A 57,671-nucleotide genomic window follows, 5' to 3' on the forward strand; every position below is an offset into this window, starting at 1 on the left:
GCGACAAGGGCGACTTCTGAAAACAGCCCCACCACCGCACCACACGCACCACGCCGCAGGACGGAGAACCCCGGCCCGCCGTAATCGGGCCGGGGTTCTCATCTGGGCAACAACCCGGGAGCATCCCACCGGGACACCCGCACCAGACCGTCACCCCGACAGCCCACGCACCTGTCACGCCATACTAAACGCCGCCCACAGGCCCCGCGCCCCGCACCGGCGGCGCTCCCCTGGCCCTACCGGCTCATTCACCACCGACTCCTGCCCCAGCACGCCCCGTTGACGCGCCGGCCCGGGCAGCGGCCACCACGCGCCACCGGCGACCGGGATACACCCGAACAGGTGACCAGAGCGCGAGCCGCACCCCCCGGCCACTCCCCCGCATGCCGCGGCCCGCACCTCCGGGCGCGACGGCGCGCACGACCACACGGCACCTTCTCCACCCGCAAACGCTACGGGACGAGTGACATGAACATCCGCCTCGTGGAGGACGCCAGCGACGACACCTACGTCCTGAAAATCCTCGACATCACCCTGACCCCCTCCTACCCACGTCTTGGCCGCCCGCTTCGCTGGACCATGAGCAGCCTGCTCAAGGAAACCGTCGACCTCACCCAGGTCACCTGCACCGTGATCATGAAGATCGGCCCGGTGAAAATGCTCGACAGGACCTACCCGCTGCCCGACCTGCTCACGCACATGGGTACGAACCTTTCCGGCAACCCCCACCCGCCCGCCGGACCCTGGCAACAGACATGGGACCTGTACATCCCCAGAACAGTCCCGGTCGCCAGACACCGCATCCACCTGCGCGCACGGACGACGGACGGCAAGAACTTCCTCGCACTGGACATCCCCCTCGACTTCAGTCACCGTTACCGCCCCACCCCGAGCCCCATCCCGTACAACAGCACGGAACTCAGCCGGGCCCTGTGACTCCACGACAAGCACAGCCCCCTGGGCCCGGCACCCGTGATCCACGAGGACGTCGTCCAGCGCCGGGCAGCCGGACCCCACCGGGCCGACGGCATCCTTGACCGGCACGCGGTCCGGCCGGACGTCGAACACCGCCACGGCGAGACATCCACCGACAGCGGGCGCCTTCTCCCTCTGCAGCAGCGCCGGGCCCCGCATGGAGCGTCCCTTCCGCTGGGGTGACGGCGGGGCTTTTGAGGCACGCGCGCGAGTGGCGGGTGCGCCCGAGGGTGCGATCGGCCCTCCCCAAGGGTGACAGCCGGCCCCGTGCGTGCCGGCTTCGTCACCTCCCTCGCCGTCCTCGGCTCGGCCGCGCGCGCCTCGGTCTCCCCCGCGACCGGGCCGGTGGCCGGTACGGGCAGGGATCGACTGCCCGGACGGATACGTGTGCGTCCACCCCGAGATCAGCTTCATCGACGCTCACGGTCGGTTCCGAGAGTCGGCGTCATCCATGAAGCTCAGCATCTTGGCGTCGAGCAGGTCCGGGTGGTCGATTGCGGGGCCGTGGCCGGTGCCGGCGACGATCTCGGCGCGGGCCCCGGGGATCAAGCGCGGCACCCGCTCCAGTTGGCGCTCGGGGTGCACAAGCAGGCTGCGCTTGCCGAGGACGAGGTGGAGCGGGGTGCGGATGGTGCGCAGTTCCGCCTCGGTCAGCGGCAGAGGCGCGGGACGACGTATCCGGAAGGCACGGACGCTCGCCCTGACCATCGCGCGCAGTTCTGGAACGACGAGCACCGGCTGTTCCAGCCAGGCGGCGAGGCGTGGGCGCAGCGCCTTGGGGGCGAAGGTCGCGAAGAGGCTGATGAAGATCCAGGCGAAGAAGCGCAGACCCACCTTCTCCAGGCCGCCGGGGTCGAGCAGGGTGACCGAGGCGAGCCTGCTCGGCCTGCGGTGCGCCTGATTGAGTGCCAGCCAGCCGCCGTAGGAGGAACCGACGAGGTGGACGTGGTCGAGGCCGAGTGCGTCGAGTGCCTCGTCGAGCCACTGGGCCGCACGTTCGGGCTGCCACATCGGTTCGCGCTGGACGCTGCGTCCGGGGTCGCCGGGGGTGTCGAGCGCGTAGACGGGGCGTTCGGCACTGAGCCCCCGAGTGTTGGGGTACCACTGAGCGGAGCAGCCTCCGGCACCGTGGATCAGGACGACCGGCGTGCGGGACTCGGCAGCGGGGTCCGCGGGGCCGTACCGGTAGACATGTGTGGTGGCGAAACTCGTCTCCACGTCCGTCTCGAACCGGACGGGTGCGCCCTTGGCGTACAGGGCGTCGCAGGCGGCGAAGCAGCGGTCGCGCAGGGCGTCGTTCACATAGCGGCCGACGTCGCGGCGCGGGCGGTTCCGGGTGGTGGTCTCAGGCACCGACAGCCCCTCTGGGAGATCCATTCTTCGTGATACGACCGTACCACGATATTGATACGGCGGTACCATAAAACTGTCGAGACTCACCACTGACGGGCGGAGACACCACTCATGCCAAAGCGCGTGGACCACGACGAGCGGCGCGCCCAGATCGCCGAAGCGCTCATCCGCGTGGCGGGACGGCGTGGGCTGCACGCGGTCGGCATGCGGGACGTGGCAGCCGAGGCCGGGGTGTCCCTCCGGCTGGTGCAGTACTACTTCCAGACCAAGGAGAAACTGCTCTTCTACGGCCTCCAGCACCTGACCGCCCACTTCACCGCACGCGTTGACGCCCGCCTTCGCGCCACCGGGCGGGTTCCGGGCCCCCGCGCGACCGTCGAGGCGCTGCTCCTGGCCTCGCTCCCGACCGACGAGGAGAGCCGCACCTTCCATCTCCTCTACACCTCGTACGCGATCCTTTCCGTGACCGACAAGGCACTCGCCGCCCAGCCCTTCGTCGACCAGCCCGACGCCGCCGAGAACGCCTTGGCCGGCTTGCTCCGGCAGGCGCGTGAGGCCGGGCTGACGGACCGCGACATCGACCCGCGCACGGAGGCGATCAGCCTTCTCGCCATGACCGCGGCCATGGGGACCAGCATCCTCGTAGGCCAGCGGACACCGGAGTCGGCCATGGGAGTACTGCGCCACCACCTCGACCGGATCTTCACGGCCGAGTAAGACCCCGCGACGCCGGCATGACCTCGGCGCGCCGCGACGGGGCCACGGACACCATCCACCCGAGGGCGCCGGGCAAGCTCCGTAGTGGGCGGCGCCGCATCCCGCCTGCCGTCGTCCTGCGTCAGAAAGCGCTCCGGAGCAGGCCGCCGGACGCAGGGGCAGGTCCTCGGCGAGGCGACGTCGGCGGCTGCTTGCTCGCCCTCCAGGACGAGGGCGCGGCCCACTCGCTGCCGGATCGGAAGGAAGCACCTCCGGCCCAGGTCGCGAGACTTGAGTGAACGCGGCCGGCTCACCGAGCGCCGCTGAGCCCTTGCCACCGCATGAGCGGGATCTCCCCGGCACCTGCCCCAGCAGCGGCGTGGACTGGCCGGTCCTCCGACTTGCTCCGCCGGCTGTGTTCCACACGTGGAAGGATGGGCCCGTGTGGTCACGACTGCCATGGGGGGAGAAGCTCCGGGCTGAGCTGGGTTCGCCCCGACGAGCCCGCAGGTTGGGCAGCAGCCCGCGATCACGAGTATGGCGAGCCGAGCTGTCGGGCGCACCAGTCGTGGTCAAGCAGCTCATCGACGGTCCGCAAGCAGCCGAGAGATACGCCCGCGAGGTGGCCGCCCTGCAGCTCGCGTCCAGGGTCGACCCGCCCGTGGTGCCGATGCTCCTGGGCGCCGACGCAGGCGAACGGGTGCTGGTCCTGGAGTACTTGGCCCATCAGGCGCCGCGCGACGACTGGCTGGTGGACTACGCGGCGGCGTTGGCCCGGCTCCACGCCGCCGCAGGCGCTGACGCCGCGGGCACTCTCCCGACCTGGTCGGGCCCGACCCAGGAGGATGCCGACTCTTTCCTCCGGCTTGCCCGGACGCTCGGCGTGGTGATGCCGGCCGGCGCTCGAACCGACGTGGACGGCCTGGTGAACCGCCTGTCCCGTGCACAGGGCCATGCCCTGCTGCACGGCGACCCCTGTCCCGGCAACGACATCCACACCAGCAACGGTGTACGGTTCGTCGACTTCGAGCAGGCCGCGGCGGGCAACGGGCTCGTGGAACTCGCCTACCTGCGCATCGGCTTCCCGACCTGCTGGTGCGCCACCGCTCCCGCCCCCGACGTGCTGAACGCAGCCGAGACCGCGTACCGCACGGCATGGCGGGACGCGAGTGGCACCGAGGTCCAGGGCGATCTCACGGACGCGTGTGCCGGCTGGCTTCTACGGGGCGACGCCTTGGTGCAGCGAGCCCAGCGCGGGACCGTCGACCACTTGGGCGAGATTCCGGACCGCGACTGGAAATGGGGCACCGCGACTGCTCGTCAGCGGCTGGTGCACCGTCTCCGGGTCGTCAGTCAGATGACCGCCGGGAGCGGTGAGCTGAAGGATCTCGGAAGGCTCGCCGCGGCCATGCGCGAGAGCATGCTCACCCGCTGGCCCGCTCTTCGGCCGCTGCCCTTGCGACGGCCGTAGAGGCCTTCCGCCCGGCAGCCCGGCCGCGCGAGATTCCGAACCGCAGTCGCGGACATGCCCTCACCCGAGAATGAGGCCCGGCCCTTCGCCCTGGTCCGTGGTCAGGACGGCAGAGCGGAGTGATCGCACGGGCTCCGCTCCCATTGACAGCCCAGGAAAGGCTCCCATACTGTCAGGCAGAACTTCGAACAGCATTCGATATCTCGAACAAGCGTGAAGAGCCACTCCTTCCCCAGGCGCCGGGGTGAGTCCAACGGCGCCTCAGTCCGCTCCTTTCCGCCACGCCTCCGCACCACATGCGCGTTTCGCAGGTCACGGTCCACTCCGGCCGCAATTCGGTGACCCTCGCCCGTCCATGACTCCCTGAAGCTTCACACCGGTCATTCGTGGCCCGCAGCGTCACACCGGTCATTCGTGGCTTTTTGGCATCACAGAGGAGACCGCCATGTCCCAACTTCCACGCCGTGACCTTCTGCGGCTCACCGCGCTCGCCACCGCCATACCGGCGTTCCAGACAATGTTCCCGGCGGCGGCCGGAGCAGCGACGGCCGGGACGGCGGGCGCGGACTCGAAGGCCGGCATCCCACGGGCACCCGCCGTTGCAACGCCCTCGTCCTGGGTCGTCAAGCCGTTCGACAACGCCCGAGTGACGCTCGGTCCGAGCCTGTTCACCGACAACCGCGACCGCGTACTGAACTTCCTTCACGCCTACCCAGCCGACCGCATGCTCGCCGTCTTCCGCACCAACGCCGGGCTGGACACCCGCGGGGCCGAGCCGCCCGGCGGCTGGGAGACCGCCGACGGCAACCTCAGGGGCCACTACGCCGGACACTTCCTCAGCGCCCTCAGCCTGGCGTACGCCGGCACCGGCGAGCAGGCCTACAAGGAGAAGGCCGACTACATGGTCACCGCACTCGGCGAGTGCCAGAACGCCCTGGCCACGCTGGTCGGCACGGACGATCCCGGGGCGCCGAGCCGCGCCGGCTACCTGGCCGCGTATCCGGAGACGCAGTACATCCTGCTGGAGCAGTACGCGACCTACCCCAGGATCTGGGCTCCCTGGTACACCTGCCACATGATCATGCGCGGGCTGCTCGACGCCTACCAGCACGCGGGCAACGAGGAGGCACTCGGCATCGTGCTGGGGATGGGCGACTGGGCGTACAGCAGACTCGGTCATCTGCCGAGAACCCAGCTCGACCGGATGTGGAAGATCTACATCGCCGGCGAGTACAACGCGATGCCCGTGGTCATGGCGGATCTGTACGCCCTCACCGGCGAGGAGAAGTACCTGACGACCGCCAAGTGCTTCGACAACACCTACCTGTTCGAGGCCGCGGTGGCGAACCGGGACACCCTCGACGGTGAACACGCCAACCAGCACATCCCCCAGTACCAGGGCTACCTGGAGATCTACGAACAGACCGGGGAGAAGCAGTACTTCACCGCGGCCGAGAACTTCTGGGACATGGTGGTGCCGCACCGCACGTACGTCGACGGCGGTATGGCGGGCTCGGGGGAGATGTTCGGCGCGCGGGACGTCATCGCCGCGACCATCCAGCAGGACAACGCCGAGACCTGCTGCGTCTACAACATGCTCAAGCTGAGCCGCAGCCTGTTCTTCCATACCGCGGACCCGAAGTACATGCAGTACTACGAGCGGGCCCTGTACGGCCAGCTCCTCGCCTCGCGTGAGAACACCTCCAGCGACACCGACCCCCTGCTGACATACTTCGTGCCGGTGAATCCGGGGGCTCAGCGCGAGTACGGCAACCTTGGCACCTGCTGCGGCGGCACCGGCCTGGAGACACACGCGAAGTTCCAGGACTCCGTCTACTTCAGCTCCACCGACGGCTCCACCCTCTACGTGAACCTCTATCTGCCGTCCACGCTGAACTGGCCGGAGCGCGCACTGACCATCACCCAGTCCACCCGCTACCCGACCGACCCGGCCGGCACCAGCACCCTGACCGTGACCGGCGGCGGGCGCCTCGACCTGAGACTGCGGGTGCCCTACTGGGCCGAGCGCGGCTTCACCGTCCGGGTCAACGGAGTACGGCAGCGCGTCGATGCCACGCCGGGCGGCTACGTCTCACTGAAGCGGACATGGCGAACCGGGGACCGCGTGGAGATCGCCGCGCCGTTCACGCTGCGCATCGAACGCGCCCTGGACGACCCCGCCACCCAGACCCTCGCCTACGGCCCGGTGCCCCTGGTGATCCGCAGTTCCGCCACGGAGTACCAGAACCTGACCCTGTACCGGGACTACCCCCTCAGCCGCGACCTGCGCCGGGTCATCCGCCCCACCGCAGAGCCCATGACGTTCACCGTCGACGGCCTGACCCTGGTGCCCTTCTACCTCGACGACACCGACCACTACCACATGTACTTCAGGCGCGCCGAACCCGAGATCGTCTTCGGGGACACCGCCACCGGAGTCGAGAACCGGCCCGGGGCGGGCGGTCTGACGTTCCTCGACGAGGTCTGGGACCGGGGGCCGTTCCAGAACAGAGGCGGTCTGGTGCAGGCGGTCACCCGGGTCGCCGCTGCGAGGAAGGCGAGCGGAGAGTTGACGGGGCGTCAGTGCGGCACCCTGATCGCAGCGGCAGCCCGAGCGCATCTCCCCTCTTGAACAGTCTGACTGCCGGCCCGGTGGAGTCAGAGGGAGGTCCGTTGAACCAGATCGGCGTCGTCTCCGCCGTCAGACGGCGCGGGGCGGCGATCCCGCCGCTTCCCGGACGGCCTCGCCGATCCGCGAGGCGTCGCCGACCGCCACCGTCACCAGCCGGTCGGGCGCGAACGCCTCCCGCAGGGCCGTCGACGCCTCCTCCACGGTGACGGCCGCGGCCCGCCGGAACGCGCCCGGCAGCGTGGCCGGCGCCCGCCCGTCCAGCACCAGCACGGCGATCTCGTCCGCGACGGCGGAGGCCGTCAGATAGCGCAGCGGCGCGGCGTCCACGATCTGCGCGACCGCTGCCGACCGCTCCCGCGCGCTGATCCCGTGCTCGGCCACCTCCCGCAGGATGCGCCGGACGTCACCGAGCGCGTCACCTGTCACCGACGTCTCCACCGCACCGGTCACCACCGCGAGCGAATGCTGCACGACTGCGAGCAGTCGGCTGTGGAAGCCGTACGTGTACCCCTTGGCCTCCCGCAGTTCCCGGTCGAGGCGGGCGTTGACCGAGCCGCCGAGGCTGTGGTTCCCGATGAGCAGCGCGTCCCAGCCCGGCGCCGTGCGGGCGGTCGCGGCCCGGCCGAGGACCAGTCGGGTCTGGACGGCCCCGGGCCGGTCGACGACGATCACCGCCGGCTCGTCCCGTACGGGCGGGGCGGGCGGCGTGGGCGGCGTGCCGGGCTCGCCCTCCCATGCGGACAGGACCCGCCGCAGCGTCGCCTCGGTGCCGTTCCCGGACAGGTCGCCGGCGACGATCACCGTGGTGACGGCGGGGCGCAGGAAGCGGCGGTGGCAGGCGACGACCGCCTCCCGGTCGATCCGGCGGACCGTCTCCTGCGTGCCGCGCGCGGGACGGCTGCGCCGGTCCGAGGGGTCGAAGACTGCGCTGTGCAGTTCCAGGGCGGCCAGGCGCTCCGGGTCCGCCCGGAGACGGTCCAGGCTGTGCACGCGTGAGCGGACCAGCCGGTCCACCGAGGCGGCCGGGAGCAGCGGTTCGCGCAGGGCGCGGACCAGCAGGGACAGCGCGCGGGCCAGGTGGGGCACGGGCACGTCCAGGGTGATCCGCAGGCCCGCGTGCTCGGCGCCGACCCCGAGGGTCGCGCCACAGTTCTCCAGCTCCCGGATGAAGTCGAGCGAGCTGAGGTCCGGTACACCTTCGACGAGGGCGCTGGTGGTGATGCCCAGGACGCCCTCCAGGTCACGGGGTTCGAGGGCGAGCGGTGCCGCCACCACGATCTCGGCGCTCAGCACCTCCTGACCGGGGCGGTCGCACGTCAGCAGGGTCACGCCGTTCGCCAGCATGTCCTCGTGCAGCGCGGGGAAGAGCCACGGCTCGACAGGAACCGGCACCGGCCGCTTCGGCCGCGCTGCGGCGGGACGACGGCCCGTACCGGGCGGGTGGGGCGGGGAGGCTGAGACGGACGCAGTCATGCGGGGACCCTTCGCGAAGGACCGGCGGGCAGGGGATCGGTGATGACACGGTGGGCTGCGGGGCCGGGCGGAACCTTCCGGGGCCGGCCACGTCACCCTGGGGAGCCGTGTCCCGCTGGGGAGCGAGCCGTCTCCCGCGCGGGCTCGTAGGTGAGGACCGCGCGGCGCGCCGGGGCGAGCAGACCGGCGGCCGCCGCGCCGACCTCCTCGGCGCCGACGTCGAGGACGCTCGCCAGATGCCGGTCGCAGCGGGCGGCGTCACCGAAGTACGCCTCCTGGGCGCAGAGTTCGTCGGCCCGGCCGGCCGGGTGGCCGAGCCGGTCGTGCCAGTCCCTCCGGATCTGGGCCCGGGCCCCCTCCAGGGCCTCCTCGGTGACCCCTGCGCCGGCGAGCCGCTCGATCTCCGCGTCCACCGCGCGCTCCACGTCGGCGAGACGGGTCCCGGCCGGAGCCCGCACGTTGAGCCGGCCGAGGGACGGGGCCTGCCGCAGCGGCATCAGTGACGCGCGCGCCGTGTGGGCGAGCTGGTCGCGCCGCACCAGCCGGTCGTGCAGGCCCCGGCTGCTCATGCCGCCGAGGAGAGTCAGGGCCAGGTCGGCGGCCGCGTGCCCCGGTTCGCCGTACGCGGGGAGCTGGTACGCCGCCATGAAGGCCGGCCCGGGCACCGACTCCACCACGTGCCGCCGCGCCTCGGCCGGTTCGGTGGGGGCGTCCGGCGCGACGGTTCGCGTCAGGGGGGCGACGAGGGCGGTCCGGGCTCCGGAGGGCGGGATGTGCCCGAAGTGGCGCTCGGCCAGGTCGATGACCGCCTCCGGTGAGACGTCGCCGACCACGGACAGGATCGCCCGGTTGGGGGTGTAGTGGCGGCCGAAGAAGGCGCGGCAGTCGTCGAGGGTGACCGCCCGCAGGTCCTCGGGGCTGCCGGCCGGCAAGGCACGGAAGGGGTGCCCGGCCGGGAAGGACATGGCGACCAACTGCTCCCAGCCGGTCCCGTAGGGGACGTTGTCGTAGCGCTCGCGGCGCTCGTTCAGCACCACGTCCCGCTGGGTGGCCAGGCTCCCGGCGGTCAGCGCGTCGAGCAGGCCCCCCATGCGGTCGGCCTCCAGCCAGAGGATGAGTTCCAGGCGGCCGGCCGGTACGACGCTGTGGAAGGCCGTGCGTTCGAAGCCGGTGGCGGCGTTCGTGTGCCCGCCCGCGTCCTCGACCGCGGCGGTGTGTCCGCCTGCGGGCACATGCGTGGAGCCCTGGAACATCAGGTGCTCGAAGAGGTGCGCGAGACCGGTCCGGCCGCGCGGCTCGTCACAGGAACCCACCCGGTACCAGAGGCAGATCGCGGCCACCGGCACGGTGGGGTCCTGGGAGACGACCACCCGCAGACCGTTGGAGAGGGTGTGGCGGACGGGGTTGAGGACGGGCACGGCGCTCCTACGGCTCGGTGGGCGGCGGGGTCTTCGGACTCGGCTCGTCGCCGACGGGGGCCGCCCCGGCCGGCCGGCCGTCCACCTCTTGCTCCTCGCCGTCCTCGCCGTCCTCGCCCTCGGTGCCCTGTAGCGAACGGACCGGGCTGAGCAGTGGCCACAGCGCCGACGTGAGGAGGCCGGCCGCCGACACGTACATGACCTCGGCCAGCCCGAAGCGTCCGCCGAGCCAGCCGCCGAGCAGCGCGCCCACCGGCTGGCAGCCCCAGCTGACGAAGCGGGTGGTGGCGGTGACGCGGCCGAGCAGGTGGTCGGGGACCAGGCTCTGCTTCACCGTCTCGCTGATGACCAGGTTGACCACGACCGCGAAGGTCCAGGTGAAGGTGGAGGCCGACACCAGGACGACGGCGAGCGGACGGTTGTCCCACTGCTGGGCGAGCGGGACGAGGACCGCCGAGACGCCGGGGGCGGCGTATGCCAGGACGAGGGCCCGGCCCTGGCCGAGCAGCCGGGTGAGGAAGGGGGTGCAGGACGCGCCGAGCAGGCCGGCGACACCGCCCGCCATGCTGGTGGCGCCGAGCAGGCCCGGGCTGAAGCCGAGGACGCGGAGCACGAAGAGGGTGTGCACCGCGAAGAACATCGCGTGGAAGATGTTGAAGTGGGTGGCGGCGAGGATCATCGGGCGCTGGATGCGGTCGTCACGCAGCAGGCGCAGGCCCTTGAGTACGGCCTTGCGGTGCGACTCCCTCTTCTCCCCCGCCCCGGGACCGGCACCTTCGCCCGGGGCGCCCTCGGCTTCGGCCCCGTTCGCGCCGTCCGCCGTGCGCTCGTCGTCGGCCGCCGGGTCCGCGGACGGCGGGGCCTTGGGCAGGCCGGCCAGTGTGAAGCAGCTGATCAGGTAGGAGAAGCAGTCCACGACCAGGGCGACGGGCGCGCTCATGACCTGGATGAGCAGACCGGCCAGACCCGGTCCGGCGACGGTGCCGACGGAGGTGCTGGCCTCCATCCACGAGTTGGCGCGTTCCAGTTGTCCGCGTGGCAGCAGCCGGGGCAGGTAGGCCGACATGGCGCTGTCGAAGAGCAGGGTGAAGGCGCCGACCAGGAAGACGACCCCGTACAGGACCGGGATGGTGAGCGCGTCGAGCCAGAAGAGCAGTGGGATCGCGAAGAGCAGCAGTCCCCGGGCCACGTTGGACACGAGCATGAGGGCGCGCCGCTCGTACCGGTCCGCCCAGACACCCGCCGACAGTCCGAGCAGCAGCACCGCGGCGGATTCGGCGGCCTCCAGGACGCCCATCTGCCACGGAGTGGCCGCGAGGGTGGTCACGGCGGTGATGCCGATCGCCATGAAGGTGATCTCGGTGCCGGCGAGGGACAGGGTCTCGCCGGTCCACAGGCGCAGGAAGCCGGTGCCCCGGAACGGGGCCTTCTTCTGCTTCTCCCGGGGCCGTTTCCCGCCGGCCGGTTTCTCGACGGACGGATTCCCGGCGGACCGATTCTCGCCGGACGGTTTTTGCGGGGCCGGCCTCCCGGCCGCCTGCTGTTCCGGTACCTGCTGCTGATCCGTCATGAGGTCGTCGGACACGTGCACGTGCTCTCTTCGCTGTGGGTGATCTGCTGCCTGGTGAAGTCGAGGGCCGCCCGCCGGCCCACGGTGGGGCACGTTCCGCTGCACAGGAACTCGACGATGTCATGCGCGAGCATGGCGGCGACCACTGTATTGGCAGGGCCGAAGGAAAAGGGGGCGGGTTCGGTGGAGCGGTCCTCGACCTCGCGTTCACGGTCGGTGAGCGTGGCGCGCCTGGCGCGTTCGGAACAGGTCCAGCAGCCGCCCCGGGCCGGATCGACCAACGGGCCCCACAGGCCGACACCGACGCCGACCGCGCCCGTCGCCGTCGGCGTACCCGTGCCGGCGGCCCACTCGGCGACCACGCCGGGCAGCCCGGGCGGGGTGTCGGCGGCCACGACCACCAGGTCGAGGTCCTCGGGGAGCGACGCGGCGAGGTCACCGGTCGTGAGGATCCGCCTTCGCACGCCGACGATCTCGGCCCCGGCCCGGATCGTTCCGAGGTAGCCGGCCAGCGCCTCGGTCTTGGGCCGCCCGAGGTCGGAACGCGTGTACGTGAACTGCCGATTGAGGTTGTGCAGGGCGACACGGTCGTCGTCGACGAGCCAGAACCGTCCCACGCCGGACGCCGCCAGGTGCTGGGCGACGATGCCGCCGATGCCACCCAGGCCGATCACCCCGATCCGGGCGGTGAACAGCCGGTGCTGCGCCGCGCCGGTGTCCGGGGTGAACAGGCCGAGGTAGTCGACCTGCCGTTCGTAGGGCTCGTCGGCGAAGTCCGTTGCTGTCGTGGCCGGTTCGGCCGTGACCCAGCCCAGTGTGCGCAGCTCGGCGAGGAGCGCGGTGGCCGCGCCGGGGCGCCAGGCCGCCCCGAGCGCCTCCCGCGTGGTGCCTTCCCGCAGCCGCCGCAGCGCTTCGCGCAGGCCCGGCCGGGCTCCTTGGATGCGCAGCAGCCGGGGGCCGAGGGTCAGCAGTGTCTCGTCCGGGGTCTCGTGGACGGCGACGGCGGGCAGCAGGCGTACGGTGTTCAGCTCCCCTCCAGGTGCTGCCCCATGGCGATGGTGTAGCGGCCGACGGCGTCCCGGGTGAAGGGCTCGACCCAGTGCCAGCAGTCCTCCCGGATGGGCATCAGGGAGACGCTGTTGAAGAGGGGTTCGACGAAGAACTCCTTGTCCTCGCCGTTGCGGAAGGCGAGCCGTCCGCCGGCCTCGGGGGTGTACTGCTCGTCGAGGTAGAAGTTGACCGCGAGTACCCGGCCGGGAACCAGGTCCTGGTGGGCGCCGAGCGCGTCGGAGCGGCGGTAGGCGGCCAGCTCCATGGTGGTGTGCTTGCGCAGGACGAGGCCGGTGCCGGAGGAGATCCAGTCGCGCAGCGCGTCGGAGAGCACGGAGAAGACGAAGAACTCCTGCAGGGTGCGCTGGTGCGTGGGGTCCATGGCGCCCTCGTCGAGCAGGGCGTGGATGTCCTTGACGACGAACTGGGCGATGGTGACCTCGTCCTGCTCGTCGACGGCTTCGTCCCAGAACTCGGTCTTGCCCAGGCGCCCTTCGTACTTGGCGGCGTGCCGCGACCACGTGGGGATGGCGCGCATCGCGGCGGCGAGGTGTGTGGCGAACTCGGGGCGCAGGAAGTCCCGCAGGTGCAGGGGCCGGGACGGTTTCCCGTGGTGGTACCAGTCGCGCAGCAGCTCGACCGTGGACTCGGTGAGGTACTGCGGCGCGACGTAGGGGGCGGCGCCGCGGAGGGCAGGCGGGACCGGCGGCGTGGGCCGTGTCGTGGTGCTGGACATGGTTCTCCTCACGGGTGGGGTGGGCGGGGCAGGTGGGCGCCCCGGCCGCGGCGGTGCGGGCCGGGCGGGCGGGACGCGGAGTCATGCCAAGGCCGGCTCCGGGCGTCCTGTGGCGGCGACGGCGACCAGCATCCGGGCCTCGACGAGCTGCCGCAGGACCGTGGTGCCGCCGGCGGTGCCGTAGACGTCCGTCAGGTCGCGGCGGGTCAGTGGTGTCCCGTCCAGCCAGGGGGCGAGCCCCTTGGCCACCGCGGCGGGCAGGACGGTGCGCTCGCGGCGCAGGACGTGGGTGACGACCAGCTCGTCACCGCGCGGAAGGACGTCCAGGGACTCGACACCCAGCCGGAACGCCTCCATCTCGCCAGGTGGCCGGTCGAGGAACTCGGCCCCGGTGCGGCGCATGGGGGCGGAGCCGTGGCCGACCGCGAAGTCCTGGTAGGCGCGGTGGACGCCGGCGCGTTGCTCGCGGGTCATGGCCGGGTCGATGTTGCCGAGGTGGTTGAGCGCGTACTGCGCCTGGTTGGCGAGCCCGTTGCGGCTGTCTGCGACGACCAGGCCGAAACGCTCGGGATGACGGCCCACTTCGGAGGAACGGGTCGCCTCGAACGGGAAGACGGTGAAGGACTCGACGCAGTCGGCGAGTTCGGCCACGTCCCGCAGGGACTCCATCGCCTCCTGCAGGGTGGTGGAGGGCAGGTCGGGGATCAGGTTGATCCGCAGCTTCATGCCGGCCTGGTGCGCCTCGCGGACGAAGCGGAGGTTCTCCTCGCGGTCGGCGGACTTGTGGACCAGTTTCAGCACGCGGGTGCTGGTGGTCTCCATGCCGATGACGAGGTACTCGCAGCCGGCCCGGACCATCAGCCGGAGCAGTTCGGCGTCGAAGCGCCGGTCCACCATGGCGAAGGAGTTCCAGGTGATGTCCAGGCCGCGGTCGAGGACCGCCTGGGAGAAGCGGCGGGCGAACGCCGGCGGGATGGACTCGGTGATCAGTTCGAAGCGGCGTACCCCATGAGTGCCGACCTGGTGCTCCAGCTCGGCCATGAAGCTCTGCACGGAGCGCCCCCGGTACGGCGGGGAGCCGTCGTACAGCTCGACGAAGTCGCAGTAGTCGCACTTGCCCCAGTAGCAGCCGCGAGCCTGGACGATGCCTATCTCGGGTCCGACGAGCCGGGCCATCAGCGCGGGGTCGTACGAGGCGGCGGGCAGCGCGTTGGGGTGGAGCCCCGCCGCGGGCGGGGTGTGCACGGCCACTCCGTCGGCGAGGGCGCAGACTCCCGCGACCGCGGTCGGCTGCCAGTCGCCGCTGTCGGCCTGCCGGTACAGGGCGAGCAGCGGTGCCTCGCCGTCGAAGCGGACGACAGCGTCGACCTGACGGTGGACGTCGAGCAGACGGGCGAGGTCGTCCTCGTTCATCAGGGAGAGCGTCGGGCCGCCGAGCACGGTCCGTATCTCGGGCCGGACCCGCTTGACGGCCTCGGCGAGCAGCAGCGCGGGCACCAGCTGGGGGCCCATGGGAACGGAGACGCCCAGGAGCCGGGCGTTCGCGGGCAGCCGGGCGGCCAGCCCCAGCGAGGCGTAGTACGCGCGGTAGACCAGCGTCCGGTCCGAGCGCAGCAGCGCCGGGTCGGTCAGCCACTCGGCCTCCGGGTCGATCAGGTACGGCTGCGCCAGCGCGGACAGCAGGAACGCCGGGCCGGACTCGGCGGCGAAGGTGTGCCGGCCGTGCTCGTCGAAGAGGGCGTCGTGGTGGCGGGCGAGCCAGCGGCCCGCCACGGCGCTCATCTCCTCGGGGTAGCAGCCTTCCAGGCCGACGAGCCGGCCCGCGCCCGCCTCGGTCAGGTGGCCGGGGTCGAGCAGGTGCAGGGCGAACTCCTCGTTGAGGTCCCACTGGTGGGTGCGGACCTTGCGGCTCTGCAGGAAGCCGGCGAGGACGGCGGTCGAGGGGAAGTAGCGGCCGAAGCTGGACTCGACCAGCGGGGGGAAGGCCAGGACGACGGAGCCGCCGCCCGCAGCCGCCGCGCCGGGCCCGGCGGCCCCGGGCAGGGTTTCGGCGGGCGCCGCGGGGCCGGTCTCGATGCCGGGTGCCATGTCACTTCACCTCACCGGGGGTCGCGGGAACGGCGGCGATGCTGACCGTGTGGCGTCCGACGCGGTCGGCCCGCCAGGGGGTGACCCAGTGCACGCAGCCGGGCCGGATCGGCATCACGGACAGGCTGTTGAAGCGGGGCGGCATCAGGTGCTCGCGGCCCTCCTCGTCCCGGAAACCGAGGACGCCGCCGTCTCCCGCCCGGTAGGCGGGATCCAGGTACAGGTTGAGGACGAACAGGGTGTCCGACTCGGCGTCGGAGTGCTCCCCGAGCGTGTCGCCGCACCGGTAGCGCGCGAACTCGACGTTGGTGGTCAGCGGCCGGCCCGGGGCCGTCCACCGGCCCAGCAGGTCGCGCAGGTCCGGGCCCATGCCGGCGAAGACGAAGAAGTCGGAGAGGCGGACGCGGAGCTCGGCCGGGTAGGGCGAGCCGTCGTCGAACAGGGCCGGGATGTCCCGGGCCACTTCGCGCACGGCGGCCCGTTCCTCGGGAGCCGCGGCGCGCCACTCCTCCAGGGTCGCCGGGCGGGTGGCGAGCCGGTCCGCGTCCCACAGCACGGCCGAGGCCTCCCAGGTGGGCATGGCCCGCACCGTCTCGCCGAGGGCCCGCGCCTGCGCGTCCGGCAGGAAGCCGTCGAGGTGGACGGGGCGGGCGGGCGTGGCGCGCAACAGCTCGGCGAGCCCGGCGCGCTCGGCCGGGGAGCGGTCGGCCGGGCGGAAGGGGGACCGCAGGGAGGACGTGGCCGGCGGGTCGGACATCGCCGGGGCGCTGCGGCCGACGGAGGCGTCGGCGCTGGGGGCGGTGGTGGCCGGGGCGGCGAAGGCATCTGCACCAGGGACGCCGGAGGCCGGGGCCGCGGGGGCACCGGCACCAGGGACGGTGGTGACCGAAGCGGCGGAGGCGTCGGTGCCGGGGGCGGTGGTGGCCGGGGCCGCCGCGGAGGCATCGGCACCAGGGGCGCCGAAGGCCGGAGCGGCGGCGGCATCGGCACCATGGACGGCGGAGGCCGGAGCCACGGAGGCGTCGGCACCAGGCGCGATGGTGGCCGGAGCGGCGGAGGCGTCGGTGCCGGGGGCGGTGGTGGCCGGGGCCGCCGCGGAGGCATCGGCACCAGGGGCGCCGAAGGCCGGAGCGGCGGCGGCATCGGCACCATGGACGGCGGAGGCCGGAGCCACGGAGGCGTCGGCACCAGGCGCGATGGTGGCCGGAGCGGCGGAGGCGTCGGTGCCGGGGGCGGTGGTGGCCGGGCTGTGCGTCATACGGTACGGCCCTTCAGTGGTGGCGGACGGGCACGGCGGTACGGGTCAGGTCGTCCAGGTGCGCGGTGCCGGTGGCGGCCACGGCGGGCGCGGGGCAGCGCGGTCCGGTCAGGGTGACGCTGTTGACCTGGAACAGCGGCACCACCGGCGCGTGGTCGAGCACCGTCGCCTCCGCTTCCCGCCAGGCCCGCTCCGCGGCCGGCCCTCCGGCCGCGCGCAGCGCCCGGTCCAGCGCCGCGTCCACGGCCGGCTCGGCGAACCTGAGGGCGCGGGCCTGCCCGGCGGTGCTGTGGAAGCCGGTGAGGAAGCCCGCCACATGGGCCAGCGGGGCCGGATTGATGCCGTACAGCAGCTCGTAGTCGAGCGTGGCGGCGGCCCGCGCGAAGCGTTCGTACGACAGCGGGCGCAGCCGTACGGGGTGGCCGAAGCGCTCGCGGAGGTCCGCCGCGACGAGGGCGGCGGCGTCTGCGTTGGGCGGGAAGTCGGCATGGCTCAGGATGAGTTCGGCGCGCCGGCCCGGTGGCGCGAGGTGACCGCGAGGCGGTGGGCCGGCTGTCGCCGCCCCGGCCGCTCCCTGGCGGCTCCCACAGGTCCGAGTAGCGCCACAGCGGAAGGGCCGCCTGCCTGAGGAGGGCGCTCGCCGCCCGCCGGTCGAAACCGGCGGAGAAGGCGCGGCGCCCGGCCGGGGTGGCGAGGGGGCTGTCGAGGCCGGGGCGCACCCACAGCTGGCAGGCCATGGACAGGCCGCGTACGGTCGCGCCGGGGCGGGCGGCCGCCGCGGTGAACTCGTCCGGAGTGAGGCCGGTGTTGACGGAGAGGTCGAGCCGGCCGTCGGCCAGGGCGGCGAAGGCGTCGGTACGGTCGGCGTGCACCTGGAAGGCGAGCCGTTCGGGGGTGCCGGGCCCGGTGCGGCGCGACGGCTTGCGGCGCAGTTCGATCCGGCCCCGGGCGCGGTCGGCCCGGACCGGCCGGAAGGGGCCGCTCGCCCTCCAGCCGCCGTCGGGCGTCTCCCGGACGGGCGCGGCGCCGGGGAAGGCGAGGAGCTGCGGCAGATAGGGCAGCGGCAGCGCGGAGCGCAGTTCGACGACGGGTGTGCCGTCGGCCGGGTCGGGGACGACCCGGGTGGTGGCCGGGGAGCCGGTGCCCTCGGGGTCGTAGGCGGCGGGCAGGGGCAGGCAGGTGGGGCCCCAGGCGCGGTGGACGCCGGCGGCGATCTCCTGCGGCCGCACCGGGCTGCCGTCGTCCCAGCACTGTCCGGAGGCCGGCCGCAGCAGCCAGACCCGGTCCCCGTCGGCCGGGGTCAGCGCGGCCAGCGCGGACGGAGCCGTACCGGGACCGTCGGCGAGGTCGCGGGTGAGCGGGTCGACCAGGGCGTCCAGCACGAGGGCCTGGTTGAAGTCCACGACGTGGAAGGGGTCCAGGCTGAGCGGCCAGGCGTCGAGGTCCACGACGAGAACGGTGTCGTGCCCGTCGGTGCGAGCGTGCTGGGTGCCCACTTCGGCCACGACTCCCCCCGGTCGGTCGGCTGCCGGCGGTGCGCCGGACGTTTCGGCTGGGCCGCCGGGCCCCGGGGCCGCACCTGGTCCCGGGGCCCGGCGGCCGGTGGTCAGCTGCGGACGCGGTTGCCGAGGAACTCGTTGAGCAGCTCACGCTTGAAGACGAGACCGTCGGTCTCGAGCTCCGGCGTGCCGGCCGTGTCCTGCTGGCGCAGTTCGGCGGTCTCCTCGGTCTCCGGACGCTGAGCGTTGGACTCCATGGTGGTTCCCCTCTCTTGGAGTGGACGGACGGCCGGGACACGGGGGTGGCCCGCGCCCGACCACCCAGTGGTCGCCGTCCCGGCCGGGACGTTCCCCGAACGGACGGTCGGTGGCGACGGTGTCACGGGAATTTCTCTCGCTCAAGGCTGCCGTGAGAGATTGATCGGATTCAGACGTGTCGCACCGGCCGATGAGGGGTGGGAGATCGATGGGATTTCTGGAGGTATCCGGTCTTGAATACTGGTTGGCCGACGGTCGGATGCTTTTTCACGATGCGTCCTTCCGCGTCGGGGACGGTGACAAGGTAGCCCTGATCGGCGCCAACGGAATGGGTAAGACGACGCTGCTGCGCCTGGTGACGGGCGAGTTGAAGCCGGAATCCGGAACAGTCCGGGTGGTCGGCGGGCTGGGAGTGATGCCCCAGTTCATCGGTTCGGTACGGGATTCGACCACGGTGCACGAATTCCTGGTCTCCCTCTCCCGTCCGGAATTGCAACGTGCATTTTCGGACATGGAACGTGCCGAACTCGCCATGATGGAGTCGGACAGCGAGGCCGTCCAGCTCCGTTATGCCGAGGCGCTCTCCGCGTGGGGCGACGCCGGCGGTTACGACGCGGAGGTCGAATGGGATCTGGTCACCCAGGCCGCGCTCCGGCTGCCTTTCGACCGGGCCCGGTTCCGCGAGTTGCACACCCTGTCCGGCGGCGAGCAGAAGCGGCTCGCCCTGGAGGCCCTGTTCCGGGGCAGCGCCGAGGTGCTGCTGCTGGACGAGCCGGACAACTACCTCGACGTACCGGGCAAGCGGCAACTGGAGGAGACCATGGCGGCCTCCCCGAAGACCGTGCTCTACGTCAGCCACGACCGCGAGCTGCTCGCCTCGACCGCGACCCGGGTACTCACCCTGGAGGCCGGGGGCGTATGGGTGCACGGCGGCGGTTTCCGCGATTATCACGAGGCCCGAACGGCGCGCCTGGAACGCCTCGACGAGCTGCACCGCCGCTGGTCCGAGGAGCACCAGCGGCTCAAGGACCTGGTCCGCACCCTCCAGCAGCAGGCGAAGGCCTCCGCGTCGATGGCGGGCAAGTACCGGGCGACCCAGACCCGGTTGGCCCGCTTCGAGGAGGCCGGCCCGCCGCCGGAGCGCCCGGTCGAGCAGAACGTCCGCATGCGGCTGCGCGGCGACCGCACGGCGGTGCGCGCGGTGCGCTGCGAGGCCCTCGAACTGCGGGGCCTGACCCGGCCGTTCGACCTGGAGGTGTTCTTCGGTGAGCGGGTCGCCGTGCTGGGCGCCAACGGCACCGGCAAGTCCCATCTGCTGCGGCTGCTCGCGGCCGGCGGCAGCGACCAGCAGCTCCATGATCCGGACCGGCACGGCGAGCCGGTCGCCCACGCGGGCACCGCCCGCCTCGGGGGGCGGGTCAGGCCCGGCTGGTTCGCACAGACCCAGCAGCGGCCCGACCTCGTGGGGCGCACGCTGGTGGAGATCCTGGGCCGAGGGGACGGGGGCCGGGACGGCCGGGAGCGCGGGGCGGCCGTGTCCGCGCTGCGGCGCTACGAACTCCAGGCCCAGGCCGACCAGACCTTCGAGTCGCTGTCCGGCGGCCAGCAGGCCCGCTTCCAGATCCTGCTGCTCGAACTGCAGGGTTCCACACTGCTGTTGCTGGACGAGCCCACGGACAACCTGGACCTGCACAGCGCCGAGGCCCTGGAGGCCGCTCTCGAACGCTTCGAGGGCACGGTCCTCGCGGTCACCCACGACCGCTGGTTCGCCCGCACCTTCGACCGGTTCGTCGTGCTCGACGACGACGGCGAGGTCCGCGAGCACGACGGCCCGTACTGGGGCCCGGGCATCCCGGTCTGAGCCGGCCCGCCTCGGCCCCCGCGACGGTGCCGTCTTCGGCGTTGTTCGGCAGCCGGTCTCGGCAAGGGGGCCGCGTCGCGGACACGGGCCGCCACACACCGGAGGGGCAAGTTATCGGCGGGATACGGCACTTGGCCACCAGGACCGGCGGCGCACACGGCCCCTACTTGGTCGTGTGCGTGGGGTAGACCTGAACGTCGGTGTAGGCGCCCTTGATGTCCCCCGCGCCCGCGGGCCACTTCAGGGTCACGGTGTGGGTCTCGTTCGGGGGCGTCACCAGGAGGTTGGTCGGGGACGCGAGGCTCTTGCCGGTGTTGTCGATGTCGTAGGCGAGGTCGAAGACGGCGGCGTCGCCGGGCTTGAGGATGGTGACACGCGGCTGGGCATGGCCGCGCTCGATGGGGCTGGAGGTGTGGTCGGCGTCCTTGATGTCGACGCCCGCGAAGCCCGTCGCCGAGCAAGTGGTCGACCCCCGGTTGACCATGGTGATGTCGATCCTGCCGGAGTTCGCGTCGGGCGCGGCGTCCCTGGCGTCGATGGCCAGGTCCTCCGTCTTGCAGAACGTGATCTTGCCGCCGGTCTCCTGCGTGCCGTTCCTGGCGCCTGCGCCGGCCTCGGTGTTCTCACCGGAGCCCGACTGCGCGTTGCCGGAGCCCGACTGCGCGTTGCCGGAGCCCGACTGCGCGTTGCCGGAGCCGGTGTTCGTGTTGCTGGAGGTCGAGTTCGCGTTACCGGCCTCAGAGCCACCAGAGCCCGAGCCGCCGTCCGACTGCGAGCCACCGTCCGAGGACGAAGAAGACGAGGACGAGGAGTTCTGCGAGGACGAGCCCTTCCCGGAGCCGTCGCCGCCGCAAGCAGTGAGCGAGAGGGTGGCGGCGACGCTGATGGCGGCGAGAGCAGTGATGCGGGTGTACTTCACGGTGTTCCCCAGGAGTAGCGCGGTGCGTGCGGTCGGAAGTATTTGTATCTCGCACCGAGTCACAGGCGGTCCTCCGCGACGTCTTCGTTCTGTCACAGGCACATCGACCTGACGGTCCGCCAAGGCGTCGAGCCGGCGGCAAGCGGGTTACGTCTCTTCGGGCTGCCCGCCGAGGATGTCATCGTCGGCCTGGTGGACACGGGTGCGTCAGTCGGGCGGGCAGCCGAACCAGTTGACCGTGCCGGTGTCGGTGTCGGTGTCGGTGGTGTAGCCGAGGCACCTGATGGTCCTGTTGTGCAGGGCCCTTGTCCGGTCGACTCCTCCGGCCGGGGTGTCGCCCCAGTAGTAGGTCCGCGCGAGAGTGCCGACCTCCACGGTGTACCAGCGTTTCTTGTGGGACGGGATGCTGCAACGCCGGGCGGTCACGTTGCGGCTGGGCCCGCTGTACCACACGTCCTGCTCGGCGCGGTCGCAATGTGCGCCCGCGACGGCGGGGGCGGTGGCTGGGGCGGTGGCTGGGGTGGCGGCGGGGCCGAGCGGGGCCGGCGTGCCTATGGCGATCGCCGCGGCGACGCCGAGAAGGGGTTGCACCATCAGTGTCATCTGTAGGTCCTCCTGCCGGGCACGGTGACTGAGCGGAGTCGTCATGTCATCCACTGCGATAGTCACACCTGGTTGGGGTGTCGGGCCCGGCAGCCGGGGGTTCGTTCCCCCGCCCCGGTGACTTGGTGGTGCCAATGCAGCAGACCGCGGCCATGCACCCGGGCGGCCCTGCGCGGCCCCGGTCGGCGCGAGGCGCTCCGCTCGGTACCGCGTTCGGGTGACGTCGTCCCGATGCCGGCGGCGCCGTGCCCGGTGGCACCGGCCACGCCACGATCTCTCCCCGCTGCTGTCCCGCATCTCCCAGGAACCGCGTGACCACTGCCGCGCCCGCCACGGTCTGCGGCCACTGAGCAGGGCGGGCGCTTCGCCGACACCCTTGCGCTGATTGCGGACCGGCATGAGCACCTGCGCCCCGGCGGCGGCCAGGCGGATGGCGATACCCAGGCCCGTCCCGTCGCTCGCCCCGGTGACGACGGCACGCTTGCCGTGCAGGTCGGGGACGGTGAAGTCGATGTGTCGGCGTGGCATGTGAGGTCACTTCCCGGGATGTCGTGCTGACGCGGTGTGGAACGAGGCCGGTTCCGCTGGGTGCGGGCGTCGGCGTTTGCGGCGGCCGACGGGATGAGGCAGTGGACGGCGGTGCGGTCGCCGGTTTCCTGGGTGTCGGCATCGCGGGCGGCCGTCTTGCCCGAGCCGTGCAGGCCGACGTCGAACGGGGGCCGGCCGGTGCGCCGGAGCCGATGCGGTGGGTTCGGTCGTGTGCGGCGATGCGGCGGGCGCTCCGCGTCGCGGGACAAGCGCCCTGCAGAGTGAACCGACGGACCGCGCCCGTCGACACCCTCATGGGGACGCTGTTCGAGGAAATCACCGGCGAAGTGCGTTCGGCGGTGCGCGCCGTACTGGCCGACACCGACCCACGACTCGCGCTCGCCGCCCGCCGGGCGGTCTCCTCCGGGCTCGACGTACTCCTGGCCGTGCCGGTCAAGGGACACTTCGTCGCCGCCGCCCAGAGCGCCGGCGGCCCCGTCGCCACGCAGCGCGCCCGGGCCACGGACGACCTCGCCGCGATAGTCGAGGCGGGGCGGCACGCACAAGGCGTCGAGGCGACGCCCGTCAGCGCCCAGCAGGCCCGGGTCGCCGCGATCGGGGCGGTCGGAGCCGCCCTGCGGATCATCGACAGCCGGCTCGGCGGCGAGATCGACGTGAGGCGTGACGAAGCGGTCACCTGGAGCACCGCCGCGGCCCTCGCCGTCCTCGCGGCCGTCACATCCGAACGGCCGTGACCGGGACCCACCGGCCCTGAGGTGTCTCCGGCGGGCTTGAGTGTCACCGCCTCCGTGGCCGGGCAGTCGGTCGTGGACCGGGTGTCCTGACCAGCGTGGAGCAGCCCACAAGGGCCAGGGACGACCGCGGTCACGTGCGCGAACAGTGCGACGACGTCAGGCGACGAGCGGTGGTGGGAAGAGCCGCCGAGGTGGCACCCGCACCACCCGCGGCCGACCGCTCACCGCGCGCAGGCCCCCAGGACGGGTGGCAAGGCGGGCCCCGCCTGGGAGCCGGCCTCGTCCTGTGCCTGGCGGTCGGGGAGCCTCACCGACCTGGCGTGCCCGGCCTGCGCATGCCGGCCTGCCCGGAGTAGGCAGGGGTCCGGGGCGCCGTGGAAAGGGGCCGGCCGTTCACGGGCCTCGCTGCGCAGCGGGCCCGTGGACGTACGGCGGCGGTGTCACGGCTCACTTCGCTGCCACAGCTCAGCAGGTCGAGGAGGAGGAGATGCGGATACCCGTCAGCGTTCCGGTGAAGGCGCTGCTCTGCAACGGAGGGATGCACGAGGTCGAGCCGGTGGAGTACCGGATGTAGGCGACGTCGTCGTGACGGGTGTTGGTGACGGTGATGGGTGCGCTGTTCGTGCCGGTGGGCCTGGACGGCAGGGACTGGTAGCCCGGGGTGACGTCCTGGAACTGACCGATCCTGACGCCGTTCTTGAACAGGCAGACGTAGGGGTATGCACAGCTCGCCGTGGCCTGGGCGGCCGCAGTCGTGGGGGCGGCGACCGCTGCTCCCACGGAGGTGGCGAGGAGCCCGGTGGCCACTGCCGCGGCCCCCGCAACTCGCTTGACGGCCTGCCGTGATCTCTTCATGTCTCCTCCTTGGCGGGGGGTCCGGTCGGCGATGACGTGGCTCACGCGCAGGTAGCGGACGAAGAGATGCGGATACCTGTCAGGACATAGCCCATGATGCCAAGGGTGCTGTTCGGAGCGACGCAGTCCACCGATCCACCAGCCTCGCGAATGTAGGCGACGTCGTCGTGGCGGGTGTTGATGACCCTGACGTTGCTCGGTTTGGACGGCAGCGATTGCCAGGTTGAGGTGACGTCCTGGAAGCGGCCGATGATGGCCCCGTCAGACACGCGCTGGATACACACGTACGGGTAGGTGCAGCTCGCGGTGGTGGTAGTGGCGGTGGTGGCGGGTGCTGCGGAGGCGAACCCGGTACCCAGCGAAACCGCGGCGCCAAGCGCCATGACAGCGCAGGCGGCGCGCCCCAGCTCTCGAGAAGTTCTCACTTCTTACCCTTTCGACGCGGCTCCAGGGATGACGGCGACGACACTAGGGGCGGAACCTTGACGTCAGAAGCCAGAAACCGGACAGCGCGTGCCCTGTGAAACGGCCGCCGATCCAGCGAACACCGCGGTCGGCCACAGCGCGGCTCAGGAGCTGTGAGATCAATACGGGGAGGATTCGTCTTCCCAGGTGATTGCCAGGTGATTGCCAGGTGATTGCCAGGTGATTGGTCGACAGGTCACCGAGCAGATCGGACGACCCGATACGCGCGCACAGGAATGTGGTCGAAGAAGCGCTCAAGCGCTCCTTGGTCATCGCGGCGGACTTGACGAAGTCGGCGCCCGCAGCGACCCGTTCGCGCACGGTCGCGGCGGCCTGCTCGGGGGTGGCGGTGTTCGGCACCGCTCACGCGGTCACCGTGTGTCCGCGGTGAAGAGGCGGTGCGCGTTGCGGGTGGTGAGGTCGCGCCAGGTGGCGGCGTCGGACGGTCCGGGCGCGGAGTCGACGGTGGCGACCTGCGCGAAGACGGCTTCGACGGGCGTCCAGCAGTAGTCGCTGCCGTAGAGGAGGCGTTCGGTGCCGAAGGCGGCGGCGAAGGCCGGGATCTGGCGGGGGAAGGGCGTACCGGCCATGTCGTACCAGAGCCGGCCGAGCTGTTCGACGGCGCTCGGCGCGTCCGCCGGGCCGCTGCCGAAGTGGGTGCGGAACAGCTCCATCCGATCGGCGAGCAGCGGCAGCGCTCCCCCGCCGTGGGTGAGGATCCAGCGGATGCGCGGCCGGCGGGCGAGGACGCCGCGGAAGAGGAGGTCGCCGGCGGTGCGGGCGGTGTCGAAGAGGAACTCCAGCATCGGCCGGGGACGGCCGAGGCCGAGGTCGTCGGCGTGCGGCGGCGAGGTGGGGTGGACGAAGACGACGGCGGCGCGCCGGTCCAGGTCCTCCCAGAGCGGTTCGAGGCGCGGATCGCCGAGGTAGACGCCGTGATGGTTGCTCTCCACCGTGACGCCGTCCGCGCCCAGGACGTCGAGTGCGTGAGCGGCCTCCGCGAGCGCGCCCTCGACGTCGGGCAGGGGCAGGGAGGCGAAGTGGCCGAAGCGCCGCGGGTGCTCGGCGCGGACTCGGGCGCCGAACTCGTTGACCTCGCGGGCCAGCCCGCGGGCCGCGCCGTCGTCGCCGAAGTGCACCCCGGGGGACGAGATCGACAGGTAGGACTTCTCGATCCCCGAGCGTTCCATCAGGTCAAGGTGGTGTTCGGCGCTCCAGGTGGGCCAGCCGGGCATGCCGTCGGGATGTTCGATGCCGGCGGACCGGGCCGCGGTCACATAGCCGCCGGTGACGAAGTGGGCGTGGACGTCGACGAGTCCGGTCGGGGTCATACGGGTCTCCATTGCTCTGGGGTGCCTGCGAGGTCGTGTGCTCCGGGGTGCCTGCGAGGTCGTGCGCCGGCGTGCTGACGAGGCTGGTCCCGGGTGCCTGTGATCGCCACCGTAGGAAGAGGGCCCGTACATTGGCAGGGGTGATTCCGTTGAATGGAACACCAGGAGGAAACAGCGAGGGGAACGGCGATGTCCGAGGGCGGTCCGCGGCGCAGAGGCGGGGGCAGGCCGCCCGAGGGGCAGCCGGTGATCGACCGGGCGTTCGCCCTGCTCGCCTCCTTCGACGGCGACCACCGCGCGCAGACGCTCGCCGAACTCGCCCGGCGCAGCGGCACCCCCCGCAGCAGTGCGCTGCGGCTCGCCCGGTCGCTGATGGGCGTGGGCGCGCTGGAACGCCTGGCCGACGGCCGCTACGTCGTCGGGCTGCGGCTGCTGGAGACCGCGTCCCTGGCGCCGCGCGGTCATGGGCTGCGGGCGGTGGCGATGCCGTACATGGAGGATCTCTTCCACGTCACCCGCCGGCACGTTCTGCTCGCCGTGCGGGACGAGGGCGAGGCGCTGCTCGTCGAACGGCTGTCGGCGCGTGACGCGACCCCGGTGCGTTACCGCGTGGGCGGCCGCCTTCCACTGGCCTCGACCGGGGTCGGCCTGGTGCTGCTCGCCTTCGCACCGGGGGCCGTCCAGGAGGAGGCCGTCGCCGCGTACGCGCCGGGGCACGGCGACGACGACATCCGTACCCCCGACGACCTGCGCCGTGTGCTCGCGGAGGTACGGCGCGGCGAGCACGCCGTAGGACGCCAGAACCGTCCCTGGCGGGTGACCACGGTGGCCGCGCCGGTACGGGACGGCGCGGAGGTGGTGGCGGCCCTGTCGGTCGTCGCACCGGACACGGGTCCGGGGGCTCCGGGCTACGGCCCGGCCGTACGGGCGACGGCGCGGGCGATCTCCCGCCGACTCGCCGAGGACAGCGGCCGGGCGGTCCCTCAGGGGTGACGGCGCGCTGTGCCGACAGGGCCCGGCTGACCGTGGGCCAGGAGCTTTTCGAGTGGCGACTCCAACCGATCGGCCCGGCACCGCAGTTCTCCCTCGGCGAGTCCTGCCCCCCTCCACCGCGTCCCGCAGTCCGCCGGCAGGACGGACGCCCTCGCCGAGCCCGCGGCGTGCGTGTTCGAGCAACTGCCCTTCGGCGCACCGCTGTGGGTGCTGTTCTCCGCCGGGGCGGACGTCATGCACGAGACGCCGCTCCATTGATCGAATGCCGGTGGCCGAGGTGTCAGGTGCCGGTGGCAGAGGTGATCAGATGCCGGTGGCCGAGGTCGATCGTCGGGCCGCGAGCGCCTGGTAGTGCTTCGTCACGTCGGGTGATCCGGCTCGTGGCGGCCTCTGCCAGGTGTGAGGCCGGGGGGCGAAGCGGGCTCCGGGTGAGTCGTCGGGGTTCGTTGCCGATGTGTCCGGGTCGGGTCGTCGGGGCAGGACTCGCGGCCCGGTTGCGGAGCATCCGGGTCCGGGTAGCCTGGAGTTGACAGATCCTGCCCGATTTCGGAGGTAGGCCATGTTTCTCCGACTGCTGCGGATCCGCAAGCCGCGCCGACTCGTTCTTCTCGGTGACAGCCGCCTGATCCGGGGCTTCAGCGGCGGATTCTACGACGGTCACGGATACCAGTCCTGACACCGTTCCTGACCGGACCCGGGAGGATGCGCGGTGGCAGACGAGGCCGATGCCCTGGCCGCCTTGGCGGAGATCCTGGCACCGCATTGCCGTGTCACCCCGCTCTCCGGCGGAGCACTGATCGCGGACTGGAAGCGGACACGCTTTCTAGGGATGACGTCGACGGACGTCCGCGTGGTGGCTGGGGGGAACTCCGAGGAACGCACCGAGGTCGTCACCGGACTCGTCCGGGCCGGCTGCGCGGCGGACCGCCGGCGGGAGCACACGGAAGCCGGCATCGGACTCTGGCTGCACGGCGCGCACCTGCTGATCCGGACCATGGGATTCGGACGGGTGCTGCGGCTGCTGTCCGTGGCCGCCCCGGATTACGTCCGTGCGGACAGACCCTCGGCGGAGCAGGTGGGGCGGCTGAAACGAGCAGTGCAGTCGCGGAGCCGGAGAAGCTGCTTCGTCAACGGCGACTGCAAGTCCGAGGCCGTGACGGCCTTCGTCCTGCTACGGCGACGCGGCCTGGAGGCCGTTCTCCACGTCGGTGTGCGCGAACACCCCTTCGCCATGCACGCGTGGGCGGCTTCCGGAGGCCTGTGCATCCCCGACGCCGATCCGCGCGGGCACGCGTTCACCCCCGTGCTGTCGATCGGCACCGGAGGACCGTGACGTGGAGGCGCTCCGCCTCGAGTGGGCCGAAGGTGCGCCGAGGCTCTGGACCGCCGGGGCGATGGAACGTCAGGGACTCGTGACGACGGTCTCCTCGCGGGCCGGCACCGCGGCCGTCGTCGGCTCGGTCGGCTCGGCCCGGGACCGGGTGGCCGGTGCCCGCGGTCTCCTGGACGTCCTGGGCCGGCGGGGAGCCGCCGCGCCGCTGCCGGCCGGCGACTACGCGGCCGTCCTGGTGTACCGCGACCGCGTCCTCGTGACACGGGACGAGCAGGCACGTGTTCCGCTGTTCTTCAGAGAGTCCGGTGGCCGCGTGAGCGCCGTGAGCACTTCCGCCCGCTGCCTGGGCAGCGGCACAGCGCTCGAACCTCGCTACTTCTGCCGGTACCTCACCGGAAACATGGCGCAACCGCACTCGGACCTCACACCCTTCGCCGGGGTGCACCGCGTCCTCGGCGGTGAGGTGCTGGAACTTTCGGTCAACGGGCGGGTGCGCAGCCGGGTGCCGCGAGGCGCCCGTCAGGCCCACGACCCGTCCGTGCCGACAGCGGACGGTTCCCGCGGCCGTGGGGCCGCGAAGGATCTGCGCGTGGCACTGGAGGGGGCCGTTGGGCGCCGTATCGGCACCATGACGGCATGCCATGTCTCCGGCGGCCTCGACTCCACCAGCGTCGCGCTGCTCGCGGCTCGTCTGCTGGCCGGGGACCGGGACGGTTCCGGGAACCTCTTCCTGCTCGCCGGTCGTTTCACCGGCGGAGAGCTGGCCGCGGAGCAGCCGTACCTCGACGTGGCGATGGCGGGGGTCCGCCGTCTCGCCCCCGCGGCCCGCCCGGTGATCGTCGACGCGGACGATCTCGCCGACTTCGACGACTTCGAGCAGCACGCGGGAGACGCCGACGAGCCTCATGCGCACGCCTTCCGCGCCCCGTTCTGGACCAGGCTCCACGCCGCTGCCGCGGAACTGGGCTGTGACACCGTCCTGACCGGTTGCGGGGCGGACCCGGTCGTGGACGCCAACCCGTTCCACCTGCACGGTCTCGCCCGCACGGGACGGTTCCGGGAGCTGGCCAAGCAGGCACGCGCCTGGGCCGAGGGCGGCGAGCGGGGGCTGCGGGAGGTCGTCCACGCCTACGTCGTACAGCCGGCTCTCCCACTGGCGGCCGAACGGATGGGGGCGCTCGGCCGCGGCGGAACAGTGCTCGGCGGCCTCGGTACCTTCAACCGTCCCCGATGGCTGCGAGCCGCATTCGCGCGAGCGCACGGCTACCGGGAGGCCAGCATCGCGGAGAGCCGCTTCGTGTACGGGCGCAGGCCGGAGCAGTCGCTGTACGAGGCGGCCAACTACCTCGCCGCTCCGGACCTGCTGTCCTGGCAGCGCGCGCGAGAGGACGGGTTCTTCCTCTCGCACCCCTTCCTCGACCCGGAGGTCATCTCCACGATGCGCCGCCTTCCCGCCGGAGCCCTGTTCGATCCGGGGCGTCCGAAGGCGGTTCTGCGTGAGGCCATGGCAGACCTGCTGCCGGCGCGGATCCGCCGCAGGACGGTCAAGGTTCCCTTCAACGATCTCTATGTCCGCGGTCTGCGGGCCCACGGTGGTGAACTCATCGACCTGTGCCGCTCCGCCCGGCATCCGCTGGTGGCGGAGATGTTCGACGTCCCGTTGCTGTGCCGGGCGGTGCGGGAGGCTCAGTTCGGCCTCGGGGACTCGTACTCCTGGGACCGGGTGAACAGTTCGCTGGCGCTGGTGGCGTGGCTGGAGCGACTGGAGGGGCGCGGCGGCGCGTGCGGCGCGGCCAGGCCGGTCAGCGCCGGCTCTTGATGTCCCACAGCGAGCGTTCCATCGGGCCGGTGAGGACATCGACGAGCCCGTAGCGGCTCACCAGCTCGCGCTCCTCCGCTCCGGTGGGAATATGGTCTTCCTCGCCTCTTCGCGAGACGATCGTCGCCACACTCGCGCCGTGCGTGCCGAACCTCCAGTAGACCGTCACGTACCGGGGGTCTCTCGTGCGCTCGTCGATCGCATTGTTCTCGTGCACCCTGGCGCGGTAGATGATGGAGTCGAGGCCGCTCTTCTGCTGCTCCTTCACCCATGTGGGGACCTCCTTCCCGCTCCAGGAGTACGCCTTGAACTGGAGCGGTGGCTCCAGACCGAGCCGGTCCTTGCGTGCGAGGCTGGCGGTGGCGTAGAACGCCAGCTGGTCGTACGGGGTGTCGAGAGGCAGTTGCACCACCACTCGGGTCGCGAACGTGTCGCTCGACTCGATCCACTGTCCGTAGGGCATCCAGGGTCGCGCCTCCACCATTTCGCCGGGCTGATGGATCTCCCTGCGGGAGAGCGGGTTCACTTCCTGGGATCTGCTCCACTGTTCCGCGTCGGATCGCCATTGCCGGCGGAGCCGGTCCTTCGGGCTCAACGGCACCCGTTCCGCCATGGCGTGGAATTCCGTGCCGAGCACGTAGAAACCGACGTCGCCGCGGTTCTCCAACGTGATGTCGACCGGTACGGCGAATTCTTTCCGGTCCTGGTTCAGCACGGGATCTCCCAGGGCCATTCTGACGAGAGGCCTGGTCTCGCGCTGGTAGGGCTGGTAAAGGTTCTGGTAGCCGAAATTGGCGATCGCGATGGCCGAGGAGACGATGAGCGCCGCGGCCACGCGCTTCGGAGCGGGAATCATGACCGCTGTCCGCCACACCGCGAAGACAGCCCAGGCCGAACCCGCCGTGAGCGCGCCGAACAGCACGAGGTACGCCACGGAGTCGCCGCTCCTCGTCTCCACCACGAGCAAGGCGTTGGTCAGCAGGGCCGCGAACGCGCCGATCAGCGCGACCATGCCGGAGTAGGGGAAGCTGCGCCACAACCAGTGGTCCACGACGGCGGCGGAGCCCAGGAGCGCGGTGAAGGCGACCGCGATGAGGACGGCACCCGTGAGACGCCCGGGGAAGGTCAGGGCATGGACGAAGTCCTCGAGGCCGAACCACCCCATCATCAGTGTCGTCACGAGGAGGACCAGCAGGATCACTGCCATGGCCACGTGGGACCGCGGGGTCCGCGGTGGGGGCCGTCGCACTTTCAGGTGCGAGCGGGACGGAGACCTGGGGGCAGCCCTCACTTGATCACCTCCTGAGGCCACCGGCCGTCCGCGGGGTTCCGACCGTGCCGACGGTGCGGACCGGCTCCGCGCCGTCGGATGCCCGCCGAGCGCGCGCCCGGTCAAACGATCTCGTGCGGTGACCAGCACACCACCTTTCCGCTCCGGCCGTCGACGGCCGCGCCGGTGCGCCGGGAATTCCCACGTCCGGAGGCATGTGGGCGGTGCCTCCGTGCCCCCTGTGCCCCGCCCTCCGACGAGCGGGGTGTCGTGTCGCTGGTGACCGTCGGGTGGGTCGTGCGGCACGCGTCGCCGTCCGCGAGGGTCACCCGGCCTCCGGCAGGTCGTAGGCGCACTCGCGCTGGTCCGGTCAGTCCCAGGGGGTCACGGTGAGCCGGATCCGCGCGTCCTCCCCGAGGATCGGGGCGGCGGTGGCGGGCAGCCGGATGTGGTTCACCCAGACGCCGGGGGCGTGGTCCTCGTCGTCGAGGACGCTGCCTTCGGGCCGGTAGCCGCTGATCGGACCGTTGATGGCCGAGTTCCAGGTGGCCGAGAGCGCGGGCACGCCGTCGGCCGGGCCCGCGCCGACGTCGACGACCAGGGTGTCGTCGAAGTCGGCGGACTGTTCCAGGTGGTCCCGGAAGCTCAGCACCCCGTCGCACCGGTGCAGCGACAGGATCCGCAGGTGCAGTGCGTACCGCATGGCGCCGGAGTCGTCCGCCCTGAGGCCGCTGCACAGGAAGGTGTTCACCAGCGGGACGGTCACCCCGTCCGCCGCGGTGGTGCCCGCCCCGGCGTCCGGGGGCGTGTCGGCGGCGCCCTCCGCGCCGTCACCCAGTTGGACGGGGCACCAGTGGGCGCTCGTGCGTTCGTGCGTGACGATCTGAAGGCCGCGCACCGACAGCCGGACCTCGGCCTGCCAGGTCGTGTCGGCCGGCTGTGCGAGGTGGACCCCGACGAGCGCCGCCTCCACCTCGCGGTCCCCGAACAGGAAGCGGCGCAGGTTCTGGTACCCCTCCTCGGAGTTGACGAGGCCGTAGCTCCCGCTGTGGCTACGGTGCACGTAGGCTTGGTGGGCGCCGGGAACGTACGCGTTGTCGATCTGCACCAGACCGTCGCTGCGCGGCCCGACCGTGGCGGCCGAGAGGCCGTGCGCCACGTCGTAGTCGGTCGGGTCGGTGCCGACCAGGCAGAAGACGCGGGCGTGGGGAAAGGCGGACGGCCCGTCGTCGGGAATCCCGCGGCTGTCCCACTTCGCCGGAGGACCATCCGGGTCGGTCAGCGTCTTCGGGGTCAGGTACGCGTACATCCGCTCCGGGCCGAAGATCTCCGCGCCGTCGATGCCGGTGACGTCGCGCAGCTTCTCCAGCACGCCAAGGCCGACGTCGAAGGCGATGCCGCCGTGCGGCGTACCGTAGGTGAAGAGCTTGTCGACGTAGTCGGCCGGATCGAGGCCGAGGTCCGGAAGTACCTTCTGGATGAGGCAACGGCACACCAGGCCCCCCATGGAGTGGGCCACCAGGTGGACGCGGGGTGCCTTGGACTTGTCCCTGATCGTCTCGATCAGCTTCCGCAGGTCCTGCGCGGCCGTCTCCATCCGGAACTCGTGCGCAGGGCCGCCCCAGCTGGTCGCGGAGGTGTCGTAGAACCGGTGGATCCAGATGCTGTCCGGCGGGATGGTGTCGTGGGTGGCGAGGTAGAGCTCCTGTCCGCCGTCGACGAGGATCTGGTAGCCCTCGTCCAGGTGCAGGCGCAGCAGGGGGCTCTCGAACTGGTAGAAGCACGGCTCGTCGTCCGGGCCGATGCGGATGTGCGTGGAGCCCAGGTTGAAGCCGTAGAAGGGGTCCGTCACCGCCTTGTCGATGCCGGCGGTGCCGCCGGCGTATCCCCGCACGTAGACGATCGGAAGTTTCTGGGTCGGTGTCATGCGGTCCTCCCGGATCACCGTCCGGCGACGTCCGGAGGCGAGCGTCCGGGTGGTCGACGACGATGCCGGCCGAGTGGGTCTTCGGCCTTCCGTTACGGCACGTCGAGCCTACTGACGTGCCGTCAGCCCGAAGTACGGTCCGGTGTCACCTCCTTCCGGGTTGTCCGCCACCCCGCAACTGGCGCGCAGCGGTGCGAGACGAGGAGACCGCTGACACCCAACTCCTGCCGCGGCAGCCGCCGGAGCGAGCGGTGGTGACGGCCCGCCTCGCCGGCATTGCCTCCGCCGGGTGCGCGGACACGGCGACCCGGTGCGCGCTCTCCCGCGACGGCTCAGCGCGCGAACTCTCCCCTGCCGCCTCCAGGTCGGGCGCCGGCTTGCCTTCGCGTACGAACGCCTCGGCCGGCGCGTCGAGGGCGTGCGGCCGCGACTGCCGCAGCCGGCCGCGCTCCAGCGGCGCCTTCGTCGCCTGCGGCGGCGCCCGCCCCCGTACGGTCCTCGCCGGGACGCTTGTCGTGGCTCGTCACCAGTCTCAGTCGGTGCCACCGGGCCGTGCAACTCCGCGGAACAGCAGCCCTTGATCGCCGCGCCATCGGTCGCGGGCACCTCGAGCAGCGCGGTCTGCGGCCGGTAGGACCCGAGTCGCCGCGTTTGCGTCCTGCGCGGAGCGGGGGCGAGACTCGGAAACGGGGAGGACTGCGGGGCCCGGCTCGTCACCGGCCGGTGGTCCCGCCCGCCCGGTCCCGTGACCATCAGGGTGCGGCAGGGAGGCGGTGAGTAGCGAGGGGCCCGCGGAATGGGATTTCTCGAGCCACAGACGGATGTTCCGGCGGAAATCTCATGGGGACACGTCCAGGTACTCCTGGTGATCCTCCTGGTGGCTGTCGTGGCCATCGGGATCGTCCTGGTCGCCGCCCGGCGCTTCGTTCCGAGCCGTTCGGCGTCCTCGGACGGCAGCATCGTCCGCAGCTGGATCGCCCTGGCACTCGTCACCGGCCTCGTGGCGTTCTGCGCGGTGGCCTTCGCGGTGCGTGACACCAACCTCCGGAGCACGCTGATCGGGGCGCTCGCCGCGGCTGTCGGGTCGACGGTCGCCTTCTACTTCTCGGGCAAGGTCGCCGCCGATGCCCGCAGGGACGTGCTCAGCGCCGCGTTCGGTGGTCAGGAAGCGGTGCCCGACCTGATCCACTGCACCATGGACGAGGCCGCCGCGAAACTGGGCACGACCACGCTCAGGCTCGAGCTGGCACCGGAGTCAGGGCCATCGGCGGCTCCGGCCGCCATTTCCCGTCAGGACCCGCCGAAGGGAACGACGGTGCCCAGAGGAACGGCGGTGAGGGTGGCGTTCCCCAGCGTTCCCCCTCAGTGACCAGAACTCCTGGGCACGCGTGGCCATGCCGTCGAGCACGCTCTGCCGGGGCCACCACCGCGGCGCCAATTCGGTTGACGCGTATACGAAATGGCTGCCGCGCGGCCAGTGAAGGGCGCGCCGCGCCCGGTAGCGGGGTACCGCCATAAGAGTGAACATGGAGAAGAGGTCGGTGGCTTCATGTCACGTCACGACGCTCAGAACCTCGGATGAGGCGTTTCCCATGTCATTCGACATCGCCCGCCCTGGCTCCCCGGGGCTGTGGAAAGACCTGCGACACCATCCTGGCGACGGCCACTTCGGTGGTCCCGGTGACGATCACGATGGTGACTTCGGCGGGCGCGGGGCCCCCGGCGGGTGCCGTCCGTCCGATCCGCCCGACGGCCCCCGCCCCGACAGTCCTGCCGACTCCTGCCCGCAGGACGATGACCTCGTGGAGGGCCCGTTCCGCGTGGTGCGGCCGTCGGACATGCTCGTCCTCGACATATCCCTGGTCAATCTGCGCTTCGACGGCCACCGTCTGGTGCGGACGAACCCGGCGGCTCCGACGCTCGTGGTCGTCACGCTGCCGCCCCAGCACGTGCTGGAGCAGGCCTCGGAGCAGTTGCCCGCCACCGGCACCGTGTCCGCCGTGACCGCCGGGGCGAGCACGCTGTCCTTCTCGGTGCCGGCCACCCTGGAGGACCTGGAGCTGTCGCTGGACTCGCTGCTCGACTGGTCGCGCCTGGTGCCGATGACCGTACCGGTCGGTTCGACGAAACCGGACACGACGGGAACGGCCCTCTTCCAGGGCCTCCCGAGGAGCGTCATCGAGTTCCCCACCCGGCTGCTGATCACCTACGACGAACCGGTCGACTGGGTGGGCCGGACCGCTCCCCAGCAGGTGGGCGGGCGCACCGCCCTGTGGCACGCCCGGCTGCACGGCACACAGGAAGGCGACGTGCTGCTCCGGGCCTTCGCGGCGGTCGGGGACCGGGGCGACCTGCCCGCCGGCAGCCCGCTCGCGGTCGAGGACCTGGCGGACATCGTCACACTCACCAGCCGGAACGAACAGGTCGTCCCGGGTGGCCTGCCCGCCGACATCCCCAGCGCGCCGTTGCGTTCGGAGCAGTTCATCGTCACCCCCCTGGGCTCCTCGGCCCATCTGCACGGCGCCTGGCCACCGCTGCCCGCGAGCAGGGGGCTGGAAGCGTACGACCACATCACGGGTCTGGGGCGCGACCAGTACGTACGTGTGGTGCGGCACGGCCGTTTGAGCACCGGTCACGAGTCCTCGCACGTCAAGGAGTTCAGGCGGGTGTTCGCCGCCCACCCGAACGACGGCATCGTCGCCTTCCTGCGGCGTGAGGACCACATCATCGTCAAGCAGCCGGAGGTCCAGTACGGGCAGACCGGCTACACGCACCAAGGCCGCGAGATGCCCTTCCGCACGCTGCGGATCACGGACCGTGCCACCCCGCCCATCAGACCGCCGGATCCGGTGTCGCAGGAGGTGGACGGCCCGGCCAGGCCGCTCAAGGACTTCACCGCCTTCTGGGTGGTCCTCCAGAACACCGAAGTCGACCACGAGTTCACCCTGATCGGGACGGACTGCGAAGGCCGGAAGGTCAGCTTCACCATGCCCCTGGTGTTCGTGCCCGACGGGCTCCCCGACCCCGACGGGAACTTCACGGCTGTCTACCAAGAGCCGGACAAGCACAGTGGTGTCCCCGACCGCCACACGCGTGAGTTGCACGGTCAGACGATGGCCATGGCACAGCCTCCGGCCGAGGCGCCCGGCAGCACCGCCCACGCGGTCGAGACCCTGACCTTCGGACTCGGGACGATGGACGACCATGCGCACCCCGAGGTGGGCCTGCCTTACGTGTCCGCCGGGAAGGTCCGGGTGCCCGCGGTCGAGCAGTTCCTGCCCAAGGCCGAAGCCCTCGCGGTGACGTTCGACCCCACCTACCTCCAGCAGAGCATGGACAGCCACCCCGCCGGGGCCTATCTGAGGCTCACGGACCCCCTCCCCCTCACTTTGGGGGCGGAGAAGGCCGGCGGTCTCGCCAGTCCCCAGGCCGCGCTCCAAGTCATCACCAGCCAGGCAGGGGTCGTCCCGGACGTCTTCGCGGCGGGCGACTCCGCCACCGATGCGCGCAAGCTCATACAGACGGCCTTCGGCGGGGCCAAACTGCTCGGTCTGATCGACCTTGCCGAGGTCGTGAGCGACATCGTCAAGGAGGACCTCGGACAGCTCCGGCAGCTGGGCGACGACCAGATCGAAGCCATCCTGAAGGACTCGCAACGGACGCTGCCGGCGCCGGTACTGCGCATCCGCGACCTGGCGGACGGGCAGGGCAAGGAACTGCGCTACGTGTGGAAGACCAGGTTGACGGACCCGGCTTCCCCTCCGGCGGCGGACGACCCGACACGTTTCTTCGTCGCGACCGGTACCACGCTCACGCTGGACGCCAGGACCACCCGCTCGAAGGACGCCGTGGACAACACCACCGTGGCGGGCGAACTGACGGGCTTCGCCCTGAACTTCGGCGACATCCGGGTGGACATCGCCGACCTGAGGTTCCGCACCGGCCCGGGCAAGAAGCCCGACGTCACGGCCTCCGGACTGGCAGTGACGTTCGATCACGACCTGGAGTTCGTCAACACCCTCCGCAGCGCCCTGCCCTCGGACGTCATCGGTCCCGGGGCCTACGTCGACGTCCAGCCCGCCGGTATCGTCGCCGGCTACAAACTCGCCCTCCCCTCCATCGCCCTGGGCGTCCTCACCCTGACGAACCTCACCCTGTCGGCCGAACTGACGATCCCCTTCGACTCCTCCCCGGTCTCCTTCCGCTTCTCGGTCTCCGAGCAGCAGCACCCCTTCGATGTCACCGTCTCCCTCTTCGGCGGGGGCGGCTACTTCTCCATGCTGGTCGACGTCGAGAAGGGCCTGCAGGAGGTCGAGGGCTCCATAGAGTTCGGCGGCAGCGCGGCTGTCGACGTCGGCGTCGCGGCCGGGGGTGTGACCATCATGGTGGGCATCCGCTTCAAGATCGCCGGCCCCCGGGACGTCCAGTTGAGCGGCTACCTACGGTTCAACGGCTTCCTCTCCGTGCTGGGCATCGTGACGGTGTCCGTCGACTTCTACGTGGAACTCGGCTACGAGAAGCACGGCAACCAGTCGGTGATCCGCGGCAGCGGCAACCTCACCGTCAGCGTGCGCATCGCCTTCTTCAGCAAGTCCGTCTCGATCCCCTTCGAGCGGACCTTCTCCGGCTCGCCCGGCGACCCCTCCTTCGCCCTCTGCATGCCCAGGGAACCGCACTGGCGCGCCTACTGCGAGGCCTACGCCAGGTGAGTCCGGCGGGAGACGACCATGCCCATCGACCAGCACATCAACTGGACCGTACTGCCGGCGGGCCTGTCCGACGACGGCACCCAGGCCAGGGTGTCCGTCTTCATCACCCCCCGGCTGAACGCCTCCGGTGAGCCCGGGACAGACGGCACACTGAGCCAGTTCCACGACTTCTTCGACTGGCCGGGGAAGGTCGGTGCGGCCGTCTTCCAGTTCGCGACGGAGAACGGCACCCCGGGGACTTCCGCGGTCTTCACGGGCAGCCTCCGGCCGCAGGGCCCGGCGCCCGATCCCGCCCTGTGGGCGAGCGTCTTCCCCGCGGACACGCGACTGGAGCCGTACACCTTCAGCACTCCGGACACCAGCTCACGGGAGGTCCGCAGCTACTCGGTGGCCGAGGTGCGCGACTTCACCAAGCGGACCTACGCCGGCGCGGGCCGGATGTGGCCCGACAGTCCGCCCTCGACGTGGGGAGCGCTGAACGCCCAGAGCCCGGCCTCGCAGACCCCGCACGGACAGGGATCCGGGAGCCCGACCAAGCCCTTCGAAACGACGACCGGGTCGCAGGGCCCCGACCTGGCGGAGCTGGCCTTGCTGAAGAGGTTCCACTCGAACGCGCCGCTGAAGAAGGTCGCCGGCGACACCGACCGGGGCGCGCCGCAGCCGGTGACCGCCAAGCCTCCCGACTTCCATGAACTGCTCACCCATCTGGGCGACCACCCCGCGCTGCTCAGGCGGCTCGGGCTCGTCCTGGACTTCCTGCTGCCCGCCGATCGCCTCCCCGTCTCCTCGGGCGAACGGCTGCTCACGGTCGTACCCCTGTGGCCGCCCGAACCGAAAGCGGACCCGCACGACGTCTCCTCCCGCACCCACTACGTCTTCCTCCCGGACCGGCACGTCTTCGTCCCCGCGGCCAAGGCGGCCACACCCGGTGATCCGCTGCCGCCGCCGTCCCGGGGCCTGGTCGCCCTGGGAGCCCGGGACGAAGCGGGGGAGAACAACTTCATCTGGGAGCAGACCGACTTCGACGCCGTCGCCCTGGGCATGCTGGCTGCCACCGGGGACTCCGTCGGCCTGAGCCCTGTGCGCACGCCCGGAATAGCGCTGTCCCAGAACCAGCGCGTGTCCAACCTGCCCCCGGAGTTCGCACGCGCGGAAGTGCACGACAGGGCCTTCACCGGGGTGCTCGCGAAGAACAACCCCGAGGTCGCCCCGCCGGACGCCCAGCCCCCGGACGACGACGCGGCCGCCCCCGAACTGTTCGCCGAGGACGTGGTGCGCGGCCACCGGATGGACATCTGGGACGACCAGAGGCACACGTGGTTCTCCCTGCACGAGCGCGACGTGGAGTACCGCGGGCGGGACTCCGGACCGCTGCTGCTCACCGTCTCGGACGAGGGCTTCTTCCAGGAGCACCTGGTCTCCTCACGCGACGATTCCACGCTCTACGTACCCGAACAGCTGGCCACCTGGGACGGATGGTCGCTCTCGGCCCACCGTCCGGGCCTGGTGCTGGACTCCGCGGAGGAGGAGCCCGGCAAACCCCCCAAGCCGCCCATGCCCCCGAAGAACGACGCCGGGCCGGGCGTACCGTTGGAGATCACGGTCAGGGCGCGGCCCGGCTCCCTGCCCAGGCTGCGCTTCGGGGCCGGCTACCGGGTGCGGCTGCGCACCGTCGACCTGGCGGGCAACGGCCTCGACGCCGCACAGGCCACGGCTCTGACGGACCCCGCGGCCCCGGCTCCGACCGATCCGGAGGACCTGACGCTTCCTTCTGCCGGACTGCTGCGGTTCCAGAGATTCGAGCCCGTCCTCGCGCCGGCCGTCGTACCCCGGCTGCCGTTGCAAGAGGGCGCCTCGCCCTACCGGATGGTGATCCGGAGCAGCCCGGGCCCCGCACCGCCCCCGGCTGACGCTCCCGGCGCACCGCAGACCACGGCACCGGTCCTGCTCTCCCGCGTCCAGTTCCAGCTGACCAACGACGACGTCCGCACCGTCCAGCAGGCCCTCATCGCCGACGGCCACCCCCTTCCGGGCGGCGCCGACGGCGTCTTCGGCGACCTGACCAGGGCCGCCTACGCCGAGGAGCAACGCACTCAGGGATTCTCCGGGAGCGACGCGGACGGCAACCCCGGCTGCCAGTCCCTCACCGAGCTGGGCCGCAAGAACGGCTTCACCGTCGACTGCGGCGCCGTTACGGCACCGTCGGGCGGCACCGCCGCGGAGGAGTACGCCGCGGCCTTCAACGGGTCGCCGCTGGTCACCACGGGGGGCCACGCCCCGTACCAGGGAAGCGACGAACGCCACCTGGTGGCACCGAAGGCGTCGCTGCAGTGTGTGGAGCGCCACGGGCTGCTGGACGAGGCCATCGGGTCGAGCGACCACGGCGTCCAGGACGCGGTCTACGACCTGGCCGTGCGGGAGAGCGGCTCGCTGAACGACGTGACCGGGCCGGACGTGCGGCCCGCGCCGATCACCTCACCGACCGCGGACCCCGCCCACCCGCCGACGACCGCCCTGCACACCGGCGAGCAGGTCGAACTGCCCTATCTCCCCGAACCGCTCTCCTCGGGAGCCGTCTTCCTCGGCCTGCCCGGGATGCCCGCCGACCAGCCGTTCTTCGTCCCCTGGAACGGCCCCGTCTGGCATCGGCCCCAGTCCTTCCGGCTGAGGCTGGCCGAGGGCAGTGGGCCGCCTCGCTTCGACGACGCGTCCAGGGTGCTGACGGTCCTGCTGCCCAAGGGGGCCGTGGCGGTGGTCCAGGTGTCTTCCGGGATCGATCTGGACGAGGACGTGATGGGCCTGGCCACCTGGTTCAGGCAGACACCGATGCCGGCGTCGGGGTCCGGTCCCGTGCCGCAACCGGCCGACCAGGTGCTGGCGCTGGCCTCGGCCGGCGGGCACTGGATGTTCACCCCGGGGCAGGACCTGACCCTCGTCCACGCCGTGCAGAAGCCTCTGCGGACCCCCGTGCTTGGCCTGGCGCAGCAGCCGCCGCGTCCGGAGAAGGCGACCGGCCAGCACCTCGCCGGCACCGTCGCGCTCGACGAGGACAGTACGGGCCGGATCGACCTGGTCGCGGAGTGGTCGGAGGTGACGGACGCCGGCCCGGCCGGCCGGGACAGCCGCACGATGACCGCCCCGGTCTTCGGACTGCTGACGGCGCGGGCGAGCCGGACCGGGACCCCCGGCAGCGAACCCGCACTCCTCCAGAACGGTGTCCTGTCCTTCAGCACCCAGGCGGCCGAGGACAAGTCCGTCACCGACAAGACCCCGCCCCTCATCGGGAAGCACGAGTTCGGCGACACCAGACACCGGACGGTGCGCTACCGCCCCCTGGCGGGCAGCGGGTTCGGCGACTGCTTCCCCGCGCAGTTCGCCGACCCGGGCCAGAACGATCTCACCGTACAGGGGGCGGCACAGGAGTACTCGGTACTCAGCAGCGCACCGCCCACGGCACCGCGCCTGCTGTACTGCATGCCCACGCTCTCCCTGGAGCAGGGCGACGGGCCGTCCGGCGCGATGGTCAGACGCCGGCACGGCGGCGGTGTCCGGGTGTACCTGGAGCGCCCGTGGTTCTCCTCAGGAGACGGCGAACTGCTCGGAGTGGTCCTCGGCGAGCCGCCCGGCGGCGACCCGGACTCCGTCCGCGATGCCTGGGTCACCCTGATGGGCCGCGACGCCCTGCACCGCTCGGCCCCCGTCGTCGCCCCGACCGCGGAGACGTTCACCAACGCCGTGAGTCCGCCCGCGAAACTCTCGCTTCCCACGCCCACCGGCACGCTGCCCGTCACGGTGGTGGGCTTCGCTCCGCAGTTCGACGCGGACGAGGAGGGCGGCCGCTGGTTCTGCGACCTGGAACTGGACACCGCGGACGCCTGCCTGCCCTTCCTCCGGCTCGCTCTCGTCCGCTACCAGCCGGATTCGATCCCCGGAGCCGAGATCTCGTCCGTCGTCCTCGCCGACCTGGTCCGCACCCTGCCCGACCGAGAGCTGACGGTGAAGTTCGGCCGGCCACTGTCGGTCAGCGTCACCGGCCCCTCCTGGGATCCCACAGGTGCGCAGCCGCCCCGGATCACCGCCGCGCTGCAACGCCGGCACGACGTCGTCACCGACGAAGACCTCGGCTGGGTGACCCTCGACGACACCGTCACCCCACTGACCTCGATCGACGCGGAGTCCTCCCACCGGCCCTTCTACACCGGCCAGGTCCCGGTGCCGCCGGAGCGGCGGGACGCACCACTGCGCCTGCTGGTCATGGAGACCGAGGGTGTGCCGGCCGACGGACACCCCCCGTTGCCGCCCCAGGGGCCGGTGAACACGCCGTCCGCGCCGGAGGGGCCGGTGATCTACTGCGACACCGTGGAGGTCCCGCCCGGTCAGGGAGGGCATGACGACGGCGATGACAGAGACGGCAGGGGCGACGGGGAGGACCGGCACGACCGATCGGAGGACGACGGTGACGATCACGACGGGCCCGGCCGACCGGGCGGGTTCGGCCGACCGGGCGGGTTCGGCCACCACTGAGCGGGCGGCAGGCGCGTGACCGGCCAGGACGGAGAGGAGACAGCGCCATGTTCGACAGCGTGCGCAATTACTGGATCGGGTTCAATGATCCGCTCGAAGGCCGGGTGGGCTTCATGTACCTGGACCAGAAGGGCTGGGTGAGCACCGGCATCGGCAACAAGATCGACGAGACGGAGAAACCCGACTCGGCGCCGACCGCCGAGGAGCGCGAACGCTCGCTGGCCGAGGCGCGGGAGTTCCGGTGGCTGGTCAACGACGACGGTTCGCAGGCCACCGCCGACCAGGTCGCCGCCGACTGGGACGCCGTCAAGGGGCATCTCGAACTGGCACCTCAGGGGCACAACGCCTTCAGACCCCCGCTCACCTCCCTGCACGTGGACGACGACGAGATAGACCGAGGTGTCTTCGCCAAGCTCGACCAGATGGAGGCGACCCTCCTTTCCCGTACGGAGTTCAGCGGCTTCGCCGCCTGGCCGGCCAATGCGCAGCTGGCGACCCTGAGCATGTGCTGGGCACTGGGACCGACGCTGAACGACTTCCCCGTGTTCCGGGCGGCTGTCGCCAGGAACGACTGGAACGGTGCCGCGGACGAGTGCCACTTCACTCCGGACGAGGGAACCATCCAGATCCGCAACAAGCTCGACCGGGAACATTTCCTGCTGGCACAGGCGGTCGCGGACCAGGGGCAGCCCGTGGAGCAGATCGCGATGCAGCTGTCCGACGTGTTCGGAGTACAGGGTGCCCTGCTGGCTCTCGGATTCAAGCCGGGCAGGCAGGACGGCGCGGACGGTCCCAGTACGCGGGCCGCGGTCCAGGCGTTCCAGACCGCCAACGGAATCGACCCGGCGAACGGGCAGTTCGACGACGCGGCCACGGTGAGCGCTCTGGGGTCCCAGCTCGCCGGCGCGGGCTTCGACGTGCTTTCCGTGTGATCCGTCAGGAGATCCGTAGGAAGTTTGAGAGGTGGCCACGATGGCTTCGTTCGACATCGACCTTTCCAATCCGTTCCCGTCGGGCTTCACCGGGGGTCTCGGAGGGCCCAACCAGGGGGGCCACCAGCCACCGAACTGGTACATCCAGTTCGGCATGGACCTGGGCGCGGACGAAGGCACACAGATCTTCGCCGCTTTCGACGCGCACATCACCAAGCTGACGCCGCACGACCCCGGTGCGGACACGCAGAAGGTCTACGGAGCCCAGTTGTTCATGCGCGCCCCGAACGACATGATGGGCGGTTTCTACACCCATCTCACCGATGTGCCGCCGGAGCTGGCCGTCGATTCCCCGGTCAGCAGGGGCGACCTGCTGGGCACCGTGCTGAGGTTCGACCCGACCCCGCCTCATCTCCATCTGGCGCTGGTAGAGATCATCGGCGGCGCGCCGGGCGGCACCTACCAAGGCGTCGACCTGTACAAACTCTTCCTGGACACGGCCAACACGGACACCGTCACCACGGTGACGTTCACGCAGGACGGCTCACCACCGCTGGTCGGCTGACACACCGACGGCTCGCCACCGCCTGGGGTGGCCCGCCCGGGCCCACGCGGCTTTCCCGCAACGCGGCGCCGCGCCTGACGTTCGACCGCTTAGCCGTGCCGGTCCCCCAGCTCCGGCTGACTCGTGTGAAGTCCCTGCGCCTACACGTGCCGGCGTCCGGCGTGGGTGTCGCCGGGAGCGTCGAGCAGGGCGATGCGGACCGTGATGCGTTTGCCGACCAGTTCGCGCCGCACCGCGAAGCCCTGGGCGACGGCAGCCACGATCTCCAGTCCGTGCTGGCCGACCCGCCCGGCGTCCGCGGCCCTGGCAGTCGGCAGCACGGGGTCGGAGTCCCACACCTCGACCTCCACCACGTCGCCGAGGATACGCAGGTCCAGCAGCGCCGGCCCGGGCGCGTACTTGCGGGCGTTGGTGACCAGCTCGCTGACCACCAGCTGCGTGAGGTCCATGGCGCGCTGGGAGACGGACAGGCCGTACTCGGCCTGCGCACGAGTCAGGAAGCCGGCGGCCAGGCGGCGGGCCTGGGCGATGTCCCTGCCGTCCCCGTCCAGGGCCGCCGTGGTCTGTATGACCTGCTCCCCCGGTGGGGTGCCGTCATCGCCCACAGGCACTGATTCCACTACTGCCGCCTTCACTACCCCATTCACTCCCGCGCGCGTACCCGCGCTTGCACGGCGCACACCTCTCGTCTTTCCGCCGTCGGCTCCTTGCCCCCCGGAGAGCGTGCGGAAGCGGCCCGCCCCTCCGTCCTCACGGCCGTCCCCGACATGTTTCCGCTGCCAAAGGACTCTGTGACGTCCACCGCCGGTCACTGAACCCGGGCCCTGCGACCTGACGGCCGGGGGCCCACACCGTCAGGGCATCGACCGCAGCCGGTCCAGTTCGCTGCCGATCGCATCCCGCAGCAGATCGTGCTGCGGGCCGAGCTTGTACCGCTCGTCACTCCACCGGTCACGCGGATACAGCCACACCGGCTTGCCCACCAGCTCGGCCGGCTCCCACTCGAACCGCGGCCAGACGTGGGCATGCAAGAACGGGTCCGTGTTGCCGAGGATCTCCCGATTGACCCGGCGGAAGCCGGGGTCCAGCCGCCGGCAGGCCCGCTCAACCGCTTCTCCGAGCTGGTCCATGCCGGACAGCAACGGCCTGCTTCCAGCCGGAGGACGGCCACTGCGGGGTCGGATCACCGACTGCCGGTATCGGAGGCGTCTCACCGTGAGCGCGTTCATGCGGCCCGACCGCACGCTGGGCCGCGGGCGCGGCCCAGCGTGCGCACGGCGGTCGTGGTCACCTGTTCGGGGGCCTGACAGCCGCCCCCGGGACGAGGGTGGTGCGGTCGAAGAGGCCACCGTGCGAGGCGGCGTACGCGATGGCGTCGTTGACGGCGCCGAGGCCGAACGACCGGACGTGTTCGGGGGCGAGGTCCAGCGCGCCCGACGCGAGGAGCCGGATGATGCCGACGTTCGCCGTGCGCGGGTACATCCACTGGCCGCGCACGGTGACCGAGTTGCGCATGATCCACGGGTAGGGGAGTGCGAGGTCGTCGCCTCCGAGCATGCCGACGCCGCCCATGAGGACGACACGACCGTACTCGCGCACGGTCATCGCCGCCGCACGCGCCGCGGAGCTGGGGGCGCTCGGCGGGAGCATATCGATCACCATGTCGATCGGGCCGTCGGCCGCCGCGGACATCGCCGCCCGGTCGGCGGCCTCGTCCCCGGTCAGTTGCACCGGGCGCACACGTGGACCGAACCGGTCGGCGAGGAGGTCGAGCGCTGCCCGGTTGCGGCCCGGCGCGACCACGCGGCCCGCCCCCATCGCGAGCGCGACCGCGACGGCACTGCTGCCGAGATTGCCGGTGGCCCCGCTGACGAGCAGCGTCTCACCGGCCGCGAGCCCGCCTGCCAGGAGCCCGCCGTAGGAGATGGTGTGCACACTGAGCGCGGCCCAGCGGGCCGGGTCGTCCCCAGCCATGGCGGGCAGCGGGAAGACGTTCTCCGTCGGGACCCGCATCAGTTCGGCGAACGCCCCGTCGTGCATGTACTGGGCGAGCCGCGCGCCGCCCTCGCCGCGCGAGCTCCACCCCTGGAGCGTGATGTCGGGCGTCAGGGCGTCGTCCCGCGAGCGCACGGTGGAGTCGCACCACACCAGGTCGCCGGCGCTCAGCCGGGTGGCGTCCGGGCCGGCGTGGACGATCCGTCCCACGCCGCCGACCCCGGGCACGACAGGAGGGACCAGAGGGTAGTTGCGTTCGCCGCCGAAGACCTCGGCCGCGTACGGGGGGACACAGGTGGCCAGCACCTCGACCACCACCTCACCACCGCCGGCCTCGGGGTCGGGTATCTCCCGCACCGTGAGCGGGGCGCCGAACCGCGTCAGTACTGCTGCTCGCATGCGATGACCTCCATGTTCGTCCAAGTCCTTCGGCATCGACACTAGGAGTTCGACGGGCCATGCGGGAAGCGACGATCGCGCATGTGTGGTATGCGTACACAGCATGGACATCTCCAGTACGGGCCTGCGGGTCCTGCAGCAGATCGCGGAATCCGGCAGCTTCACCGCGGCCGCCGCCCGGCTCGGCTACACGCAGTCGGCGGTCTCACGACAGGCCGTCTCCCTCGAACGGAGCGCGGGCACCACCTTGTTCGACCGCCGCCCCGACGGGGTGCGGCTCACCCCCGCGGGCCTGACCCTGCTGCGCCACGCCCGCACCATCCTGGACTGCCTCGCGGCGGCCGAGTCCGAGCTCACCGGCACCGTCCCACGGACCGAACCGGTGCGACTCGGACTGTTCCTGAGCGCGGGCGCCGTCGTCCTGCCCGCCGCGCTCACCCGGCTGGCGGCAACCGACCCGCAGATCACGGTCACCACGACCGAGGGCACCACGCCCACCCTGGTCCGGGCGCTGCGGGCAGGCTCGATCGACCTCGCCGTACTGACGTCCCGCCCACCCCACCGGCCCTTGGACGGTGAGTCGCCGCGCCTGCACGTCGAGACCGCCGTGGACACCGAACTGGTCCTGGCGACGGCTTCGATGGGGAAGTTCGCAGGCCGCACCACGGTGCATGTCGACGAACTGGTCGACGCCGCGTGGATCGCCACCCCGTCGTCGCACGCCGAGCCACTGCTCGGTGTCTGGCCCGGCCTGCCCGGACGGCCGCACATCGTCCACCGCGCACGCGACTGGCTGACGAAACTCCAGCTCGTCGCCGGCGGCTTCGGAGTGACGACGGTGCCGTCCCGGCTCTCGCCGGTGCTACCGCCCGGGGTGAGCCTCGTACACGTCGAAGGCGTGCCACGTGAGATCCGCCGTGTTCTCGTGGCGCGCCTCCCCGGCCGCCCCACCCCGGCGATCACGGCCGTCACCCGAGCGATCACCTCGACCGTCTGACAGGTGCCGCCGGGGCGGTCGGCCGACCCCGGTCACCGTCCGCGCGATCATCCCCGCGTCCCCCGGATTCATCGACGCCGCCGACTCGCCCGTCGCGCTGCGATCGACCGCCCACGCCCTCGACGGGCACGGCGGCACCAGCCCGCCTTCCTGCCCTCCGACGCCCGCCTGCCGGTGGGGGGGCGGCGCCGGGTTCAACGCACCCGGCGTCATCCGCTTCCGCGCCGAGCGTGTCACCCGCCACCGGCCTCGCACTCGTCTGATACGGATCGACGAGGGACACCCGGGCGTCCCCGACCATCTCGACGACCGCGCCCGCAAGGGCCCATAAGCCACACCCGGCCCTCCCGGGCCGCCTAACAACTTACGGAGAACCCATGGCACCCAGCGAGGCCACCTACGCCGTCACCGGTGCCTCCGGCCGCCTGGGCGGACGCATCGCCCGCCGCCTGGCCGCCGCCGGCATCCCGCAGACCCTCCTGGCCCGCACCCCGGCCCGCGCACCCCAGATACCCGGCGCCACCGCGGTGCCCGGTGACTACGGCGACCACGACGCCCTCGTCCACGCCCTGCGCGGCACCGACCGCGTCCTGATGGTCTCCGCCTCGGAGTCCCCCCACCGCCTCCAGCAGCACCGCGCCTTCGTCGACGCCGCGGCCGCAGTGGGCGTCGCGCACCTGGTGTACATCTCCTTCTACGGCGCCGCGCCCGATGCCACCTTCACCCTGGCCCGCGACCACTGGCACACCGAGCAGCACATCCGCGCCAGCGGCCTGCCCTTCACCTTCCTGCGCGACAACCTCTACGCCGACTTCATGCCCGCTCTCGTCGGCGGCGACGGCGTCATCCGCGGCCCCGCCGGCGAGGGCCGGGTGGCCGTCGTCGCTCAGGACGACATCGCCGACGCCGCCGTCGCGGTGCTCCGTGATCCCGGCCCGCACACCGGCCGCGCCTACGAACTGACCGGCCCCCAGGCGCTCACCCTCACCGACGTGGCGGCCACGATCACCGCCGCCACCGGACGCCCCGTCTCCTACGTGCCAGAGACGCTCGAAGAGGCCTACGCCTCCCGCGGAGGCCACGGTGCTCCCGACTGGCAGCTCGACGCCTGGGTCTCCACCTACACCGCGATCGGAGACGGATCCCTCGCCCAGGTGACGGCGTCCATCAGCGAGCTGACCGGCCACCCGGCCGCCTCGCTTCAGCAGGTACTGCGCCCCGGTCCCGGCTCGGCACCCCGCCCCTGACCCGTCGGCTGTCGCCTACGGCCGCGCCGGGGCACTTCGCCACAGAGGCGGAGCCGCCCCGCCTCCCACGTGGGCAGCGATCGGGTGGTTCGCGCCTCGGTCGCGCGGTCCTGGCCCCGTGCTGAGCAGTGTGTGCTCCGGCGCTGTCGCTGCGGAAGGGCCGCCGCCGGCTGCCGGCGATGCGGCCCCCTCCTGCGAGCTTTACGGGCCCTTCGCCCGAGCGCCCCCACCGCTTGCCTCGAACGGATGACACCCCTCTGACCGGCTGACGTGGCCCGACCGGTCGCCGTGAACCGGTGGCCGGCGGCCCGGACGAGGCTACTGCGTCTCCGGAAGCCGGTACACGGAGACATGAGAACGCGACTCGGCCGTGAACTCGGCGCCGGTCCAGTCCGCGTGCCGGGTTTCCAGCTCGAACCCGGCCAACTGCGCCATGAGATCGAGTTCAGCCGGCCAGATGTAGCGGTGCGGGCTGCGCAACAGCCGTGCCTGCTTGGTCTCGTCGAACCGGAAGTGGTGCGACACGACCTGCTGTCGCAGGACGTCGTAGGTGTCCAGACCGATATAGCCGGGTTCGGACTGCCAGACAGTGGCGGCCTGGCCCGGGGGGAGCTTACGCAGTTCAGGCACCCAGAGCTCGACCACGAACCGTCCACCGGGCACGAGATGACGAGCGGCGTTACGGAAACACTCGACCTGCTCCGCCTGAGCAAGCAGGTTGGAGATCGTGTTGTAGACGAGGTAGACCAGGGTGTGCTCCCCCGGCGCGACGGTGGTCGCCATGTCACCGATGATCACCGGGACCGTCGCCTCGTCCACCTTGGAGCGCAATTGCTCCACCATCGGCAGTGACAGGTCGATGCCGGTGACCGGTACTCCTCGCTTCGTGAGCGGAATGGCCACCCGGCCGGTCCCGATGGCGAACTCGACCGCTGTTCCCTCCCCTGCGAGCCGGGCAAGACGTTCCACGGCCGGCCCCAGGACCTCCGGCGCGAACATACCGGAACCGGGTGTGTCGTAGCCCTGGGCGGTGTCCGCGTCCCAGATCTGCTGCTGCATGCTCCCCACGTTTGCCGCTGTCCCTCAGCCCTGTCCAGCGAATATCGCCTTTCAGGCGAGGACCGGCCGGCGACGAGCGGTCCGGGACCAGGGCGTCGGTCGTCAGTCTCACCTGCCCTGCCCCGTCAGTGCGGCACGCAGCTACGCAGGACCGGGCCGAAGGCGGACCGGCTCCGCCCGCGGTCTGTGACCCCACGGTGTGTCAGTCGTCTTCACGGTCGTGGTCCGTTCCCTCGTCCTCCATGTGGTTCTGGCGGACGAGGGCGGGGGTGACCTCGCCGGTCTGTGCGTCGACGGTGACTTCGGTCCCGGTGTCGTGGCCGTCGGCGATGTCGACCTTCCAGACGGCCTTGCCCGGCTGTCCCTCCAGCTCGACTTCGGTGACGGTGCCCGCGAGGGACCTGGTGGCCGCGGCGACGGCCTGCTTCAGGTCGACCTCGGCGCTCGCGGCGAGCGTACGGTCGTCGACGGAGTCGTCCTGGGCGCCGGCACGGCCGTCACCGTCGTGGTCACCTTCGTGGTCGTCGTCGTGGTCGTCGTCGTGTGTGTCTGCCGTGGTGCCGTCGGTGGCATGTGCGTTGTCGCCAGCGCCGGCGCTGGTACTGGCGCTGTCCCTCTCGTTGTTGTCGTCCGCGAACGCGACGGCGGATGCGGCACCGGCTCCACCGAGTACGACGGTGGCCGCGACCACCGCTGCGACGGTGCGGCGACGGCCGGCCGAGGAACGCTTGAGGGCCTTCATCGTGAGGGGGTCCTTTCCTCCGAACCTGCGGACCGTGCCGCAGGGATGCCGACGTGTCGGCTGGACGCGGACACCATGCGCCGACGCTCCTGAAGCCCCGCTGAAGCGACCTGAAAATTGCTTCAGGAAGGGTCTGAGACCCTGGAGGGCATGCGCCTGCTGATCGTAGAGGACGAAAAACGCCTCGCCACCGCCCTCGCCCGTGGCCTGGCCGCCGAGGGCTTCGCCGTAGACCTCGCCCACGACGGTGTCACCGGTCTGCACATGGCGCAGGAACAGGACTACGACCTGATCGTGCTGGACATCATGCTGCCCGGGCTGAACGGCTACCGGATCTGCGCCCAACTGCGGGCGGCCGAGGACGACACGCCCATCCTGATGCTCACCGCCAAGGACGGCGAGTACGACGAGGCCGAGGGCCTGGACACCGGCGCCGACGACTACCTGACCAAGCCGTTCTCCTACGTCGTGCTCCAGGCTCGCATCCGGGCCCTGCTGCGCCGGCGTACCCGCGCCGGCAGCACACTCGTCCGCATCGGTGACCTGACCGTCAACCCCGGTGCGAAGCGGGTGGAACGAGCCGGGACCGACATCACGCTGACCGCGAAGGAGTTCGCCGTCCTGGAACACCTCGCCCTGAACGCCGGGCAGGTGGTGTCCAAGGCGGACATCCTCGATCACGTGTGGGACTTCGCCTACGACGGCGACCCCAACATCGTCGAGGTGTACATCAGCGCCCTGCGCCGCAAGATCGACGCCCCGTTCGGGCAGCGCTCCATCACCACGGTCCGCGGCGCCGGCTACCGGCTGGAATCCGACGGCGGCCGTCATGTCTAGGCTCTTCGCCTCGGTACGCGCCCGCGCCGCGCTCGCCGCCACACTGGTCGTGTCCGTCGCCCTGGTCGCCGCCGGTATCGCGGTCGTCACCGTACTGCGCCACAACCTCGTCGACCGGGCCGGCCTTGAGTCGGAGGTCACCGCCCGTACGGTGGCCGGCTCCCAGGCCGCGCTGCACGGGAACTTCGGCTCACTGAACCTGCCCGAGGACGACGGTCATCCCGTCCAGGTCGTCGGCTCCCCCGGCAAGGTGCTGGCTGCCGGAGACGACCTGCACGGACACGGCCCGCTCACCGACTATGCCCCCGCCCCGGCCCCCGGAGGCCCCGCCCCGAGCCGTTCCTCCGACGAAAGCGACGACGACCACCATCACGACGACCATACTCAGGACAACAAGGACAGCAAGGACAACAGCAACGACAACAAGGACGACGACAACGACGGCGACGGCAGCCCGGCCCGGGGCAAGGTCGGCACGGACGTGGACCACAAGACCCTCACCCTGAAACTCGGCGACGACTTCCACGACTACGCCTTCGCCGCGGTCCGGGGAACCACCTACGACGACCGCACCTACACCGTCTACGCAGGCACCTCGCTCGAGGACTCACAGGCCACCCTCGGCCAGGTCATCCAGGCCATGCTGATCGGCCTGCCCTTCCTGCTGGCCGTCGTCGCGGCCGTCACCTGGCTCGTCACCCACAGGGCGCTGCGCCCGGTGGAGGGCATCCGCGCGGAGATGGCCGAGATCACCGGCAGCGGCGACCTGGCCCGCCGGGTCCCCGAGCCCGCCTCACGCGACGAGATCGCCCGTCTCGCCCGCACCACCAACGCCACCCTCGCCGCGCTGGAACAGTCGGTCGAACGCCAGCACCGCTTCGTCGCCGACGCCTCCCACGAACTGCGCAGCCCCATAGCGTCCTTGCGTACCCAGCTGGAAGTCGCCGAACAGCACCCCGAACTCCTGGACACCGCCGACCTGCACCAGGACGTCGTACGCCTCCAGCACCTGGCCGCCGACCTGTTGCTGCTCGCCCGCCTCGACGCCGGGGAACGCGCCACCGGCACACTGATCGACCTCGCCGCGCTCGTACGGGAGGACGTAGCCCGGCGGGCCACGATCGACCGCATCGCCCCGGCCGTCGCCCTCGACGACACCACACTCGAAGTGAAGGGCAGCCGAACCCAGCTGTCGCGCGTCCTCTGCAACCTGCTCGACAACGCCCAGCGGCACGCCGCCACGTCCGTCACCGTGACCGTGCGGGCCGTGGGCAGCACGGTCGTGTTGAGCGTTGCCGACGACGGCCACGGCGTCGCCCCGGCCGACCGTGAGCGCGTCTTCGAACGCTTCGTCCGCCTCGACGAAGCCCGCACGCGCGACGAGGGCGGCGCCGGCCTCGGCCTGGCCATCGCACGCGACGTCGTCCAGCACCACGGCGGCGCCCTCACCCTGACCGACGCCCCCGACGGCGGCGCCGACTTCCAGGTCAGGCTCCCCCTCGCCCACTGACGTCCGGTGGCCGCTGCGGAATGTGCCGCTCCGGGCACTGCTCCACCTTTGCCGACATCGCCTACCCGGCCCAGCCCGACCAACCTGGTCCCCTACGACGGTAACCGTGTTCGGGCAGCCTCGCGGACCCGACCTGAAGACGGCTTCAGGTGACTTCAGCCTGGCTTCAGGAAGTCTCCGGCACGGTGGGTCTCGTCCGAACACACCGTGCCGGCAGGCCCCGAGGATGACAGTCAGCCGACGTGCGGGACGAAGGACTCACAGGCCGCGGGCATCCTCGCGTCGCGGCCCGGGGCCACCGGAATACAACTGATCGGCAGGAGACACCATGAGCAATTCCACGCGCATTCAGACGGAAGCCCGCGAACTGGCGGAGGGGACCACTGAGCAGTTCGAGCTGCGCAGCGCACCGCTCGACCCGAAGGCGGTGGCGAACCTCGCCGAAGTACGGGTGCCGATCCCCCGGTCCATCCTCCTCGGCAGGGTGGCGGTGCCCCCCGGGGACCCTCGCGGGGCAACCGATCACGCGCTCTACCTCACCCCTGGCGGCTACGCCTACCGGGTCACGAACTACCTCGGTGGCCGGCGCACCGACGGCGGGTCCTCCCTCGGTAGCCTCATGACGACGCCGGTGTGAGCTGGGGCCAGGGCCGGGGCACCGTTGACGCCGTCGCCGACGACCAGCATCTCCCGGCGAGGTCCGGCATCTTCGGGAGCGGGCGGGAGAGCGAGCCGCGCGGCGTGGAACAACTCCCGTCCGCGGCGCGGCTGCTCTGCCTCTCCGGGCTTATCCCCAGGAGCCGCCGACGGGCTGACGGACCCACAGTTCCGTGTGGTTGCTGCCTCCGCAGTAGAACCAGTAGGGGCCGCTGCCGTTGCGGGGGTGACCCCACCAGTCGCTGTTCCCGTTCGCCTGGTTCTGGCAGGACTTGCCCGCGTTGCGACGTCCAACCCGCAGAAGCTGACCCGGCTCGACGAACCGGCCGATCTCACCAGGTAGCCGCGGCGCGGGTGTGGTTACGTCGAGCGGCTGCGGCAAACTGCGCTGAGCACCACCGGCAGCACGAGGCGGCCGCCGCTCACGGCAGCAGAGCCGCGGCGAGTTCGCCGGGCCGGGCGGCGAACGGGCTGTGGCCGCCGGGGAGGGTGCGCACCGTGAACGGGTTGCCGGGCACGGCCCGGTCGGCTTCCGTGATCATCAGGTCCTGCACGGCCGGGGGCAGCGCCCGGTCGTCCGCGCAGCGCAGGAAGGTCCGCGGTATTCGTCCCCACCGCGAGCCGGTCACGGTGACCGGGGTGGTGGGGACGGACAGCGGCAGATCGGTGCTCAAGGCCGAGCGCCAGCGGCCGAAGCGGTCCGGTGGCGTGTCGTGGTAGTGGGTCTGCCGCAGCTCCTCGACGTAGGCGGGATCCGGTGAGAGCGGGTTGATCCGTACGGCGCCCAGCTCCTCGGGGTCGCCGAGGTTGAGGCTCCGTCCCCGTGCCGTGGCGTTCTCGGGCGAGCCTAGGTAGTCGAAGAACCGCGGCCGCCCGGCGGGGACGAAGGCCGACAGGTAGACGATCGCGTCGACGAGTTCGGGCGCCCGCTCGGCGGCCAGTGACGCGGGGCCGCCGCCCGCGCTGTGCGCGACGAGCACGACACGGCGGTGGTGGCGGACGCGGCGCAGCGTGTCCAGCACGCTGTCGGCGCAGTCGTCCATCGTCACGGTGGCGAGCGGGGACTTCTCGGTCAGCAGGCCCGGCTGGCCGGGCAGGAGGTATCCGCTGGGCAGCGGTGCGTCGAAGCCGTGCCCCGGCAGGTCGACGGCGGTGCTCGCGGCGCCGAGTCCGGCGAGTGCGCGCTGCGTCGCCGCCCACTGGCCGGAGCCGTGCCATGCGCCGTGCACGAGGACGAAGACGGTGGTGGGCGGGCTGAGGTCTGTCATGACCGCATTCCACGTGCCCCGACCCCGGCTATCCAGTGAAAGATCTGGCAAGCGGCCCTGCGATACTCAGAAGATATCGAGAGGAGGCTGACATGGAGGCGCGGCACCTGCGGTACGCCCTGGCTCTCGCCGAGCACCAGCACTTCGGCCGGGCGGCCGGTGCCCTGGGCATCGCCCAGCCTCCGCTGTCCAAGCAGATCGCCGACCTCGAACGCGAGGTGGGGGCCCGGCTGTTCGACCGCACTCGCCAGGGGGTGTTCCCAACGGCGGCGGGCGTGGCCTTCCTCGCCCGGGCGCGCAGAGCGCTCGACGAGATCACGGCTGCCTCGGTCGATGCGGCCAGGGCCGCGCGCGGCGAGACGGGCCGGCTGCGTCTGGGGTTCATCGCCTCGGCGCTCCTCGAACCCCTGCCGGCCGTCCTCGGCCGGTTCGGCCGCGAACGTCCCCAGGTACGGCTGGAGCTGCACGAGATGGCGACCAGCCGCAGCACAGCCGCCCTCGTCGCCGGTGAACTGGACGTGGCGATCACTCTCGGGCCGCCACGGGGCGCCGGGGCCGAGCATCTGGTGTCGGTCCCGATCGGACACGATCACCTGGTCGCGGTCGTGAGCAGCACGCACGCGTACGCGGGCCGGCCGTCGGTGAGCGCGGACCAGTTGCGGCGACAGCCGCTGATCGTGGCGCCCGGCGACGAGGAGCCCACCGTCATCGCCGGGTTGCGCACCCTGCTGGGCGGGGACTCTGCGGCACTGTCCGGCGCGACCGTCGCGAGGGACATCCACACGATCATCGGGCTCGCCGCCTGTGGTCTGGGGGTGGGGCTGGGGCCCTCCCGCATGCTGGCGGCCCCAAGACGGGGGACATGGTTCTGCGAGGTGACCCCGCGCACCCCTCTGCCCGACCTGATCCTGTCCTTCGCCGCCCGCGAACGTTCCCCGGTGCTGAACGCCTTCCTCGACGTCATCCGCCAGAACTGCCCCGACGTCGGCGCCGCACTCGACCACCGCCTCGGCCCCCGGCCCGTGGACGGCCCCTGACCTGCGTCCCGCGTGGCAGCGGTCCGGCCGGACCGCCACGCTCAGGGCCATTCACCCCTCTCACCGCCTCCGCCTCCGCCTCCGCCTCCGCCTCCGCCTCCGCCTCCGCCTCTAGGAGCCCACGGCGTCCTCCACCGTCGCCCGTGTCTCCAGGACCGTGTCGGCCCCCGTGATCTCCAGGAGCCGCCGAAGCTGGGGTGGCGGCGCGGCGACGCGCAGGGGGACCGACCGGTGGGTGAGGAGTATCAGATTGAGCAGTGCCGAGTCGGCGAAGGTGACACTGGAGGCATCCAGGACCACACGGGGATACTTCCCGGCGGCGACGGCCAGCGCGGTCTCCAGGGGCGTGATCGAGTGCCTGTCGTAGGCGCCGTGCGCGACGACGACCCAGGCTCCCCGCAGTTCGTACTGCATCACCGCGGCCCCCGCCGAAGCGCGTCCGCCGGGCTGCTTCGGCGCTTGCCCGCCATTCCCGGCAGCGCTCGTCATGTCGGGCATCAGGACCTCATCCCCAGGCACCTTCGAGCTCCTTCTGTCGCCCCCTCGCGGGAGCCAGTCAGCGATTGCACGAAAAGTATGTCACGTATCTGGGTTCGGGCAATGACGTGATCTAAGATGCTGTGCATGGTCGCAGTGCCCGAATCCCACACTGGCTGGACGTTCATCACCAACCACGCGCGCGTACTGGCAGCCATCGCCGACAACCCGAACATCCGGATCCGTGACATCGCCGCCCACTGCCGGCTGACGGAACGCGCCGTCCAGCGGATCATCTCCGACCTGGAAGAGGACGGTTACCTCTCCCACACCCGCGACGGACGCACGAACACCTACCGCATCGAGCCGGACAAGGTGCTGCGCCACCCGGCGGAGGCCGGCCTCTCCGTGGCCTCGCTGCTCTCCCTGCTGGTGCGCGACGAGACCGAACGCGTCACCAATCCGACGCCCCGCTCGCCGCGCATGGCGAATGCCAACGGTTCCTAGCAGGGCCTCGTCGGACCTGTCTCGATCTTGCCGTCCCGTTGCGGGCAAGGCCTGATCCGCCGGACACCGACAAGGTCAGGGGACACTGCCCCATCCGGGGTATAAATACGATTTGTCCGGGTATCACCTTATCGGGGAGGAACCGGCGCCGCCGCACCAGGCGCTGCCATCAGCGGACGCCACGCCGTCCGCCCAGAGAGGAGGGCACCATGATCGCCCTTGGCGTCATCCTGCTCATCGTCGGGTTCATCCTGCACATCGGCATCCTGTGGACGATCGGGATCATCCTGCTCGTCATCGGGCTCATCCTGTTCCTCCTCGGCTCCGTCGGACACGCGGTCGGCGGTCGGCGCCACTACTGGTAGGCGCCACTACTGCGGGCCGGGATCGGGAGTCGGAGCCCGTTCGGGGCGCGGACGCATGCTCGTACGGTTGCTGTACGTCCGGCCGGGCGGTGTGGCCGGGGTGACCGCGGGCGCGGCGCTGGAACCGCGAGCTCTGCTGCTCCTCCGGCACGACGGACGCGGACCAGGCGGTCATGCGAGGTCCGAGGCCGGTGCGTGCCGGAGGGCCGCGACGGGCAGCCGGAAGGCCAGGGCCCCCGGCATACGATCGACGCCGTTCGCCACCTGGGCAGGGCGTCGTGCCCAACTGGTTACAGCCCGACCGGGTTGAGGTAGGTGGCCGGGTGGGTGGCCCCGTCCTGCTTGAGGATCTGGCCACCGAACGGCCACTTCAGAGTGAAGTGCTGCGTCTCGTTCGGCGGTGTGACGAGGAACTTCGCCGGAACGAACTTCTCCTTCTGCGGCGTGGACCTGGCCACCGGCAGCAGGGTGATGCTGAAGTCCACCGTGGCCCCCCGCTCCAGGATCATCTTCACGGGCTTCTTGGAGGAGCGCACCAGCGACCAGGTACCGTCGCTCTTCTGAGCACCGATCATGTCGACACCGGCGAAGCCGGAGAGGGAGCAGGTGCGCTTGCTCCGGTTGGTGAACCAGACGTACGCCTGGGTCTGCTTCTTGGACTGCCCCATCTCCGGCCTCGCGTCCTCCCCCGTGGCGAAGCCGGCCTTC

Annotated in this window: 47 protein-coding genes and 2 pseudogenes (1 of these 49 running past the window's edge); 22 read left to right on the forward strand and 27 right to left on the reverse strand. The window is 71.5% G+C overall.

Annotation, left to right across the window (positions count from 1 at the left end):
* Positions 1 to 468: 468 nt before the first annotated feature.
* Positions 469 to 936, forward strand: coding sequence for a hypothetical protein (locus AB0G56_RS32335; protein ID WP_360976471.1), 468 nt, complete (start codon positions 469 to 471; stop codon positions 934 to 936).
* Between the two features lie 459 nt (positions 937 to 1,395).
* Here AB0G56_RS32335 and AB0G56_RS32340 read toward each other — a convergent pair whose 3' ends face one another.
* Positions 1,396 to 2,328, reverse strand: coding sequence for an alpha/beta fold hydrolase (locus tag AB0G56_RS32340; RefSeq protein ID WP_360976474.1), 933 nt, complete (start codon positions 2,326 to 2,328; stop codon positions 1,396 to 1,398).
* 111 nt (positions 2,329 to 2,439) lie between these two features.
* Between AB0G56_RS32340 and AB0G56_RS32345 the strand changes: the two genes are divergently transcribed.
* From AB0G56_RS32345 to AB0G56_RS32355, 3 genes are all read left to right on the forward strand, one after another.
* On the forward strand, positions 2,440 to 3,045 hold the full coding sequence (locus AB0G56_RS32345) for a TetR/AcrR family transcriptional regulator (RefSeq protein WP_360976477.1): 606 nt from the start codon (positions 2,440 to 2,442) through the stop codon (positions 3,043 to 3,045).
* A gap of 421 nt (positions 3,046 to 3,466) precedes the next feature.
* Entirely contained in the window at positions 3,467 to 4,495 is a 1,029-nt protein-coding gene (locus tag AB0G56_RS32350; protein WP_360976480.1) for a phosphotransferase, read from the forward strand.
* A 445-nt stretch (positions 4,496 to 4,940) separates the two neighbouring features.
* Positions 4,941 to 7,127 carry a beta-L-arabinofuranosidase domain-containing protein gene (locus AB0G56_RS32355; RefSeq protein WP_360976483.1) on the forward strand — a complete coding sequence of 729 codons (2,187 nt, stop codon included), beginning with the start codon at positions 4,941 to 4,943 and terminating at the stop codon, positions 7,125 to 7,127.
* Between the two features lie 69 nt (positions 7,128 to 7,196).
* Here AB0G56_RS32355 and AB0G56_RS32360 read toward each other — a convergent pair whose 3' ends face one another.
* The 9 genes from AB0G56_RS32360 to AB0G56_RS32400 all read right to left on the reverse strand — a co-directional run bounded on the left by AB0G56_RS32360 (position 7,197) and on the right by AB0G56_RS32400 (position 18,476).
* A complete protein-coding gene (locus AB0G56_RS32360; protein ID WP_360976486.1) occupies positions 7,197 to 8,519 on the reverse strand; it encodes a pitrilysin family protein in 1,323 nt (440 codons plus the stop codon).
* A gap of 173 nt (positions 8,520 to 8,692) precedes the next feature.
* A complete protein-coding gene (locus tag AB0G56_RS32365) occupies positions 8,693 to 10,018 on the reverse strand; it encodes a pitrilysin family protein (protein ID WP_360976489.1) in 1,326 nt (441 codons plus the stop codon).
* A gap of 7 nt (positions 10,019 to 10,025) precedes the next feature.
* A complete protein-coding gene (locus tag AB0G56_RS32370) occupies positions 10,026 to 11,603 on the reverse strand; it encodes an MFS transporter (RefSeq protein ID WP_360976492.1) in 1,578 nt (525 codons plus the stop codon).
* Positions 11,585 to 12,697, reverse strand: coding sequence for a ThiF family adenylyltransferase (locus AB0G56_RS32375; RefSeq protein ID WP_360976715.1), 1,113 nt, complete (start codon positions 12,695 to 12,697; stop codon positions 11,585 to 11,587). The genes AB0G56_RS32370 and AB0G56_RS32375 overlap by 19 nt, the downstream gene beginning before the upstream one ends.
* The gene (locus AB0G56_RS32380) at positions 12,613 to 13,374 is read right to left on the reverse strand and encodes a 2OG-Fe(II) oxygenase (protein WP_360976495.1); all 762 of its coding nucleotides are present in this window, start codon (positions 13,372 to 13,374) and stop codon (positions 12,613 to 12,615) included. The genes AB0G56_RS32375 and AB0G56_RS32380 overlap by 85 nt, the downstream gene beginning before the upstream one ends.
* An 81-nt stretch (positions 13,375 to 13,455) precedes the next feature.
* Positions 13,456 to 15,462 carry a radical SAM protein gene (locus AB0G56_RS32385; RefSeq protein WP_360976498.1) on the reverse strand — a complete coding sequence of 669 codons (2,007 nt, stop codon included), beginning with the start codon at positions 15,460 to 15,462 and terminating at the stop codon, positions 13,456 to 13,458.
* A 1-nt stretch (position 15,463) separates the two neighbouring features.
* Complete coding sequence (locus AB0G56_RS32390) at positions 15,464 to 16,720, reverse strand: hypothetical protein (RefSeq protein WP_360976501.1); 1,257 nt, start codon at positions 16,718 to 16,720, stop codon at positions 15,464 to 15,466.
* A complete protein-coding gene (locus AB0G56_RS32395; RefSeq protein ID WP_360976504.1) occupies positions 16,717 to 18,225 on the reverse strand; it encodes an ABC transporter substrate-binding protein in 1,509 nt (502 codons plus the stop codon). Before AB0G56_RS32395 ends, AB0G56_RS32390 begins: the two co-directional genes overlap by 4 nt.
* 101 nt (positions 18,226 to 18,326) lie before the next feature.
* Positions 18,327 to 18,476 (reverse strand): hypothetical protein, encoded by a 150-nt coding sequence (locus AB0G56_RS32400; RefSeq protein WP_352023053.1) that lies wholly within the window; start codon positions 18,474 to 18,476, stop codon positions 18,327 to 18,329.
* A gap of 209 nt (positions 18,477 to 18,685) precedes the next feature.
* On the opposite strand from AB0G56_RS32400, the gene AB0G56_RS32405 reads away from it, so the two are divergent.
* A complete protein-coding gene (locus AB0G56_RS32405) occupies positions 18,686 to 20,338 on the forward strand; it encodes an ATP-binding cassette domain-containing protein (protein WP_360976507.1) in 1,653 nt (550 codons plus the stop codon).
* Positions 20,339 to 20,501: 163 nt separating this feature from the next.
* On the opposite strand, the gene AB0G56_RS32410 is transcribed toward AB0G56_RS32405, so the two are convergent.
* The 3 genes and pseudogenes from AB0G56_RS32410 to AB0G56_RS32420 all read right to left on the reverse strand — a co-directional run.
* The gene (locus AB0G56_RS32410) at positions 20,502 to 21,257 is read right to left on the reverse strand and encodes a DUF4232 domain-containing protein (protein ID WP_360976510.1); all 756 of its coding nucleotides are present in this window, start codon (positions 21,255 to 21,257) and stop codon (positions 20,502 to 20,504) included.
* 207 nt (positions 21,258 to 21,464) lie between these two features.
* Positions 21,465 to 21,860 carry a hypothetical protein gene (locus AB0G56_RS32415; protein ID WP_360976718.1) on the reverse strand — a complete coding sequence of 132 codons (396 nt, stop codon included), beginning with the start codon at positions 21,858 to 21,860 and terminating at the stop codon, positions 21,465 to 21,467.
* Positions 21,861 to 22,232: 372 nt separating this feature from the next.
* A pseudogene (locus tag AB0G56_RS32420) lies at positions 22,233 to 22,388 on the reverse strand (short-chain dehydrogenase); the annotation flags it as partial.
* A gap of 281 nt (positions 22,389 to 22,669) precedes the next feature.
* On the opposite strand from AB0G56_RS32420, the gene AB0G56_RS32425 reads away from it, so the two are divergent.
* Positions 22,670 to 23,143, forward strand: a complete 474-nt coding sequence (locus AB0G56_RS32425) for a hypothetical protein (protein ID WP_360976513.1) — start codon at positions 22,670 to 22,672, stop codon at positions 23,141 to 23,143.
* Between the two features lie 465 nt (positions 23,144 to 23,608).
* On the opposite strand, the gene AB0G56_RS32430 is transcribed toward AB0G56_RS32425, so the two are convergent.
* The 4 genes from AB0G56_RS32430 to AB0G56_RS32445 form a co-directional block, all read right to left on the reverse strand.
* Positions 23,609 to 23,998: a hypothetical protein gene (locus AB0G56_RS32430; protein ID WP_360976516.1), complete on the reverse strand. Its 390-nt coding sequence runs from the start codon at positions 23,996 to 23,998 to the stop codon at positions 23,609 to 23,611.
* 41 nt (positions 23,999 to 24,039) lie between these two features.
* Positions 24,040 to 24,381: a hypothetical protein gene (locus tag AB0G56_RS32435; protein WP_360976518.1), complete on the reverse strand. Its 342-nt coding sequence runs from the start codon at positions 24,379 to 24,381 to the stop codon at positions 24,040 to 24,042.
* 85 nt (positions 24,382 to 24,466) lie between these two features.
* The gene (locus AB0G56_RS32440) at positions 24,467 to 24,823 is read right to left on the reverse strand and encodes a hypothetical protein (protein ID WP_360976521.1); all 357 of its coding nucleotides are present in this window, start codon (positions 24,821 to 24,823) and stop codon (positions 24,467 to 24,469) included.
* An 11-nt stretch (positions 24,824 to 24,834) separates the two neighbouring features.
* Positions 24,835 to 25,794 (reverse strand): amidohydrolase family protein, encoded by a 960-nt coding sequence (locus tag AB0G56_RS32445; protein ID WP_360976523.1) that lies wholly within the window; start codon positions 25,792 to 25,794, stop codon positions 24,835 to 24,837.
* Positions 25,795 to 25,983: 189 nt separating this feature from the next.
* Between AB0G56_RS32445 and AB0G56_RS32450 the strand changes: the two genes are divergently transcribed.
* The 3 genes from AB0G56_RS32450 to AB0G56_RS32460 all read left to right on the forward strand — a co-directional run bounded on the left by AB0G56_RS32450 (position 25,984) and on the right by AB0G56_RS32460 (position 29,939).
* A complete protein-coding gene (locus tag AB0G56_RS32450) occupies positions 25,984 to 26,787 on the forward strand; it encodes an IclR family transcriptional regulator (RefSeq protein WP_360976526.1) in 804 nt (267 codons plus the stop codon).
* Between the two features lie 709 nt (positions 26,788 to 27,496).
* Positions 27,497 to 28,120 carry a lasso peptide biosynthesis B2 protein gene (locus AB0G56_RS32455; protein ID WP_360976529.1) on the forward strand — a complete coding sequence of 208 codons (624 nt, stop codon included), beginning with the start codon at positions 27,497 to 27,499 and terminating at the stop codon, positions 28,118 to 28,120.
* Positions 28,121 to 28,181: 61 nt separating this feature from the next.
* Complete coding sequence (locus tag AB0G56_RS32460; protein ID WP_360976532.1) at positions 28,182 to 29,939, forward strand: asparagine synthase-related protein; 1,758 nt, start codon at positions 28,182 to 28,184, stop codon at positions 29,937 to 29,939.
* Here AB0G56_RS32460 and AB0G56_RS32465 read toward each other — a convergent pair.
* Together AB0G56_RS32465 and AB0G56_RS32470 are read right to left on the reverse strand one after the other, a co-directional pair.
* On the reverse strand, positions 29,923 to 31,146 hold the full coding sequence (locus AB0G56_RS32465) for a hypothetical protein (protein WP_360976535.1): 1,224 nt from the start codon (positions 31,144 to 31,146) through the stop codon (positions 29,923 to 29,925). The genes AB0G56_RS32460 and AB0G56_RS32465 overlap by 17 nt on opposite strands.
* Positions 31,147 to 31,579: 433 nt before the next feature.
* Entirely contained in the window at positions 31,580 to 33,136 is a 1,557-nt protein-coding gene (locus tag AB0G56_RS32470; protein ID WP_360976538.1) for an alpha/beta fold hydrolase, read from the reverse strand.
* A gap of 865 nt (positions 33,137 to 34,001) precedes the next feature.
* On the opposite strand from AB0G56_RS32470, the gene AB0G56_RS32475 reads away from it, so the two are divergent.
* From AB0G56_RS32475 to AB0G56_RS32495, 5 genes are all read left to right on the forward strand, one after another.
* Positions 34,002 to 34,505, forward strand: a complete 504-nt coding sequence (locus tag AB0G56_RS32475; protein ID WP_360976541.1) for a PASTA domain-containing protein — start codon at positions 34,002 to 34,004, stop codon at positions 34,503 to 34,505.
* Between the two features lie 433 nt (positions 34,506 to 34,938).
* Positions 34,939 to 37,845, forward strand: a complete 2,907-nt coding sequence (locus AB0G56_RS32480) for a hypothetical protein (RefSeq protein WP_360976544.1) — start codon at positions 34,939 to 34,941, stop codon at positions 37,843 to 37,845.
* A gap of 18 nt (positions 37,846 to 37,863) precedes the next feature.
* A complete protein-coding gene (locus tag AB0G56_RS32485; RefSeq protein WP_360976547.1) occupies positions 37,864 to 42,369 on the forward strand; it encodes a peptidoglycan-binding domain-containing protein in 4,506 nt (1,501 codons plus the stop codon).
* A gap of 47 nt (positions 42,370 to 42,416) precedes the next feature.
* A complete protein-coding gene (locus AB0G56_RS32490) occupies positions 42,417 to 43,301 on the forward strand; it encodes a peptidoglycan-binding protein (RefSeq protein ID WP_360976550.1) in 885 nt (294 codons plus the stop codon).
* A gap of 40 nt (positions 43,302 to 43,341) precedes the next feature.
* A complete protein-coding gene (locus AB0G56_RS32495) occupies positions 43,342 to 43,866 on the forward strand; it encodes a peptidoglycan DD-metalloendopeptidase family protein (RefSeq protein ID WP_360976553.1) in 525 nt (174 codons plus the stop codon).
* A 140-nt stretch (positions 43,867 to 44,006) separates the two neighbouring features.
* On the opposite strand, the gene AB0G56_RS32500 is transcribed toward AB0G56_RS32495, so the two are convergent.
* From AB0G56_RS32500 to AB0G56_RS32510, 3 genes and pseudogenes are all read right to left on the reverse strand, one after another.
* Positions 44,007 to 44,486, reverse strand: a complete 480-nt coding sequence (locus AB0G56_RS32500; RefSeq protein WP_360976556.1) for an ATP-binding protein — start codon at positions 44,484 to 44,486, stop codon at positions 44,007 to 44,009.
* Between the two features lie 234 nt (positions 44,487 to 44,720).
* Positions 44,721 to 45,005: pseudogene (locus tag AB0G56_RS32505) on the reverse strand (diadenosine tetraphosphate hydrolase); the annotation flags it as partial.
* A gap of 148 nt (positions 45,006 to 45,153) precedes the next feature.
* Positions 45,154 to 46,260 carry a zinc-binding dehydrogenase gene (locus AB0G56_RS32510; protein ID WP_360976559.1) on the reverse strand — a complete coding sequence of 369 codons (1,107 nt, stop codon included), beginning with the start codon at positions 46,258 to 46,260 and terminating at the stop codon, positions 45,154 to 45,156.
* 103 nt (positions 46,261 to 46,363) lie between these two features.
* On the opposite strand from AB0G56_RS32510, the gene AB0G56_RS32515 reads away from it, so the two are divergent.
* On the forward strand, positions 46,364 to 47,257 hold the full coding sequence (locus AB0G56_RS32515; RefSeq protein WP_360976562.1) for a LysR family transcriptional regulator: 894 nt from the start codon (positions 46,364 to 46,366) through the stop codon (positions 47,255 to 47,257).
* Positions 47,258 to 47,634: 377 nt separating this feature from the next.
* Entirely contained in the window at positions 47,635 to 48,504 is an 870-nt protein-coding gene (locus AB0G56_RS32520; RefSeq protein WP_360976565.1) for an SDR family oxidoreductase, read from the forward strand.
* A 318-nt stretch (positions 48,505 to 48,822) separates the two neighbouring features.
* Here AB0G56_RS32520 and AB0G56_RS32525 read toward each other — a convergent pair whose 3' ends face one another.
* Complete coding sequence (locus tag AB0G56_RS32525; RefSeq protein ID WP_360976568.1) at positions 48,823 to 49,563, reverse strand: class I SAM-dependent methyltransferase; 741 nt, start codon at positions 49,561 to 49,563, stop codon at positions 48,823 to 48,825.
* A gap of 202 nt (positions 49,564 to 49,765) precedes the next feature.
* Complete coding sequence (locus tag AB0G56_RS32530; protein ID WP_360976571.1) at positions 49,766 to 50,305, reverse strand: PepSY domain-containing protein; 540 nt, start codon at positions 50,303 to 50,305, stop codon at positions 49,766 to 49,768.
* A 150-nt stretch (positions 50,306 to 50,455) separates the two neighbouring features.
* Between AB0G56_RS32530 and AB0G56_RS32535 the strand changes: the two genes are divergently transcribed.
* The 3 genes from AB0G56_RS32535 (at position 50,456) to AB0G56_RS32545 (ending at position 53,289) form a co-directional block, all read left to right on the forward strand.
* Positions 50,456 to 51,142: a response regulator transcription factor gene (locus tag AB0G56_RS32535; protein WP_360976574.1), complete on the forward strand. Its 687-nt coding sequence runs from the start codon at positions 50,456 to 50,458 to the stop codon at positions 51,140 to 51,142.
* Positions 51,135 to 52,652: a HAMP domain-containing sensor histidine kinase gene (locus tag AB0G56_RS32540; RefSeq protein ID WP_360976577.1), complete on the forward strand. Its 1,518-nt coding sequence runs from the start codon at positions 51,135 to 51,137 to the stop codon at positions 52,650 to 52,652. The genes AB0G56_RS32535 and AB0G56_RS32540 overlap by 8 nt, the downstream gene beginning before the upstream one ends.
* 328 nt (positions 52,653 to 52,980) lie before the next feature.
* A complete protein-coding gene (locus AB0G56_RS32545) occupies positions 52,981 to 53,289 on the forward strand; it encodes a hypothetical protein (protein ID WP_360976580.1) in 309 nt (102 codons plus the stop codon).
* 442 nt (positions 53,290 to 53,731) lie between these two features.
* Here AB0G56_RS32545 and AB0G56_RS32550 read toward each other — a convergent pair whose 3' ends face one another.
* Complete coding sequence (locus AB0G56_RS32550; protein WP_360976583.1) at positions 53,732 to 54,577, reverse strand: alpha/beta fold hydrolase; 846 nt, start codon at positions 54,575 to 54,577, stop codon at positions 53,732 to 53,734.
* Positions 54,578 to 54,669: 92 nt separating this feature from the next.
* Here AB0G56_RS32550 and AB0G56_RS32555 point away from each other — a divergent pair, with 92 nt between their 5' ends.
* A complete protein-coding gene (locus tag AB0G56_RS32555; RefSeq protein WP_360976586.1) occupies positions 54,670 to 55,614 on the forward strand; it encodes a LysR family transcriptional regulator in 945 nt (314 codons plus the stop codon).
* Positions 55,615 to 55,725: 111 nt separating this feature from the next.
* Here the strand turns inward: AB0G56_RS32555 and AB0G56_RS32560 are convergent, their stop codons facing one another.
* Entirely contained in the window at positions 55,726 to 56,133 is a 408-nt protein-coding gene (locus AB0G56_RS32560; RefSeq protein WP_360976589.1) for an STAS domain-containing protein, read from the reverse strand.
* A 105-nt stretch (positions 56,134 to 56,238) separates the two neighbouring features.
* Here AB0G56_RS32560 and AB0G56_RS32565 point away from each other — a divergent pair, with 105 nt between their 5' ends.
* Together AB0G56_RS32565 and AB0G56_RS32570 are read left to right on the forward strand one after the other, a co-directional pair.
* Entirely contained in the window at positions 56,239 to 56,598 is a 360-nt protein-coding gene (locus AB0G56_RS32565; protein ID WP_360976592.1) for a helix-turn-helix domain-containing protein, read from the forward strand.
* 209 nt (positions 56,599 to 56,807) lie between these two features.
* The gene (locus AB0G56_RS32570) at positions 56,808 to 56,963 is read left to right on the forward strand and encodes a DUF6131 family protein (RefSeq protein ID WP_360976595.1); all 156 of its coding nucleotides are present in this window, start codon (positions 56,808 to 56,810) and stop codon (positions 56,961 to 56,963) included.
* 290 nt (positions 56,964 to 57,253) lie between these two features.
* Here the strand turns inward: AB0G56_RS32570 and AB0G56_RS32575 are convergent, their stop codons facing one another.
* A protein-coding gene (locus tag AB0G56_RS32575) for a DUF4232 domain-containing protein (protein WP_360976598.1) crosses the window boundary here: on the reverse strand, positions 57,254 to 57,671 show its 3' portion. Its footprint extends 125 nt past the window's final position; only the last 418 of its 543 coding nucleotides appear in the window; the start codon falls outside the window, past its right edge — the gene reads right to left on this strand; its stop codon occupies positions 57,254 to 57,256.

Origin of the sequence: Streptomyces sp. NPDC021356, assembly GCF_040641015.1 — a bacterium.
Taxonomy (GTDB): Bacteria; Actinomycetota; Actinomycetes; order Streptomycetales; family Streptomycetaceae; genus Streptomyces.

Bases quoted from the DNA above. Each gene is read 5' to 3' on its own strand.
- AB0G56_RS32335 (WP_360976471.1), top strand. From the start codon at position 469: ATGAACATCCGCCTCGTGGAGGACGCCAGCGACGACACCTACGTCCTG.
- AB0G56_RS32345 (WP_360976477.1), top strand. From the start codon at position 2,440: ATGCCAAAGCGCGTGGACCACGACGAGCGGCGCGCCCAGATCGCCGAA.
- AB0G56_RS32355 (WP_360976483.1), top strand. From the start codon at position 4,941: ATGTCCCAACTTCCACGCCGTGACCTTCTGCGGCTCACCGCGCTCGCC.
- AB0G56_RS32380 (WP_360976495.1), bottom strand. From the start codon at position 13,374: ATGTCCAGCACCACGACACGGCCCACGCCGCCGGTCCCGCCTGCCCTC.
- AB0G56_RS32385 (WP_360976498.1), bottom strand. From the start codon at position 15,462: ATGGCACCCGGCATCGAGACCGGCCCCGCGGCGCCCGCCGAAACCCTG.
- AB0G56_RS32390 (WP_360976501.1), bottom strand. From the start codon at position 16,720: ATGACGCACAGCCCGGCCACCACCGCCCCCGGCACCGACGCCTCCGCC.
- AB0G56_RS32400 (WP_352023053.1), bottom strand. From the start codon at position 18,476: ATGGAGTCCAACGCTCAGCGTCCGGAGACCGAGGAGACCGCCGAACTG.
- AB0G56_RS32405 (WP_360976507.1), top strand. From the start codon at position 18,686: ATGGGATTTCTGGAGGTATCCGGTCTTGAATACTGGTTGGCCGACGGT.
- AB0G56_RS32415 (WP_360976718.1), bottom strand. From the start codon at position 21,860: ATGACACTGATGGTGCAACCCCTTCTCGGCGTCGCCGCGGCGATCGCC.
- AB0G56_RS32430 (WP_360976516.1), bottom strand. From the start codon at position 23,998: ATGAAGAGATCACGGCAGGCCGTCAAGCGAGTTGCGGGGGCCGCGGCA.
- AB0G56_RS32435 (WP_360976518.1), bottom strand. From the start codon at position 24,381: ATGGCGCTTGGCGCCGCGGTTTCGCTGGGTACCGGGTTCGCCTCCGCA.
- AB0G56_RS32445 (WP_360976523.1), bottom strand. From the start codon at position 25,794: ATGACCCCGACCGGACTCGTCGACGTCCACGCCCACTTCGTCACCGGC.
- AB0G56_RS32450 (WP_360976526.1), top strand. From the start codon at position 25,984: ATGTCCGAGGGCGGTCCGCGGCGCAGAGGCGGGGGCAGGCCGCCCGAG.
- AB0G56_RS32460 (WP_360976532.1), top strand. From the start codon at position 28,182: ATGGAACGTCAGGGACTCGTGACGACGGTCTCCTCGCGGGCCGGCACC.
- AB0G56_RS32465 (WP_360976535.1), bottom strand. From the start codon at position 31,146: ATGGCAGTGATCCTGCTGGTCCTCCTCGTGACGACACTGATGATGGGG.
- AB0G56_RS32470 (WP_360976538.1), bottom strand. From the start codon at position 33,136: ATGACACCGACCCAGAAACTTCCGATCGTCTACGTGCGGGGATACGCC.
- AB0G56_RS32485 (WP_360976547.1), top strand. From the start codon at position 37,864: ATGCCCATCGACCAGCACATCAACTGGACCGTACTGCCGGCGGGCCTG.
- AB0G56_RS32490 (WP_360976550.1), top strand. From the start codon at position 42,417: ATGTTCGACAGCGTGCGCAATTACTGGATCGGGTTCAATGATCCGCTC.
- AB0G56_RS32495 (WP_360976553.1), top strand. From the start codon at position 43,342: ATGGCTTCGTTCGACATCGACCTTTCCAATCCGTTCCCGTCGGGCTTC.
- AB0G56_RS32510 (WP_360976559.1), bottom strand. From the start codon at position 46,260: ATGCGAGCAGCAGTACTGACGCGGTTCGGCGCCCCGCTCACGGTGCGG.
- AB0G56_RS32515 (WP_360976562.1), top strand. From the start codon at position 46,364: ATGGACATCTCCAGTACGGGCCTGCGGGTCCTGCAGCAGATCGCGGAA.
- AB0G56_RS32520 (WP_360976565.1), top strand. From the start codon at position 47,635: ATGGCACCCAGCGAGGCCACCTACGCCGTCACCGGTGCCTCCGGCCGC.
- AB0G56_RS32525 (WP_360976568.1), bottom strand. From the start codon at position 49,563: ATGCAGCAGCAGATCTGGGACGCGGACACCGCCCAGGGCTACGACACA.
- AB0G56_RS32530 (WP_360976571.1), bottom strand. From the start codon at position 50,305: ATGAAGGCCCTCAAGCGTTCCTCGGCCGGCCGTCGCCGCACCGTCGCA.
- AB0G56_RS32535 (WP_360976574.1), top strand. From the start codon at position 50,456: ATGCGCCTGCTGATCGTAGAGGACGAAAAACGCCTCGCCACCGCCCTC.
- AB0G56_RS32540 (WP_360976577.1), top strand. From the start codon at position 51,135: ATGTCTAGGCTCTTCGCCTCGGTACGCGCCCGCGCCGCGCTCGCCGCC.
- AB0G56_RS32545 (WP_360976580.1), top strand. From the start codon at position 52,981: ATGAGCAATTCCACGCGCATTCAGACGGAAGCCCGCGAACTGGCGGAG.
- AB0G56_RS32550 (WP_360976583.1), bottom strand. From the start codon at position 54,577: ATGACAGACCTCAGCCCGCCCACCACCGTCTTCGTCCTCGTGCACGGC.
- AB0G56_RS32555 (WP_360976586.1), top strand. From the start codon at position 54,670: ATGGAGGCGCGGCACCTGCGGTACGCCCTGGCTCTCGCCGAGCACCAG.
- AB0G56_RS32565 (WP_360976592.1), top strand. From the start codon at position 56,239: ATGGTCGCAGTGCCCGAATCCCACACTGGCTGGACGTTCATCACCAAC.
- AB0G56_RS32570 (WP_360976595.1), top strand. From the start codon at position 56,808: ATGATCGCCCTTGGCGTCATCCTGCTCATCGTCGGGTTCATCCTGCAC.